Origin of the sequence: Sinomonas atrocyanea, from assembly GCF_030812675.1 — a bacterium.
In the GTDB taxonomy this organism is placed as follows: Bacteria; Actinomycetota; Actinomycetes; order Actinomycetales; family Micrococcaceae; genus Sinomonas; species Sinomonas atrocyanea_B.
The window spans coordinates 55,599-113,269 of sequence record NZ_JAUSTE010000010.1 but is presented as its reverse complement, the minus strand read 5'-3'; the positions used below and the strand labels follow the sequence as shown (position 1 = coordinate 113,269).

40 protein-coding genes, 3 tRNA genes and 1 riboswitch (2 of these 44 cut by a window edge) are annotated in these 57,671 nt (G+C 72.5%); of the genes, 27 read left to right on the top strand and 16 right to left on the bottom strand.

Features of this window, described 5'->3' with window-relative positions; all coding sequences use genetic code 11:
• Nucleotides 1–1,699, bottom strand: the 5' portion of a protein-coding gene (locus tag J2W20_RS14300; protein WP_307007358.1) for a carbon starvation CstA family protein. The gene continues 599 nt to the left of window position 1, outside the view; only the first 1,699 of its 2,298 coding nucleotides appear in the window; the start codon lies at nucleotides 1,697–1,699; the stop codon falls past the left edge of the window.
• 203 nt (nucleotides 1,700–1,902) lie between these two features.
• The gene (locus J2W20_RS14295; protein ID WP_307007357.1) at nucleotides 1,903–2,886 is read right to left on the bottom strand and encodes an NAD(P)H-quinone oxidoreductase; all 984 of its coding nucleotides are present in this window, start codon (nucleotides 2,884–2,886) and stop codon (nucleotides 1,903–1,905) included.
• 71 nt (nucleotides 2,887–2,957) lie between these two features.
• On the opposite strand from J2W20_RS14295, the gene J2W20_RS14290 reads away from it, so the two are divergent.
• The 3 genes from J2W20_RS14290 to J2W20_RS14280 all read left to right on the top strand — a co-directional run bounded on the left by J2W20_RS14290 (nucleotide 2,958) and on the right by J2W20_RS14280 (nucleotide 8,777).
• Nucleotides 2,958–3,045, top strand: a tRNA-Ser gene (locus J2W20_RS14290).
• 269 nt (nucleotides 3,046–3,314) lie between these two features.
• Nucleotides 3,315–4,115, top strand: a complete 801-nt coding sequence (locus tag J2W20_RS14285; RefSeq protein WP_307007356.1) for a VOC family protein — start codon at nucleotides 3,315–3,317, stop codon at nucleotides 4,113–4,115.
• A 192-nt stretch (nucleotides 4,116–4,307) separates the two neighbouring features.
• Nucleotides 4,308–8,777, top strand: a complete 4,470-nt coding sequence (locus J2W20_RS14280) for an ExeM/NucH family extracellular endonuclease (protein WP_307007355.1) — start codon at nucleotides 4,308–4,310, stop codon at nucleotides 8,775–8,777.
• A 271-nt stretch (nucleotides 8,778–9,048) separates the two neighbouring features.
• On the opposite strand, the gene J2W20_RS14275 is transcribed toward J2W20_RS14280, so the two are convergent.
• On the bottom strand, nucleotides 9,049–11,046 hold the full coding sequence (locus tag J2W20_RS14275; protein WP_307007353.1) for an FAD/NAD(P)-binding protein: 1,998 nt from the start codon (nucleotides 11,044–11,046) through the stop codon (nucleotides 9,049–9,051).
• A 38-nt stretch (nucleotides 11,047–11,084) separates the two neighbouring features.
• Between J2W20_RS14275 and J2W20_RS14270 the strand changes: the two genes are divergently transcribed.
• Nucleotides 11,085–13,331 carry a prolyl oligopeptidase family serine peptidase gene (locus J2W20_RS14270; RefSeq protein WP_307007352.1) on the top strand — a complete coding sequence of 749 codons (2,247 nt, stop codon included), beginning with the start codon at nucleotides 11,085–11,087 and terminating at the stop codon, nucleotides 13,329–13,331.
• A gap of 224 nt (nucleotides 13,332–13,555) precedes the next feature.
• Nucleotides 13,556–13,644: transfer RNA gene (locus tag J2W20_RS14265), tRNA-Ser, on the top strand.
• A 102-nt stretch (nucleotides 13,645–13,746) separates the two neighbouring features.
• On the opposite strand, the gene J2W20_RS14260 is transcribed toward J2W20_RS14265, so the two are convergent.
• Nucleotides 13,747–14,706, bottom strand: a complete 960-nt coding sequence (locus J2W20_RS14260; protein WP_307007351.1) for a hypothetical protein — start codon at nucleotides 14,704–14,706, stop codon at nucleotides 13,747–13,749.
• A 125-nt stretch (nucleotides 14,707–14,831) separates the two neighbouring features.
• Entirely contained in the window at nucleotides 14,832–17,048 is a 2,217-nt protein-coding gene (locus J2W20_RS14255) for a RecQ family ATP-dependent DNA helicase (RefSeq protein ID WP_307007349.1), read from the bottom strand.
• 101 nt (nucleotides 17,049–17,149) lie between these two features.
• On the opposite strand from J2W20_RS14255, the gene J2W20_RS14250 reads away from it, so the two are divergent.
• The 3 genes from J2W20_RS14250 to J2W20_RS14240 all read left to right on the top strand — a co-directional run bounded on the left by J2W20_RS14250 (nucleotide 17,150) and on the right by J2W20_RS14240 (nucleotide 20,876).
• On the top strand, nucleotides 17,150–18,856 hold the full coding sequence (locus J2W20_RS14250; RefSeq protein ID WP_307007348.1) for a thiamine pyrophosphate-dependent enzyme: 1,707 nt from the start codon (nucleotides 17,150–17,152) through the stop codon (nucleotides 18,854–18,856).
• A 137-nt stretch (nucleotides 18,857–18,993) separates the two neighbouring features.
• Nucleotides 18,994–20,442, top strand: a complete 1,449-nt coding sequence (locus tag J2W20_RS14245; protein WP_307007346.1) for a phosphomannomutase/phosphoglucomutase — start codon at nucleotides 18,994–18,996, stop codon at nucleotides 20,440–20,442.
• 2 nt (nucleotides 20,443–20,444) lie between these two features.
• Nucleotides 20,445–20,876 (top strand): hypothetical protein, encoded by a 432-nt coding sequence (locus J2W20_RS14240; RefSeq protein ID WP_307007426.1) that lies wholly within the window; start codon nucleotides 20,445–20,447, stop codon nucleotides 20,874–20,876.
• 31 nt (nucleotides 20,877–20,907) lie between these two features.
• On the opposite strand, the gene J2W20_RS14235 is transcribed toward J2W20_RS14240, so the two are convergent.
• Nucleotides 20,908–21,861, bottom strand: a complete 954-nt coding sequence (locus tag J2W20_RS14235; RefSeq protein ID WP_307007344.1) for an EamA family transporter — start codon at nucleotides 21,859–21,861, stop codon at nucleotides 20,908–20,910.
• 72 nt (nucleotides 21,862–21,933) lie between these two features.
• Here J2W20_RS14235 and J2W20_RS14230 point away from each other — a divergent pair, with 72 nt between their 5' ends.
• From J2W20_RS14230 to J2W20_RS14220, 3 genes are all read left to right on the top strand, one after another.
• The gene (locus J2W20_RS14230; RefSeq protein WP_307007343.1) at nucleotides 21,934–22,866 is read left to right on the top strand and encodes a LysR family transcriptional regulator; all 933 of its coding nucleotides are present in this window, start codon (nucleotides 21,934–21,936) and stop codon (nucleotides 22,864–22,866) included.
• Nucleotides 22,867–22,876: 10 nt separating this feature from the next.
• On the top strand, nucleotides 22,877–23,329 hold the full coding sequence (locus J2W20_RS14225; protein ID WP_307007341.1) for an RrF2 family transcriptional regulator: 453 nt from the start codon (nucleotides 22,877–22,879) through the stop codon (nucleotides 23,327–23,329).
• A 163-nt stretch (nucleotides 23,330–23,492) separates the two neighbouring features.
• Nucleotides 23,493–24,719: a globin domain-containing protein gene (locus J2W20_RS14220; protein ID WP_307007340.1), complete on the top strand. Its 1,227-nt coding sequence runs from the start codon at nucleotides 23,493–23,495 to the stop codon at nucleotides 24,717–24,719.
• Nucleotides 24,720–24,818: 99 nt separating this feature from the next.
• Here the strand turns inward: J2W20_RS14220 and J2W20_RS14215 are convergent, their stop codons facing one another.
• A complete protein-coding gene (locus J2W20_RS14215; RefSeq protein WP_307007338.1) occupies nucleotides 24,819–25,466 on the bottom strand; it encodes an NAD(P)-dependent oxidoreductase in 648 nt (215 codons plus the stop codon).
• Between the two features lie 45 nt (nucleotides 25,467–25,511).
• On the opposite strand from J2W20_RS14215, the gene J2W20_RS14210 reads away from it, so the two are divergent.
• Complete coding sequence (locus J2W20_RS14210) at nucleotides 25,512–25,877, top strand: winged helix-turn-helix transcriptional regulator (RefSeq protein WP_307007337.1); 366 nt, start codon at nucleotides 25,512–25,514, stop codon at nucleotides 25,875–25,877.
• A gap of 17 nt (nucleotides 25,878–25,894) precedes the next feature.
• Here the strand turns inward: J2W20_RS14210 and poxB are convergent, their stop codons facing one another.
• Nucleotides 25,895–27,619 (bottom strand): ubiquinone-dependent pyruvate dehydrogenase, encoded by a 1,725-nt coding sequence (poxB, locus tag J2W20_RS14205; protein ID WP_307007336.1) that lies wholly within the window; start codon nucleotides 27,617–27,619, stop codon nucleotides 25,895–25,897.
• Nucleotides 27,620–27,775: 156 nt separating this feature from the next.
• Here poxB and J2W20_RS14200 point away from each other — a divergent pair, with 156 nt between their 5' ends.
• Nucleotides 27,776–30,460, top strand: a complete 2,685-nt coding sequence (locus J2W20_RS14200; RefSeq protein ID WP_307007335.1) for an ATP-dependent Clp protease ATP-binding subunit — start codon at nucleotides 27,776–27,778, stop codon at nucleotides 30,458–30,460.
• A gap of 126 nt (nucleotides 30,461–30,586) precedes the next feature.
• On the opposite strand, the gene J2W20_RS14195 is transcribed toward J2W20_RS14200, so the two are convergent.
• A complete protein-coding gene (locus J2W20_RS14195) occupies nucleotides 30,587–33,037 on the bottom strand; it encodes a PEP/pyruvate-binding domain-containing protein (protein WP_307007334.1) in 2,451 nt (816 codons plus the stop codon).
• A 186-nt stretch (nucleotides 33,038–33,223) separates the two neighbouring features.
• Nucleotides 33,224–35,047 carry a phosphoenolpyruvate carboxykinase (GTP) gene (locus J2W20_RS14190; protein ID WP_307007333.1) on the bottom strand — a complete coding sequence of 608 codons (1,824 nt, stop codon included), beginning with the start codon at nucleotides 35,045–35,047 and terminating at the stop codon, nucleotides 33,224–33,226.
• 293 nt (nucleotides 35,048–35,340) lie between these two features.
• On the opposite strand from J2W20_RS14190, the gene J2W20_RS14185 reads away from it, so the two are divergent.
• Both J2W20_RS14185 and J2W20_RS14180 read left to right on the top strand, forming a co-directional pair.
• Nucleotides 35,341–35,417, top strand: a tRNA-Arg gene (locus tag J2W20_RS14185).
• 288 nt (nucleotides 35,418–35,705) lie between these two features.
• On the top strand, nucleotides 35,706–37,121 hold the full coding sequence (locus J2W20_RS14180; protein ID WP_307007331.1) for a dihydrolipoyl dehydrogenase family protein: 1,416 nt from the start codon (nucleotides 35,706–35,708) through the stop codon (nucleotides 37,119–37,121).
• A 105-nt stretch (nucleotides 37,122–37,226) separates the two neighbouring features.
• On the opposite strand, the gene J2W20_RS14175 is transcribed toward J2W20_RS14180, so the two are convergent.
• Both J2W20_RS14175 and J2W20_RS14170 read right to left on the bottom strand, forming a co-directional pair.
• Entirely contained in the window at nucleotides 37,227–38,072 is an 846-nt protein-coding gene (locus J2W20_RS14175; protein ID WP_307007329.1) for an aldo/keto reductase, read from the bottom strand.
• Between the two features lie 41 nt (nucleotides 38,073–38,113).
• Nucleotides 38,114–38,311 (bottom strand): hypothetical protein, encoded by a 198-nt coding sequence (locus J2W20_RS14170; protein ID WP_307007328.1) that lies wholly within the window; start codon nucleotides 38,309–38,311, stop codon nucleotides 38,114–38,116.
• Nucleotides 38,312–38,513: 202 nt separating this feature from the next.
• On the opposite strand from J2W20_RS14170, the gene J2W20_RS14165 reads away from it, so the two are divergent.
• The 5 genes from J2W20_RS14165 to J2W20_RS14145 all read left to right on the top strand — a co-directional run bounded on the left by J2W20_RS14165 (nucleotide 38,514) and on the right by J2W20_RS14145 (nucleotide 43,520).
• Entirely contained in the window at nucleotides 38,514–39,404 is an 891-nt protein-coding gene (locus J2W20_RS14165) for a helix-turn-helix transcriptional regulator (protein WP_307007326.1), read from the top strand.
• A 109-nt stretch (nucleotides 39,405–39,513) separates the two neighbouring features.
• Nucleotides 39,514–40,194, top strand: a complete 681-nt coding sequence (locus tag J2W20_RS14160; protein WP_307007325.1) for an ABC transporter ATP-binding protein — start codon at nucleotides 39,514–39,516, stop codon at nucleotides 40,192–40,194.
• Entirely contained in the window at nucleotides 40,191–42,224 is a 2,034-nt protein-coding gene (locus tag J2W20_RS14155) for a YhgE/Pip domain-containing protein (RefSeq protein WP_307007324.1), read from the top strand. Before J2W20_RS14160 ends, J2W20_RS14155 begins: the two co-directional genes overlap by 4 nt.
• The gene (locus tag J2W20_RS14150) at nucleotides 42,221–42,865 is read left to right on the top strand and encodes a TetR/AcrR family transcriptional regulator (RefSeq protein ID WP_307007321.1); all 645 of its coding nucleotides are present in this window, start codon (nucleotides 42,221–42,223) and stop codon (nucleotides 42,863–42,865) included. The genes J2W20_RS14155 and J2W20_RS14150 overlap by 4 nt, the downstream gene beginning before the upstream one ends.
• Nucleotides 42,866–42,902: 37 nt before the next feature.
• Entirely contained in the window at nucleotides 42,903–43,520 is a 618-nt protein-coding gene (locus J2W20_RS14145; RefSeq protein ID WP_307007320.1) for a hypothetical protein, read from the top strand.
• Here the strand turns inward: J2W20_RS14145 and J2W20_RS14140 are convergent.
• Together J2W20_RS14140 and J2W20_RS14135 are read right to left on the bottom strand one after the other, a co-directional pair.
• Nucleotides 43,483–44,019, bottom strand: coding sequence for a SixA phosphatase family protein (locus J2W20_RS14140; protein ID WP_307007319.1), 537 nt, complete (start codon nucleotides 44,017–44,019; stop codon nucleotides 43,483–43,485). The two genes, J2W20_RS14145 and J2W20_RS14140, sit on opposite strands and share 38 nt — an antisense overlap.
• 55 nt (nucleotides 44,020–44,074) lie before the next feature.
• Nucleotides 44,075–44,902 carry a winged helix-turn-helix domain-containing protein gene (locus J2W20_RS14135; protein WP_307007317.1) on the bottom strand — a complete coding sequence of 276 codons (828 nt, stop codon included), beginning with the start codon at nucleotides 44,900–44,902 and terminating at the stop codon, nucleotides 44,075–44,077.
• A 643-nt stretch (nucleotides 44,903–45,545) separates the two neighbouring features.
• Nucleotides 45,546–45,738, top strand: a riboswitch (cyclic di-AMP (ydaO/yuaA leader).
• Nucleotides 45,739–45,745: 7 nt separating this feature from the next.
• On the opposite strand from J2W20_RS14135, the gene J2W20_RS14130 reads away from it, so the two are divergent.
• Nucleotides 45,746–46,552, top strand: coding sequence for a hypothetical protein (locus J2W20_RS14130; protein ID WP_307007316.1), 807 nt, complete (start codon nucleotides 45,746–45,748; stop codon nucleotides 46,550–46,552).
• 107 nt (nucleotides 46,553–46,659) lie between these two features.
• Here J2W20_RS14130 and J2W20_RS14125 read toward each other — a convergent pair whose 3' ends face one another.
• Complete coding sequence (locus tag J2W20_RS14125) at nucleotides 46,660–47,622, bottom strand: hypothetical protein (protein WP_307007315.1); 963 nt, start codon at nucleotides 47,620–47,622, stop codon at nucleotides 46,660–46,662.
• Nucleotides 47,623–47,789: 167 nt separating this feature from the next.
• Between J2W20_RS14125 and J2W20_RS14120 the strand changes: the two genes are divergently transcribed.
• The gene (locus tag J2W20_RS14120; RefSeq protein ID WP_066495139.1) at nucleotides 47,790–48,530 is read left to right on the top strand and encodes a response regulator transcription factor; all 741 of its coding nucleotides are present in this window, start codon (nucleotides 47,790–47,792) and stop codon (nucleotides 48,528–48,530) included.
• Between the two features lie 2 nt (nucleotides 48,531–48,532).
• Nucleotides 48,533–50,032, top strand: a complete 1,500-nt coding sequence (locus J2W20_RS14115) for a HAMP domain-containing sensor histidine kinase (protein WP_307007314.1) — start codon at nucleotides 48,533–48,535, stop codon at nucleotides 50,030–50,032.
• A gap of 49 nt (nucleotides 50,033–50,081) precedes the next feature.
• Here the strand turns inward: J2W20_RS14115 and J2W20_RS14110 are convergent, their stop codons facing one another.
• Entirely contained in the window at nucleotides 50,082–50,990 is a 909-nt protein-coding gene (locus J2W20_RS14110) for a DMT family transporter (RefSeq protein WP_307007313.1), read from the bottom strand.
• Between the two features lie 229 nt (nucleotides 50,991–51,219).
• On the opposite strand from J2W20_RS14110, the gene J2W20_RS14105 reads away from it, so the two are divergent.
• The 4 genes from J2W20_RS14105 to J2W20_RS14090 all read left to right on the top strand — a co-directional run.
• Entirely contained in the window at nucleotides 51,220–52,581 is a 1,362-nt protein-coding gene (locus J2W20_RS14105; RefSeq protein ID WP_307007312.1) for a bifunctional glycosyltransferase family 2/GtrA family protein, read from the top strand.
• A gap of 93 nt (nucleotides 52,582–52,674) precedes the next feature.
• Nucleotides 52,675–54,876, top strand: a complete 2,202-nt coding sequence (locus tag J2W20_RS14100; RefSeq protein WP_307007311.1) for a glycosyltransferase family 39 protein — start codon at nucleotides 52,675–52,677, stop codon at nucleotides 54,874–54,876.
• Nucleotides 54,876–56,912: a glycosyltransferase family 39 protein gene (locus J2W20_RS14095; protein ID WP_307007425.1), complete on the top strand. Its 2,037-nt coding sequence runs from the start codon at nucleotides 54,876–54,878 to the stop codon at nucleotides 56,910–56,912. Before J2W20_RS14100 ends, J2W20_RS14095 begins: the two co-directional genes overlap by 1 nt.
• A gap of 44 nt (nucleotides 56,913–56,956) precedes the next feature.
• A protein-coding gene (locus tag J2W20_RS14090) for an ATP-dependent DNA ligase (protein WP_307007310.1) crosses the window boundary here: on the top strand, nucleotides 56,957–57,671 show its 5' portion. 1,463 nt of this gene lie beyond the right edge of the window; the window shows 715 of its 2,178 coding nt (coding positions 1–715); its start codon is at nucleotides 56,957–56,959; the stop codon falls past the right edge of the window.

Genomic DNA, 57,671 nt, shown 5'->3' with positions numbered 1-57,671 from the left:
GGACCATGGCCGCCGTGCAGAGCCAGGCGCCGAGGCGCCACGAGGTGTCCTTGAACTTCGGGACGAAGTTCCCGATCGAGTCCTGCAGCATGAACCGGGCCACGCGGGTGCCGGCGTCCACCGCGGTGAGGATGAACAGCGCCTCGAACATGATGGCGAAGTGGTACCAGAAGGCCGCGAGGCCCGCACCGCCGATGAGCTGCTGCATGATGTGGCTCAGGCCCACCGCGAGGGTCGGCGCGCCGCCCGTCCGGGAGACGATCGAGGCTTCCCCCACGCCCTGGGCCGTCCCCGAAAGCATCTCGGGAGTGACGTTGACGCCCGCGAGGCCCAGGCCGTTGACCCAGGCCGCGGCCTGCTGGACGGAGCCGCCCGTGAGGTTGGCCGGGGCGTTCATGACGAAGTAGAGCCCGCGGTCGATCGAGACCGCGGCGACGAGGGCCATGATCGCCACGAAGGACTCCATGAGCATGCCGCCGTAGCCGATGAAGCGGGTCTGGCGCTCCTTCTCGATCAGCTTCGGGGTGGTGCCGGAGGAGATGAGGGCGTGGAAGCCGGAGAGGGCACCGCAGGCGATCGTCACGAACAGGAAGGGGAAGAGGCCGCCGGCGAAGACGGGGCCGTTGTCCTTGAACGCGTACTCGCTGAACGCCGGGGCGCTGATCTCGGGGCGCACCACGATGATCGCCACCGCGAGGAGAGCGATCACGCCGATCTTCATGAAGGTCGAGAGGTAGTCGCGCGGGGCGAGCAGGAGCCAGACGGGCAGCACGGCCGCGACGAAGCCGTAGACGATGAGGCCCCAGGCGATCGGGAGCCGGTCGAGGTGGAAGAGCGCCTGGCCCCAGTCGGTGTGCGAGACCCAGCCGCCGCCGATGATCGCGGCCATGAGGAGCACGAACCCGATCACGGAGACCTCCATGACCTTGCCCGGGCGGATGAAGCGCAGATAGACGCCCATGAACAGCGCGATCGGAATGGTCATGGCAACCGAGAAGACGCCCCACGGGCTCTCGCCGAGGGCGTTGACCACCACGAGGGCGAGGATGGCCACGATGATGATCATGATGAGCAAGGTCGCGAGCAGCGCTGCCGTTCCGCCGATGACCCCGAGCTCCTCGCGGGCCATCTGGCCGAGCGAGCGGCCACCGCGGCGCATCGAGAAGAACATCACGAGGTAGTCCTGCACCGCGCCGGCGAGGACCACGCCCACGATGATCCAGATCGTGCCGGGCAGGTAGCCCATCTGCGCGGCCAGGATGGGGCCCACGAGCGGGCCGGCGCCGGCGATCGCGGCGAAGTGGTGGCCGAAGAGGACATTGCGGTCCGTGCGGACGAAGTCCTTGCCGTCGGCGTTGTACTCGGCCGGCGTCGCGCGGACGTCGTTGGGCCTGAGCAGGTGCTTCTCGATGTACTTGGAGTACAACCGGTAGCCGATGAGGTACGTGCAGACGGCGGCGAAGACGAACCAGATCGCGTTCACCGTCTCGCCGCGGACCAGCGCGAGCATGACCCACGCGAGCCCTCCCACGAGCGCGATGGCGGTCCAGAGGGCGATCTTGGCGGGGGTCCAGCGCCTCTCCGCCTCGAGCCTCGCGGGGTCGACGGCGACCGGCGGCAGGGCCGGGTCCTGGACGAGGTCGCCCTCGGCCGGGCCTGTCTCGGGCGCTCCCCCAGCGCGGCGTGAGACGGTACTCATGGTGCTCCTCCTCGAGCGAGAGTGATGGATGCTCTCGACCCTAGCCAGAGGGCACGGCGCCGACCGCCCCGGTGTCCGGCCCGTGCCGGGCGCTGCGGTGAGCGGTAGGGAGCACGCGGTGAGCGGCGCCGACGGGAAGCACGACGGCGGGCCGCACCCGCGCGCGGTGAGTGGCCGGCGTCGTGCGCGGCCCGCGACGCCGGCTACATCGTGAGGAGGATCTTGCCCACGTGCTCGCCCGAGTCGAAGTACTCGTGCGCCGCAGTCACCTGGGCCAGCGGGAAGGACTTGTCCACGAGCGGCTTGATGCGGCCATCCGTGACGAGCGGCCACACATGCTCCTTGACCGCAGCCATGATGGCCCCCTTCTCCTCCACCGGGCGCGGCCGGAGGGACGTGGCGATCACGGCGGCGCGCTTGCTCAGGAGCGTGCCCAGATTGAGCTCGGCCTTGGCCCCGCCCTGGAGCCCGATCACCACGAGCCTGCCGTAGGGGGCGAGGGCCTCGACATTCCGCTCGAGGTACTTCGCGCCGACCACGTCGAGGATCACGTCCGCCCCGCGGCCGTCCGTGGCCTCGCGGACCGCCTCGACGAAGTCCTGCTCGCGGTAGTTGATCGCCACGTCCACGCCGAGGAACGCGCGAGCTGTCGAGACCTTCTCCTCCGTGCCCGCCGTCGCGGCGACACGTGCGCCGAAGGCCTTGGCCATCTGGACCGCCATCGTGCCGATCCCGCCGGTGGCGCCATGGATGAGGAGCAGCTCGCCCGGGGCCAGCTGGGCCGTCATGAAGAGGTTCGAGTAGACCGTCGCGGCGGTCTCCGGCAGCGCGGCCGCCGTGACGAGGTCCACGCCCTCGGGAACGCGGACCACCTGCTCGGCGGGGACCGCGACCTTCTCTGCGTAGCCGCCTCCGGCCAGGAGGGCCACGACCCGGTCCCCGACTGCGAACGGCCGGGTGACCTCGGGCCCGAATCCGGCGATGCGGCCGGAGACCTCGAGGCCCGGGATCTCCGAGGCGCCCGGCGGAGGAGGGTAGAACCCGCGGCGCTGCTGGACGTCAGCGCGATTGATCCCCGCGGCCACGACGTCGATGAGCAGCTCTCCCGGGCCGGGCTCCGGCGCGTCGACCTCGCGCACCTGCAGTACCTCCGGCCCTCCGGGCTCGGTGATGAACACGGCCTTCATATCGGTGCTCCTCCCCCAGGGGGCGTGAAGTTTTCACGAGATCACTGGCCTATGAAACACTACTAGGACACGGAAGGTTGTCCGAGCGGCCTATGGAGCTGGTCTTGAAAACCAGTGTGCGGTCACCCCGTACCAAGGGTTCAAATCCCTTACCTTCCGCCTAGGCGCAGCGCCCCCGGTCCCACGGCCGGGGGCGCTGCCGCGTTCCGGAGGGCCTGAGGGGGGCTGGCGGGCGGGCGGGGCGGGCGCCGGCCGGCCGCGGGATCAGGGTGCCGCGCGGCGTTATCCACAGGCGAGGATGCAGACGACCACGGCGCGGTCCGCGCGCGGATCCGCCGATCCTTGAAAAATGTCGGATGCGCCACATAGCGTCTGTCTCGTTCGGCTAGTTCGGCAGACATCCAGACAGACCGACCCGAGGAGCTCGCATGCCCACCCCCCACTTCATGCCCGGCGCACCCTGCTGGACCGACCTCATGACCACCGACGTCGAGAAGGCGAAGGCGTTCTACGCCGACCTGTTCGGCTGGACCTACGAGACCGGCGACCAGGAGAAGTACGGCGGCTACGTCACCGCCTTCAAGGACGGGGCCATGGTGGCCGGCATGATGGGCAAGATGGCGGAGCAGGCCTCCATGCCTGACGTGTGGACCGTGTACTTCAAGACGGACGACATCGCCGCGACCGCGGACGCCGTCTCCTCCGCCGGCGGCCAGGTCTGGATGCCGCCGATGGAGGTCCCCGAGCAGGGCCACATGGCAGTCTTCGGCGACACCGGCGGCGCCGCCTTCGGCTCGTGGCAGACCACGGGCCATACAGGCTTCGGCGCGCTCGCCGACCCGGGAACGCCCGCATGGTTCGAGCTCCATGCGCGGGACTACGACGCCGCCGTGGAGTTCTACCCGAAGGCCCTGGGCTGGGACCTCACGGTCATGAGCGACACCCCCGACTTCCGCTACTCCACCTACGGCGACGGCCCGGAGTCCAAGGCCGGCATCTTCGACGCCGCCCGCGACCTGCCCGAAGGCGTGCCCGCCCATTGGGTCGTCTACTGGGCCGTCGAGAACGCGGACGAGGTCGTCGACCGGGCCACCGCCGGCGGCGCCACCGTGCTCATGCCCGCCGCCGACACCCCGTTCGGCCGCATGGCGGCGCTCGCCGACCCGTTCGGAGCGGTGTTCCGCATCACCCAGGACCTCGGGCAGGGAGGGCAGGAGGGCCAGGCATAGGCCGCAGGGGTGCGAACCGCGGCTAGGGGGCCGCGCCGCCACTCCCGTCCCGTCCCGCCCGCCCGCGCGCCTCCGGCGTCATGCCGCGGGCCGCGGTGCGAAACCTTCCGTTCATATCCCGCTGGTTGGATCCAGCCTGTTCCACCTCGCTCCAAGCACCTCACTCACCCACCCTGTGAAAGAGAACCGAATATGGGGAAATTCTCGTGGAGAGCGGCGACCGCCCTCTCCGCGGTGGCCGTCGTGTCACCGCTGGTCTCCGCCGTGCCCGCCACGGCCGCCGAGCAGCCGCCCGGCATCGTCATCAATGAGGCCTATCTCTCCGGCGGCAGCGCCGGAGCCGCCTTCAAGAACAAGTTCGTCGAACTCCGCAACACCTCCGCCCAGGACGTCGACCTGAGCACGTGGTCGCTCCAGTACCGGGCGGGGACCGGCACCGGGGCCACGAGCACCACCGTGAGCCTGGCCGGCAAGAGCATCAAGGCCGGGGGCTACCTGCTCGTCGCTGGCGGCTCGAACGGCACGGCAGGGGCCGGCCTGCCCGCCGCCGACGTCCAGTCGGGCTTCAACCCCTCCGGCACCACCGGCACCATCGTGCTCGCCAGGAAGGCGACCGCGCTGACCCTCCCGAGCGGCAGCCTGACCGGGAACCCCGACGTGGCCGACCTCCTCGGCTACGGCACCTCGAACACGTTCGAGACCAAGGCCGCCGCCGCGCCCTCAGGCAACAGCGACGTGCGGAGCCTCAACCGCACGGGCGGGAAGGACACCGACGACAACTCGGCCGACTTCACGCTCAGTGCCACCATCACGCCGCAGAACTCGGCGTCCACGGGCGGCGGCACCGATCCCGGCCCCGACCCGGGGACCGGAACCGACCCGGCGGGAGTGGCGGCCATCGCCGACATCCAGGGCACAGGCACCGCGAGCCCGCTCGCGGGCAAGACCGTCACGACGCGTGGCAAGGTCACCGCCGTCTACGCGACCGGCGGCTTCAACGGCTACTACATCCAGACCCCCGGGTCGGGCGGCACCGCCGCCGGCGACCGCACGTCGTCGGACGCGATCTTCGTCCACTCCCCCGCAACGGCCGGCTCGGTGCATCGCGGCGACTACGTCGAGGTCACGGGCGCTGTGAGCGAGTACTTCGGCCTCACCCAGATCACGGTGGCCGCGGGCGGCCTCACGACCCTCTCCGATGCGGCCCCCGAGGTCAAGCCGACCTCATTCACGCTCCCGCTGTCCGACGCCGCCAAGGAGGCGCTCGAGGGCATGCTCGTGGCCCCGGAGGGCGCGTTCACGGTCACGGACAACTACTCGTTGAACCAGTACGGCGAGATCGGCCTGGCCGCCGGCACCTCCGCGCTCGTGCAGCCGACGGCGGTCGCGGCCTACGGCTCTGACGCATACAACGCCGCGGTCGCCGACAGCGCCGCGCGCAAGGTCACCCTGGACGACGGCGCCTCGACCAACTTCATGTCGGCCGCCAACAAGTCCCAGCCGCTGCCCTACCTGACGACCACGGACCCGGTCCGCGTGGGCTCCCCCACGACGTTCACGGGCGACGTGGTGTTCGACTACCGCAACAGCACGTGGAAGCTCCAGCCGCTCGAGCAGCTCACGCCGTCGAACGCGGCGGTGGTCCAGCCAGCGCACTTCGAGAACACCCGCCAGGCTGCTCCCGCGGAGGTGGGCGGCAACCTGACGATGGCCACGTTCAACGTGCAGAACTACTTCCCGACCACGGGCGACACGCTCACCGGCTGCACGTACTACACCGACCGCGCGGGCAACCCGATCACGGTGAATTCGGGCTGCGACGCCCGCGGCGCCGCGAACCAGGAGAACCTCCTGCGCCAACAGGCCAAGATCGTCGCGGCGATCAACGCCTCCGGCGCGGGCGTCATCTCGCTCGAGGAGATCGAGAACTCGTCCAAGTTCGGCAAGAACCGCGACTCCGCGCTCTCGATCCTCGTCGACGCGCTCAACGCCGCTGCCCCGGACACGTGGGCGTTCGTCCCGAGCCCGGCCGTCGTCCCCGCACAGGAGGACGTGATCCGCACGGCGTTCATCTATCGCAAGGCCGTCGCAGCGCCAGTGGGCGCCTCCGTGATCCTCGATGACGCAGCGTTCACGGGCATCGCACGCCAGCCGCTCGCCCAAGCGTTCAAGCCCGTCACCGGTGGCGACGGCACGACGTTCCTCGCGATCGTGAACCACTTCAAGTCCAAGGGCTCGGCCGCGACGCCGGATGACACCGACAAGGGCCAGGGCGCCTCGAACCTCGCCCGCACTCGGCAGGCGCAGGCGCTCGTGACGTTCGCCGACACGATGAAGGCCGCGGCGAAGACGGACAAGGTCCTGCTCGTCGGCGACTTCAACGCCTACCAGTTCGAGGATCCGATCAAGGTCCTCACCGACGCTGGGTACATCGACCAGGAGGCCCGCACGGGCAAGCACACATACGCGTTCGGCGGCATGGTCGGGTCCCTCGACCACGTCCTCGCCTCCCCGGCGGCGGATGCCGCGGTCAGCGGTGCGGACGTCTGGAACATCAACGCCTACGAGTCGATCGCGCTCGAGTACAGCCGCTACAACTACAACGTCACGGACTACTACGTGGCGGACCAGTACCGCTCCTCCGACCACGACCCGTTCGTGCTCGGGATGAACCTCGCCACCGCACCGACCGAGGCGGCCCTCCGGCTCGTGAACATCAACGACTTCCACGGCCGCATCGACGCCAACACCGTGAAGTTCGCGGGCACGGTCGAGCAGCTCAAGGCCGAGGCGCCCGGCGGCAACGCCCTGTTCCTCTCCGCGGGCGACAACATCGGCGCATCCCTGTTCGCCTCGGCGAGCCAGGACGACCAGCCCACGCTCGACGTCCTCAACGCCCTCGAGGCCAAGGCCAGCGCGGTGGGCAACCACGAGTTCGACATGGGCTCCGCTGACCTCACGGGCCGCGTGTCCTCGAGCGCGAAGTTCCCGTACCTCGGCGCGAACGTGTACCAGAAGGGCACCACGACGCCGGCCCTCCCCGAGTACACCGTGGTCCAGTCTGGCGGGCTCAAGGTCGCCGTGATCGGCGTCGTGACCCAGGAGACCCCGACGCTCGTCTCACCGGGCGGCGTGAGCTCCCTCGACTTCGGCGATCCGACGGACGCCGTCAACCGGGTGGCCGCGAAGATCAAGGCCGAGAACCTCGCCGACGTCATCGTGGCCGAGTACCACGAGGGTGCCGGCGCCGGCACCCCGGACGGTGCGACCCTCGAGGCGGAGATCGCCGCAGGCGGCCCCTTCGCGAAGCTGGTGACCCAGACGTCCGCGGACGTCGCCGCCATCTTCACGGGCCACACGCACAAGGAGTACACCTGGGACGGCCCGGTCCCCGGCCAGCCTGGCAAGACCCGGCCCGTGCTGCAGACCGGCAACTACGGCGAGAACGTGGGCATGATCGACCTCACCGTCGATCTGGCAACGAAGCAGGTCACCAGGTACTCGCAGTCCAACGTCAAGCGCTCCACCGCGGCGGACGCGAGCCTTGTGGCCGCCTACCCGCGGGTCGCCGCGGTCAAGGGGATCGTCGACGCGGCACTCGCCGAGGCCGACCAGATCGGCAGCCAGCCGATCGGCAAGGTGACCGCGGACGTCACGACCGCGTTCTCCGGCGGCAAGCGGGACGACCGGGCGTCGTCGTCCACCCTCGGCGGTCTCGTCGCCGACTCACTGCTGGCCACGCTCAAGGATGCGTCCGCGGGCGGTGCCGAGATCGGCGTCGTGAACCCGGGCGGCCTGCGCGCCGAGCTGTACTACGCACCCGATGGAACGGTCACGTACGCCGAGGCCAACGCGGTCCTGCCGTTCGTGAACAACCTCTGGACCACGTCCCTGACCGGCGCACAGGTCAAGACGATGCTCGAGCAGCAGTGGCAGCGTGACGACGCGGGCAACGTCCCGAGCCGTCCGTACCTGCAGCTGGGCACCTCGAAGAACCTCACCTACACGTTCGACTCGACCCGCCCCGAGGGCGACCGGGTCACGTCGGTGCAGGTCAACGGGGGCCCGATCGATCCGCAGCGTACGTACCGTGTGGGCACGTTCAGCTTCCTGGCGCAGGGCGGGGACAACTTCCACGTCTTCAAGAGCGGCACGGACACGCGTGATTCGGGCCTGATCGACCGCGACGCGTGGATCTCGTACCTCGCGGCGAACTCCCCGGTCTCCCCGGACTTCGCCAAGCGCAGCGCCGAGGTGACCGGTGCGCCGTCGTCCGTGACGCCCGGCCAGAAGCTCTCCGTCACGGTGGGCCAGCTCGACCTGACGTCTCTGGGCAGCCCGGTGAACTCGCAGGTCTCGCTCACGTACTACCCTGCGGCCGGCGAGCCGGTCCTCGTGGGGACCTACGGCGTGACCGGCGGCAGGGCGGTCCTGGACTTCACGGTCCCGGAGTTCCCGCAGGGCGGCACCTACGTGGTGTCGGCGCTCGAGTCGAAGACCGCCGTGGCGCTCCCGATCTCCGTCCCCGTGGTCGACCAACCGGCCCCGGTGCCCGCGTCCGCGCAGTGCGCGGCGCTCGGGAAGAGCCTCGACGACCCGGGCAACCGCTCGGCGAAGGCCGTCGAGGCGCTGACCAGGAACTACGCGAGGCTCTGCCACTGACCCCGGTTTCGGGTACGCATCTCGTCGCCCCTGATCCCTCTCGGGTACGCATCTCGGCGCGGTTTCCGTGTTCCGGGTACGCGCCAAGGTGACGGGCGACGACGGCCGGCGGCTTCCCCACGGGAGGTCGCCGGCCGTCGTCGTATTCGGCCTCAGCATCGTCTGGGAGTCACCTCCTGAAGGTCACCACGTGTGGGTTCCCAGGAGGTGACCCCCAGGAGGCTACCCCCAGGAGGTGACCCCCAGGAGGTGACCCCCAAGGAGGTGACCCTCAGGAGGTGACTCCCAGAATGTCCCGCGCGATGGCGTCCGCGTCGCGGAGGGTGCGCTGCCCGCTGGGATAGGGGGCGCCCTCGTGCGCTTCGCCCGGCGCGGCGAACGGGTGGGCCTCGGCGGCGATCGCGGTGCCCCACTGCACCGCGGAGAGCTGGAGGCCCAGCACGTAGAGGCCCTCGACCGGCAGGCCGTTGACGTCGAGCGCGCGGTACGGCGGTGAGGTGACGTCCAGCCCGGTAGCGGGCTGCGGCACCCCGTCCGCGCCCGCGAGGAAGCGCGGCCGCACGAGGCCGTCCGCCAGCAGGCCGGACAGCAGCGGAGAGTCGGCCCGCGCCACGGCGTTCGCCGGCGCGAGGGCCTCGACCAGCCAGCGCGAGCGCACCTCCGGGCCGCCCACCCAGGGCGAGGCTGCGGTGAAGGTGCGCGCGAGGCGGTCCACGGAGAAGCGGGGCTCGGGCCCCACGGTGCTCACGATCCCAGCGCGCATGAGGGCGGCCAGCTGGCGGATCCGCTGGGCAGGCGGCCCGCTCGCGAGGCCCTCGGCGAGCCCCTCGAACCAGCCGCGCAGGCCCGAGACCCACGAGGCCTCGGTGATGCCGCCGTCCGCCACGGCCTCCTTGAGCACCGCCCGGCCCCGGTGGAGGGCGGCGATGGCCATCTTGACCGGGTCGTACTCTCCCCGCGCGGATCCTGCGGCGTCCTCATCGAGGTACGCGAGGACCCGGGCGTCGAGCTCGGCGCGGTCGGCGGCGTGCCAGCCGGCCAGCGGCGCCCCCAGCGCACGGAGGTCGAGCCGCCGGGCCGGGACCACGCCGTCGCGCACCACCGCCGAGGCGCGCGGCTCCCAGCCCGGGCCCTCCACGGCCAGCGCGGACGAGAGCTCTCCGAGGAAGCCCTCGGACACGGCCGCGGGCTCGACCCGGGCGAGGGTCGCATAGTACGCCCACAGTGTGTCGCGGTGCAGGAGGGGCCAGAGGTCCTGGTCGAAGGAGGGCTGGATCCCGGCCTGCCGCGGGGCGAGGGCTGCCGCTCGGGTGAGCCAGCGCAGCTCGACGGAGGGAGCGTAGTAGGCATCGAGCTCGGCCTTGCCCCGGTACGGCACCCCGCGCCGGGAGGCGGCGACGATGAGCGGCTCGCGCCCGCACGGCGTGTACACGAGCCGCCCGTCGTGCCCCTCGGCGAACCGGCCGCCGCGGCCCTCGGTGAGCGCGGCCATCACGTCGAAGAAGTTCAGCCCCATGCCGCGCACCAGCACGGTCTCGCCCGCCGGCAGCCGGTCCCAGTCCACATCGGCGGGAGCCGCCGGCGGCAGGTAGTGCAGCCCCAGATGCGCCGCCGCGTCGGCGAGCGCCGCCTGCTCGGGGCTGGGCTGGGCGGGCACGTGGCCGAGCGCGAGGACGACGGCGTCCGCTTCCTGGGCGCGGCCGTTGGAGCAGGTGACGGCGAACCCGTGGGGAGTGCGCCCCACCCGGGCAACCTCGGCCGGCACGTGCCGCACGGCCGCCCCGGGCGGCGCCGCTGCGAGGACCGCGTCCCACGTCTGGGCGAGGTAGCGCCCGTAGAGCGCGCGCGGCGGGAAGTCGCTCGATTCGAGGCCCTTGAGCTCGGCCTGCTCCTCGGCTGCGAGGGTGCACGTTCCGGCGTCGATCGCCTCGCGCTGGGCCGCGCGCCACGAGTCGAAGCTCCCTCCCGCGAGAGGGTGCGCGAGGCCGGGCTCGCTCGGGATGAGCGTGGGATAGAAGGCCTGGGTGTTCATGAGGAACAGGCGCGGCTGCGCCGGGCGCCAGACCTTGCCGGGCCCGGGGGCGAACGGGTCATAGACGGTGATCTCGAGGCGGGCTCCGCGGGCGGCGGGGCGGCCGCGCGGGGAGGCGTCGGCGTCGTGCGCGGGGGCCGACCGCTGGGCGTGCACGGCGAGGAGACGCTCGACGGCGGAGGCTCCGCGGGGGCCGCCGCCCACCACCGCCACACGCAGAATCCCGCCCCGAACCATAGGGTTGAGCTTAACGTGCGGCGTGGAAGGATGGCCCCATGACTGCCCAGCCGCCAGAGTCCGCCGCGGACACCGCCACCCTTGCCCCGGCCGCCCCCGTCCCCGCAGACCAGCCCGTCGACGAGAACCTGTGGCTCGAGGACATCCATGGCGAGGACCAGCTCGCGTGGGTGCGGGAGCAGAACGCCCGCACGGAGGAACTGCTCGAGACGGCCGACTACCCCGAGCTCGAGGCACGGATCCTCGAGGTCATGGACTCGACGGACCGGATCCCCATGGTCGCCAAGCGCGGAGACTGGTACTACAACTTCTGGCGGGATGGCGAGCACCCCAAGGGGCTGTGGCGGCGGACCCGGTGGGAGTCCTATGTGACCCGGACCCCCGAGTGGGAGACCGTGCTCGACGTCGATGCGCTGGCTGCCGCGGACGGGGTCGAGTGGGTCTGGGGCGGGGCCAACTTCCTGCGCCCGGCGGACGGGATCTCGTGGCGGCGCTGCATGGTCCGGCTCTCCCCCGACGGCGGCGATGCCGCGGCCGTGCGGGAGTACGACGTCGAGGACCGCGCCTTCGTCGACCCCGCCGAGGGCGGCTTCGCCCTCCCCGCCGCGAAGGGCGGGGTGGACTGGCTGGATTCCGACACCCTCCTGGTCTCCTCGACCCTCGGCGAGGACGCGGTCACCACGTCCTCCTACCCGCGGATCGTGCGCAGGCTGCCGCGCGGCACCGACCTCGCCGACGCCGAGGTGATCTTCGAGGTCCCCGCAGAGCACATGATGGCCGGCGCCGGATTCGACGACACTCCCGGGTTCGAGCGCCTCATCGCGAGCGACCGCATCAGCTTCTTCGACGTCGAGCACTCGATCTGGTGGGACGGCGCCTGGCAGCGCATCCCCGTGCCCACCGATGTGGACGTTGACCTGCACCGGGAGTGGATCCTGTTCCGGCCCCAGCGCGACTGGCACTTCGGCGCCGACGGCGCGGACCAGGACGGCGCCGGCCAAGACCGGGCCGGCCAGGACGGCGCGAACGGGCGCGTGTTCCCCGCGGGGTCGCTCCTGGCCGCCGACTTCGAGGCGTTCATGGCCGGCTCGCGGGAGGTCAGGGTGCTGTTCGCGCCGGATGCCCACACCTCGCTGCAGTCGTGGTCGTGGACCAGGAGCCACCTGCTGCTCAACCTCCTCCGCGACGTCTCCTCCGAGATCCGTGTCCTCACCCCGCCCGTGCGCGGGGCTGCGGCTGCGGAGCCGGAGTCTGCAGAGCAGGAGGAATCGGCGGACGACGCCGCGTGGTCGCCCCGGGTGCTCGATGCGTGCCCCCCGCTGCACCTCGTCGAGTCGTACGCGGTGGACGACGAAGACCCGGCCGCCGGGGACGACTACTGGCTCGTGGCCACCGGCTTCCTGACCCCGACCACGCTGCTGCGCGGCACCCTCGGCGGGGAGCATGCCGAGGTGAAGCGCGCGCCGTCGTTCTTCGACGAGTCACGGTTCGAGGTCGAGCAGCACTTCGCCGTCTCGGCGGACGGCACCCAGGTCCCGTACTTCCAGGTCGGCCCCAAGGGGCTCGTCCTCAACGGGACCGCGCCGACCCAGCTGTCGGGGTACGGCGGGTTCGAGATCTCCCGCACGCCCGCCTACTCGGGCACCGTGGGGCGCGCGTGGCTCGAGAAGGGCGGGGTGTACGTCGTGGCGAACATCCGCGGCGGCGGCGAGTACGGGCCGGCGTGGCACCAGGCCGCGCTCAAGGAGAAGCGGCACCGCGCCTACGAGGACTTCGCCGCGGTGGCCCGGGACCTCGTCCGGCGCGGGGTCACCTCACCCGAGCACCTGGGCTGTTCGGGCGGCTCCAACGGCGGCCTGCTCGTGGGGAACATGCTGGTGGGCTACCCCCAGCTGTTCGGAGCGATCTCCTGCGGGGTGCCGCTGCTGGACATGCGCCGGTACACGAAGCTCTCCGCCGGCTACTCGTGGATCGCGGAGTACGGGGACCCGGACAATCCGGCCGAGTGGGAGTCCATCCGCACCTTCTCCCCGTACCACCTGCTGCGGGACGGCGTGGACTACCCGGACACCTTCATCTGGACGGCGACCTCCGACGACCGCGTGGGGCCCGTGCAGGCGCGCAAGATGGCCGCGCGCATGGAGGCCATGGGCATCCCGAACGTCTGGTTCCACGAGGCCCTCGAGGGCGGGCACGCCGGGGCCTCGGACAACCGGCAGGCCGCGGCCCTGCAGGCCCGCAGCCAGACCTTCCTGTGGCGCGCCCTGACCGGCACCCTGCGCTGACCCCGCTCCTGGGAGTCACCTCCTGGGAGTCACCTCTTGGGGGTCACCTCCTGAGAGTCACCTCCTGCGCTGACCCCGCTCCTGGGAGTCACCTCCTGGGGGTCACCTCCTGGGGGGCACCTTCTGGGGGTCACCTCCTGAAGGTGACCTCCAAGACTCGAGCGGGGCGAGGTTTTTGCTCTCGCCCTCCGGGTTGGGTACGCTTGTCAGGCTGGCGACAGCAAGGAGACGTGCCAGAGCGGCCGAATGGACTTCACTGCTAATGAAGGGTCCGGGGAAACTTGGACCGGGGGTTCAAATCCCCCCGTCTCCGCCGAGTGGAAACGCCCCCGGTTCATGGAACCGGGGGCGTTTCTGCATTCTCGGACCGCAGGCTCCTCGGAGCGCGCACGGCCTTGGCCCGTGCCGCTGGGCCTCAGTGGCGGGTCTTGAGCCAGAAGGCGACGCCGCCGGCCACCGCGATGGCAATCATGATGCTCCATTCGAGGGGCCCCGGACCGCCCATCGAAGCCTGCATGGCGGGCTGGGCGGCCGAGCGCGAGGTGGAGGCGTCGAGCTCGGGTTCCTGAGTGGGCGCCGGTGTTTGCGGCGCGGGCGGGGCGGCCACGGAGGTGCCGGTGCCCGGAGCGGACGCCGCGGGCGGGACGGCAGGTGGCGGTGCGGGCGCAGGGGCCTCCTCCTGGGGCTCGGGCGCCGCCTGTGCCGAGCCCGCGCATGGCGCGGCGGAGAACGTGTGCGTCCACCGCGAGGGGCCCTTGAGGACGTAGCCGGGCCGGGCGCTCGCCTCGACGGTCACCATCCCCACGGCGGAATTGGCCCCGGGCGCGAGCACGGTGCCGCCCACGCGGTAGTCCACCCCGATGATCGTGGGCGCCACGACCGCGTCGGCCTGGGTGCCGCATGGATCGTCGAAGCCGGGGGCATCTGCGGTGACGGAGACCGGGCAGGCATCCCGCAGGCTGGCCGGCGAGGACGTGGCGATCGGGTCGGCTCCCGCAGGCCCGACGGCCGCCGTGTAGTCATGCCCGGTCGAAAGTGAGAGGACCCGATCCACCGATCCGGAGAAGGTGCCCGTCGCCACGACGTTTCCGGCTTCGTCGGCGACGCGGTACGTCATGGGCGACGTGGCATCCGTCCGCGCGGTGAGGCGCACTGAGTCACAGGCAGCGCGCGCGAGGGCCACTTGGGCAGCCGGCCCGGCGGGCGTCGGGGTGGGCGACGGGGTCGGGTCCGGGACGCTCGGCGACGCGGGCACGTGGCCCTCCGCCGCGGAGGCCCCCGGGGCCAGGACCCCGGGGAGCAGGATGGCAAGGGCACCCAGAAGCACGGCAAGGAAGGCCAGACGCCGGACGATCGGCGGGGCCGGGTGGCTCACGGGGGCCCTTTCGTCTAAGTCACAGATGTTCTCTTCGCTCCACCCTACCGAACCGTGACCAATCCGTGATCATCCTGTGACGTGGGGCGTGTCACATTCAGCCGGTGCCGCCCTGCCGTCCCCCGTTATCCCGCCTGAGCGAGGGCGAGGGGCAGGACCGCGCCGACGCCGTGCCGGCGCAGGAGACGGCCGGCGACCGTGACGGTCCACCGGCTGTCGACCAGATCGTCCACGAGGAGCACGGGCTGGCCGGCGACCGCAGCGAGCTGCTCGCGCAGGTCGGCCCCGACGTCGAACGCCTCCCAGACCCCGGCGAGGCGGAACGCGCTGTTGCCCCCGCCCTGGCCTGCCCGGGCCGCGTCGGTGCGCTCGAGCGCGCCGAGGTACGGCAGGCGCCCCACCTGGGCGATCCCCCGCGCAAGCGAGTCGACAAGCTGCGGCCGCGTGGCCGAGGGCACGCTCACCACGGCGGCGGGACGCCCCGCACCTCCCCACGCCCCGGCCGCAGAGTCGCCGCGCGCCCAGGCCGAGAGCAGCTCGACGCAGGCCCGGGCCAGCGCGGGAGGGACCTCGGCGTCCGGCGCCCCCGCGGCGAAGAGCTCCCTGAGCGGGCCGCCGTAGCCGAGATCGGTCAGGCGGGCGAGGGCCCGGCCCTCGGCGAGCTGCTCCCCCACCGGGATCCTGCCCTTGACCGCCACGCCGAGCTTGTCCATGCCCGAGGGCCACTGCGCCCGCGGCTCGATCGGGATGCCCGCATGGCGCAGCTGGGTTCCGGCGCGCTCGAGGACGGACGGGTCGACGTCGTCCGGGAACCACCGCCCGGCGCACGTGTCGCAGCGGCCGCAGGGGGCAGCGGTGTCGTCGTCGAGCACGCTCGTGAGGTACTCCATGCGGCAGCCTGCGGTCTGCTCGTAGACCACCATCGAGTCCTGCTCCGCGACCCGCGCCTCCGCGATGCGCGCGTACCGCTCGGCGTCGTACTCCCAGGGCAGCCCGGTGGCCTGCCACCCGCCGCCGACCCGCTCGACGGCCCCGTCCACGGCGAGGACCTTCAGGAGCAGCTCGAGCTGGGTGCGGCGCAGCTCGACCGCGGATTCGAGGGCCACGGTCGAGAGGGGGCGCCCCGCCTCGGCCAGCACCGCGATGACGGCCTGCGCCTTGTCCTGATCCGGCATCGACGCGGTCGCGAAGTAGCGCCAGATGTCGCGGTCCTCGGGGCCGGGCAGGAGGAGGACGTCCGCGTTCGCGGCGCCGCGGCCCGCGCGGCCCACCTGCTGGTAGTAGGCGACCGGGCTCGACGGCGCTCCCAGGTGGACAACGAACCCGAGGTCCGGCTTGTCGAAGCCCATCCCGAGGGCGCTCGTGGCCACGAGGGCCTTGACCTCGTTGTCCTTGAGCAGCTGCTCGGCCCGCTCCCGGTCCTCGGTGTCCGTCTTGCCGGTGTAGGCCAGGACCCGGTGCCCAGCCTCGGTGAGGATGCGCGCCGTGTCCTCCGCGGCGGAGACGGTGAGCGTGTAGATGATCCCGCTGCCGGGCAGCTCCTCGAGGTGGGCCAGGAGCCACGCGAGGCGGTGGCCGGCGTCGGGCAGAGCGAGCACGCCGAGGCGCAGGGACTCGCGGCCCAGCGGTCCTCGAAGCGTGAGGACGTCCGAGCCGAGCTGCTCCTCGATGTCGTGGACCACGCGGGCGTTGGCGGTGGCCGTCGTCGCGAGGACCGGCACCGAGCCGGGCAGCTCGTCGATGAGCGCCGCGATGCGGCGGTAGTCCGGGCGGAAGTCGTGCCCCCAGTCCGAGATGCAGTGCGCCTCGTCCACGACGAGCAGGCCGGTCCGCGCCATCAGCTCGGGCAGGTGCTGCTCGCGGAACGAGGGGTTGGTGAGCCGCTCGGGCGAGATGAGGACCACATCGGCCGCATCAGCCTCGAGCGCCGCGTGGACCTCGTCCCACTCGAGCCGGTTGGCCGAGTTGATGGCGACGGCGCGCACGCCCGCCCGCGCCGCCGCCGCCACCTGGTCGCGCATGAGGGCCAGGAGCGGGGAGACGATGAGCGTCGGCCCCGCGCCGCGGGCGCGGAGGAGGAGGGACGCGACGAAGTACACGGCGGACTTCCCCCAGCCCGTGCGCTGCACCACGAGCGTGCGCCGGTGGTGGGCCACGAGGGCCTCGATCGCCTCGAACTGCCCCGGGTGGAACTCGGCCGCCTCGGTGCCCACGAGGGTGCGCAGCACCGCGAGCGCCTCCGACCGCAGCTGCTCGGCGCCGCCGCCTGCACCCCCGGGCGGATCGTCACGGTCCGTCACACTTTCCGCTGAATGGACACTTTCACGCGCGCTGCCTGCCATGCCTTCCAGTATGGCCGTGACGTCCGACACTTCACGGTCCCGCAGCCCCGGCGGTCCCGATACCGTAAAGGCATCTCAGCGCCAACGAGAAGGAACGTGACATGACGGCAACGGTGCCGCCCCTTTCTGATGCCCTCCACCCGGCCGAGTCCGGCCAGCCCGCACCCTCCGCGCCCGCGCGCAAGTCCGCCGGGCACGTGATCGTCGATTCCTTGGCCGCCCACGGCGTCAAGCGCACGTACGTCGTCCCGGGCGAGTCGTTCCTGGACGTGCTCGACGGGCTGCACGGGGCCGACATCGAGACGATCGTGTGCCGCCACGAGGGCGGCGCGGCGTATATGGCCGAGGCGGACGGGAAGATGAACCAGCTCCCCGGCGTCGCCATGGTCACCCGCGGCCCGGGCGCCGCGAACGCGCACGTGGGCCTGCACACCGCCTGGCAGGACTCGACCCCGATGGTCCTGTTCGTGGGCCTCATCCCGTTCGCCCACCGCGACCGCGAGGCGTTCCAGGAGTTCGACATCAAGTCCTGGTTCGACACCGGCGCCAAGCGCGTCATGGTCCTGGACCACCCCGAGCGCGCCTCCGAGATCGTCGCCGAGGCCATGTTCGCCGCGATGAGCGGCCGCCCCGGGCCCGTCGTCGTGGGCCTGCCCGAGGACATCATCCAGCAGGAGGTCGACGCCACGATCCACCCGGTCATCCCGGTCGCCGAGGGCGGCATGACCGTCTCGGACTGGAAGGCGCTCAAGGCCGCCCTGTCCCAGGCGGAGAAGCCCCTCTTCGTGGTCGGCGGCAACGACTGGACCCAGGAGGGCGCCACCGCCCTGACCAACTGGCTCGAGGACCACAGCATCCCCGCCGCCGCGGAGTGGCGCTGCGAGGGCACCATCCCGTTCGACTCCCCCTCCTACGTCGGCCCCATCGGCTACGGCCGGCCCAAGCCGACCTACAACCTCCTCGAGGAGACCGACCTCCTCGTCTTCGTCGGCACCGTCCCCGGGGACGTCATCACCGACGGGTTCCTCGTGCGCCAGGACTGGGCCAAGAAGAACTTCCTCGTCACCATCGACCCGTCCCTGCGCGGGCGCTCCGGCCCGGTCTCCTACCAGATCGTGGCCAAGCCCGACTCGTTCGTGCGCGACCTCGTCCTCATGAACCTGCCCGCCCGCGAGCAGTGGAAGGCCTGGACCGAGCGCATGCGCGCCGAGCAGGAGAAGTTCGCCGCGCTCCCGGCCGCCACGCCGACGGACGGCCCCGCTCGGATGGACACGCTCATGGCCCACCTCGTCGCGTCCCTGCCCGAGGACGCCATGGTCACCCTCGGCGCCGGCGAGCACACCAACTGGGCCCACCGATACTTCCCCACCCAGCGGTACGCGTCCATGATCAGCGCCCGCAACGGCTCCATGGGCTACTCCGTGCCCTCCGCGATCGCCGCCTCGCTCGCGAACCCGGGCCGCCGCGTCGTCACGATCGCAGGCGACGGCGAGTTCCTCATGAACGGCCAGGAGCTCGCGACCGCCGCCCAGTACGGGGCGACCCCGCTCGTGATCGTCATGGACAACCAGGAGTACGGCACCATCCGCTCCCACCAGGAGCGCCACTACCCGCACCGTATCTCCGGCACTCAGCTTAAGAACCCCGACTTCGCCCTCATGGCGCAGGCCTTCGGCGGCTTCGGCGTCCGCGTCGAGAAGGACGCCGACGTCCCGGCGGCCCTCGAGAACGCCCTGCGCGCCATCGACGAGGAGGGCACCTTCGCCCTCATCCACCTCATCGTGGAGCAGCGCGTCAAGGCCTACTGAGCCCCGCAGGCGGGCTGCAGGCGAGTCCGCGCACGACGGCGCGTCCCCCACTCGAGTGGGGGACGCGCCGTCGTGCTTTCGGGCCGGCTCCGCGCCGCGACCCTGCGGTGTCGGAGGCCGCCAGTAGAATCGAGCCCGTGACCAGCAACGTGAACGCCGCATCCAGCCTGCCCGGCAGCGCCCGGCCCTCCATCGACCTCTCGGCCTCGTTCAAGGCCTATGACGTGCGCGGGATCGTGGGCGAGACCATCGACGCCGGCATCGTGGAGGCCGTCGGGGCGGCGTTCGTGGACGTGCTCGGGCTCGCCGGGAAGACCGTGCTCGTGGGAGGGGACATGCGCCCGTCCTCCCCCGAGTTCATCGCCGCGTTCGCGAAGGGGGCCGCGGCCCGCGGGGGCAGCGTCGTGACGCTGGGCCTCATCTCGACGGACGAGCTCTACTACGCCTGCGGTGCCCTCGACGCGGCCGGGGCGACGTTCACGGCCAGCCACAACCCTGCCCAGTACAACGGGATCAAGATGGCCAAGGCCGGGGCGCAGCCGGTCTCCTCCGAGACCGGACTCCAGGAGGTCCAGGCCGCCGCCGAGGCGTACCTCGCGGCCGGCACCGTCCTCGCCGTCGCCGATCCCGGGAGCGTCGACCAGCGGGACATCCTGGCCGACTACGCCGCGTACCTGCGCGGCCTCGTGGATCTGGGCGGCATCCGCCCGCTCAAGGTGGTCGTGGACGCCGGCAACGGCATGGCAGGCATGACCACGCCGGCCGTCCTCGGCGACCAGCTCCTGGCCGCGCTGCCGCTGGAGATCGTGCCGCTGTACTTCGAGCTGGACGGGACGTTCCCGAACCACCCGGCCAACCCCCTCGAGCCGGAGAACCTGCGGGACCTGCAGAAGGCCGTCGTGGAGCACGGGGCCGACCTCGGGCTCGCGTTCGACGGCGACGCGGACCGCTGCTTCGTCATCGACGAGCTGGGCGAGCCGGTGTCCCCCTCGGCCATCACAGCGCTCGTGGCGCGCCGGGAGATCGCCCGGGCCAAGGCCGCGGGCGAGGCCGAGCCGGTGATCATCCACAACCTCATCACCTCGCGCGCGGTCCCCGAGCTCGTCCAGCACGACGGCGGCCGGCCGGTCCGCACGCGCGTGGGGCACTCGTTCATCAAGGCCGTCATGGCCGAGGAAGCGGCCGTGTTCGGCGGTGAGCACTCGGCGCACTACTACTTCCGCGACTTCTGGAACGCCGACACCGGCATGCTCGCTGCGATGCACGTCCTCGCGGCCCTGGGCGAGCAGGAGGCCCCGCTGTCCGAGCTCGCGGCCGAGTACGAGCCCTACGTGGCCTCGGGCGAGATCAACTCCGAGATCGAGGACAAGGCGGCCGCTGTCGCCCGGGTGCGCGAGGAGTACGAGGGCGACGACGTCGCGATCGACGAGCTCGACGGCACCACGTTCTCCGCCGCGGACGGCTCGTGGTGGTTCAACCTCCGCCCGTCCAACACCGAGCCGTTCCTGCGCTTCAACGGCGAGGCCAAGGACCGCGAGACCCTCGAGTCGATCCAGGACACCGTCCTCGCGATCGTGCGGGCGTGACGATGGCGGAGGATATCCCCCTGGAGACCCAGCAGGCCCAGCTGCGTGAAGTGCTCGGCACCGCGCTGGGCCTGGCCCAGGAGCACCTAGAGCAGAACGGCGGCTTCCTGCCCTTCGGCGTGACCTTGGACTCCGAGGGCGAACTGCGGCTCGTCATGGTCACCCCGCCCGAGGCCGCCGGGGACGGGGACTACGACGCCGAGGCCATGATGGCCGATCTCCTCGAGCTCCTCCGGCAGGGCCGTGACGGCTGCCAGGCCGTGGCGTTCGCCTCGGACGTGCACCTCCCCGAGCACGGCTCTGACGGCATCCACGGCGCCGCCGAGCACCGCGGCGGCGGCGTGATGGCCGCTGTCGTCCCCTACGAGCTGACGGCGGAGGGCTACGCCTTCGGCGCCCTCGAGGCGGACGGCCACGAGGCCACCGTCTTCTGAGAGTCACTTCCTGGAGGCCGCCTTCTGAGAGTCACTTCCTGGAGGCCACCTTCTGGAAGTCACCTCCTGGAGGTCGCCTCCGGGGCGCCGCTGCGCGGGACGTCCTGGAGGCGGGCCCAGAAGGGGCGGCGGTGCGGCGACGGAGGACGGCTGTGGCCACACCGGACAGCAGGACGGCGCCGCCCACGAGCTCAAGCGGCTCGGGCACCTCGCCGAACGCCAGCCAGGCCCCGACCATCCCGACCGGCGGGACGAGCAGCGTGTACGGGACGACTGCGGCGGCCGGGTAGGTCCCGAGCAGCGTGTTCCACGCCGAGTATCCGACCAGCGAGGCGAGGACCACGGTGAAGACCGTGCTCAGCCAGGCGGGCAGCGTGAGGTGGCCGAGCGCTCCGAGCAGCTCCGCCGGGCCGTCCACGAGGGCGGAGAGCGCGAGCATCGGCACGGGCACCACGAGCGCGGACCACACGACGAGCCCGAGCCCGGACGTGCCTCTGGCCGCCCGCGAGATCGTATTGCCGATCCCCCACGACAGGCCCGCCAGGACCACCAGCAGCATCGGACCGAGTGGCGCGACGGCCCCGCGCCCCGCCGCGACGAGGCCGAGGCCCACGACGCCGGCCCCCACCCCGGCGAGCTGCGCCGCCGTCGGCCGCTCCCTGAGCACCGCCGCCGCGAGGAGGATCGTGAAGAGCATCTGGCTCTGGAGCACGAGGGGCGCGAGTCCGGCCGGCATCCCGAGGTGCATGGCGAGGTAGACGAGGCCGAACTGCCCGGCGCTCATGAAGGCCCCCACCCCCGCGATCACCCGCCAGGGAAGGTCTGGCTTCTTCACGAAGAACACCGCGGGGAAGGCCACGAGGGCGAACCGCAGCGCCACGAAGGCGAGCGGCGGGACGTCCCGGAGTCCCAGCTCGATGGCGATGAAGTTGAGCCCCCAGAGGACGGCGACGAGAACGGCGAGGGCGGCGTGGCGGGGTTTCACCCCTCCATCATCCGTGCCCCGACCATGCAGCACCAGCGTTGATTTCTGCACGCCACCATCTACGATTTCTTCATGATCGATCTCCAGGCGCTCCGTTCGCTCGCCGCCGTCGAGCGGCACGGCTCGGTCGTCGGCGCGGCAGACGCGCTCGGCTTCAGCCCGAGCGCGGTATCGCAGCAGATCAAGAAGCTCGAGCGCCAGTCGGGCGCGGCCCTCCTCGAACGCCAGGGCCGAGGCGTACTGCTCACCGAACGCGGACGGACGCTCGTGGAGCACGGATCCCGCCTGCTGGCCGACCTCGAACGCGTCGAGGCCATGCTCACGGCCGGGGACGCCCCGCAGGGCACGCTCTCGGTCGCCTCCTTCTCCACGGCGACCCGGGCATTGTTCGGGCAGGTGGCGCGCAGACTCGGCCAGGAGGCCCCGCAGGCGCGCCTCGAGGTCACGAGCGTCGACCCCGTCGACGCCGTCGCCCTCGTGGCCCACGGCGAGGCGGATCTCGCGGTCGTGCACAACTGGAACTCCGTCCCTCTGGAGGTCCCGGCGCAGGTGACTGTCGAGCAGCTGTGCGAGGACGAGGCCGACGTGGTGCTCCCCCGCGACCACCCGCTCGCCGACCGGCGCGCCCTTGACCGCCGCGAGCTGCTCGATGAGACCTGGTGCGCCACTCCGAAGGGGGCGATCTGCCACGAGGCCCTCATGCGCCTCTTCCAGGCCGAGGGCGCGCTGCCCCGCATCGCCTTCACCGACCCGGACTTCGCCACCCACGTGGCCCTCGCGGCCGACGGCGCGGCGCTGGCCCTGGTGCCGAGGCTCGGCCGGCCGCCCCTCCCGAGGACCGTCGTGGCACGTCCCCTGACGGGCGAGCGGCCCCGCCGCGTGATCTCCACGGCCTTCCGCCGCACGATGGCCGCGAGCCCCGGAGTGCAGCTGCTCGTGCGGCTGCTGCACGAGGCTGCCGCCGCCGACCCGCCCAGCTCCGCGGACGCGGAAACCGGCGAGTAGAATATCCGCCATGCGTATGACGGCCTTCGAGGATGTGAGCCTGCGCGCCCTCATGCTCCTGGCCGCCAACGACTCCGGCGTCCCGCTCGCCACGCGTACCATCGCCGAGGGTGTCGGGACCCCCTACAACCACGTGAGCAAGGCCGTCCTCCGGCTCCGCGAGCTCGGCTACCTCGAATCGACCCGCGGGCGCGCGGGCGGTGTCCAGCTCAGCCCCAAGGGCCGGTCTGCCACCGTGGGCGGCGTCCTGCGCGACCTGGACACCCGGGCGGACCTCGCGGACTGCGAGACGCCCAACGGCTCCTGCCCGCTGAACTTCCAGTGCGGCCTGCGCGGCGCCCTCCGGCGGGCCCGCGAGGCCTTCTACCGCGAGCTCGACGGCGTGGTGGTCGCCTCGCTGCCGCACGCGCGCCAGATGGACCCCGTGCTCGTGCAGATCGGGCTCCGCCCGCCCGCCGCCTGACACGACACCCGCACCCGGGCGCCACCGTCATGTGACGACCCCCACGCGGGCCCGAATTGCCATTTTCTACAACAGGTAGAAGACTTGGGATCAATTCAGCATCGCAGATGCGAATTAACCAAGTCCCCGCCGCGGGGACCAGCCCCATGCTTGAGGAGTCGCAATGCTCTCGGATACCGCGCGCCCCGTCATCGAGGCCACCCTGCCCCTGGTCGGCAGCCGCATCGGCGAGATCACGCCGCTGTTCTACCAGAAGATGTTCGCCGCGCACCCCGAGCTGCTCAACGGGACGTTCTCGCGCGCCAACCAGGCCAACGGCACGCAGCGCCAGGCCCTCGCCGGCGCCATCGCCGCGTTCGCGAGCCACCTCATCAGCAACCCGGACACCCTCCCCGAGGCGGTCCTGAGCCGCATCGCCCACAAGCACACCTCGCTCGGCATCACCGAGGACCAGTACCAGATCGTCTACAAGTACCTCTTCGAGGCCATCGCCGAGGACCTCGGCGACGCGGTCACCGACGAGGTTGCGGCCGCCTGGACCGAGGTCTACTGGCTCATGGCGGACGCGCTCGTCAAGATCGAGAAGGGCCTCTACGCCAAGCAGGCGAACACGAAGATGTGGATGCCGTGGCGGGTCGTCGAGAAGGTCCCCGCGAGCCCCACCACCATGACGTTCGTCTTCGAGCCCGCGGACGATACCCCGGCCACCCCCGGCCAGCCCGGGCAGTTCGTCTCGGTGCGCATCCCGGTCGCGGACGGACTCCTCCAGGCACGCCAGTACACGCTCTCCGCCGACGCCGAGTCGACCGAGCGCCGCGTCATCACCACCAAGTTCAACGACGGCGGCGAGGTCTCGCCGGTGATGCACGAGAAGATCCAGGTGGGCGACGTCGTCGAGCTCTCCAACCCGTACGGCGACGTGACGCTGGACGACGGCGACGGCCCCCTCGTGCTCGCGACCGCCGGGATCGGCTGCACCCCGGCCGCCTCGATCCTGCGCGCCCTGGCCACCAACGGCTCGGGCCGCGAGGTCCTCGCGCTCCACGCGGACCGCAGCCTCGACACGTGGGCGCTCTCGGACCAGATGCTCCGGGACGTGGAGAAGATCGACGGCGCGCACCTGAAGGTCTGGCTCGAGCAGGCCCAGCCCGAGCTGGCCCCGGTCGGCGCCGGCGCCGGCGCCGGCGGCGGCTCCGGCCGCCTGGACACGCACGAGGGCTTCATGAACCTCGCCGAGATCGATCTGCCCGAGGACGCCAGCGTGTACCTGTGCGGGCCACTGCCGTTCATGCAGAAGGTCCGCTCCCAGGCGATCGCCAAGGGCATCCCCGCCACGAACATCCACTACGAGGTCTTCGGCCCCGACCTCTGGCTGGCCTCGGCGAACTGAGCCCCAGGGCAGCCGCCCTCCCCACGACGGCGTCGAGCCGCCACCCTGCGCTCTGGAAGGCATCAGGGTGGCGGCTCGACGCGCAGGCGCGCCCGGACGTCAGTTGGCGGCGGTGAAGAACGTCCCGCGGAACTGGGGCTGCTCGAGCTCGTCCAGCGCGGCGACCGCGAAGTCCTGCGACGAGATCGACTCGCCCGCGGCCGGCACGCCGACAGCGGTGACGTACTTGCCGGTGCGCTCCCCCGGCGCGATGACGGCCGCGGGAGCCTGGACGGTGAGGTCCGCGCCCGCGTCCCGCAGGGCCTCGTAGGCGGCGAACGCCGCGTCCGACTCGCCCTTGTACTCCGCCGGGAAGCCCGGAGTGTCCTTGATGCGGGTGCCGTCCGGCGTCGAGAGCCCGCCGAAGCCGCCCACCAGGTAGAGCCTGGCTGCGGTCGGCACCGCGGCGATCGCGCGGTGCGCGTCGATGTAGGGCTCCCGCGGCCCGCCGGTGCGGTCGGGCGCCGTCGCCAGCACCACCGCGTCGTTCGCCTCCGCGATCTCGCGGAACGCATCCGTGTCAGCCAGTTCGGCGGCGCGCACGACGGCGGCCCCCTCCACCGGGGCACCCTTGCGGCTGATGGCGGTCACCTCGTGGCCGCGGCGCGCGGCCTCGGCGACGATCTGGCTCCCCACCATTCCGGTGGCTCCGTAGACGGCGATCTTCATGAGGGCTCCTCGGTGCTCGATGTCGTGGACGGAAACCACAGTATCCAATTGATACCAGCTACTTCAACGTTCTATAGTTTCCTCATGGAAACCATCCCCTTCGACGTCATGGATCCGGCCTGCCCCTCCCGCGTGGTCCTCCAACGGATCGGGGACAAGTGGACACCGCTCGTGTTCCAGTCGCTGAAGGACGGTCCGCGGCGGTTCTCCGAGGTGCGGGCCGATATCGGGGGCGTGACGCCGAAGGTGCTCACCCAGACGCTCCGCACCCTTGAGCGGGACGGCCTCGTCTCGCGCGCCGTCTTCGCCGAGGTCCCCGTGCGCGTCGAGTACACGCTCACACCCCTGGGGCGCAGCCTGCTGGCGCCGCTCGAGGCGGTGCGCGCGTGGGCCGAGAGCCACGCCGCGACCATCCTGGAAGCCCGCGAGGCCTTCGATGCGGCAGACTGACCCCGGGACGCCAGCTCTTAGAAGACCCGCCGCCAGTTGGCCCGCGCGAGGTCAAGCACCTCGTCCCCGCGGCCCGAGAGGACGGTCCTCAGGGCGTAGAGCGTGAACCCTCCGGCCTGCTGGGCGGTGATCGTCGGCGGCATGGCGAGTTCCTCGCGCATCGTCGCCACGTCCACGAGCGCCGGCCCGTCGTGCGCGAGGGCCTCCGCGAGTCCCGCCTCGAGCTCGGAGGAGTCGTTGACCCGCACCCCCTTGATGCCCATCGCCTCGGCAACCGCCGCGAAGTTCGGGTTGTCCAGGCCCGTGCCGAAGTTCACGAATCCCACGGACTTCATCTCGAGCTCGATGAAGTTCAGCGACGCGTTGTTGAAGACCACGAGCTTCACCGGCAGCCGGTTCTGGACGAGCGTCAGGAGCTCGCCCATGAGCATCGAGAGCCCGCCGTCGCCCGCGAGCGCCACGACCTGCCTGCCGCGGAACGCGGCCTGGGCGCCCATCGCGTGCGGCAGGGCGTTCGCCATGGAACCGTGCGTGAACGAGCCGACCAGCCGGCGTCGGCCGTTCATGGTCAGGTAGCGGGCCGCCCAGATGACGGGGGTGCCGACGTCCGCCGTGAAGACCGCGTCGTCGGCCGCGAGCCGATCGAGGGTGCGGGTGACGAACTGCGGGTGCAGCGGCTGGCCCTTCTTGGTCGGGGTCGCGAGGTCGTCGAGCTTGGACCGGGCCTTGGCGTAGTGCTTGAGCGAGGACTCGAGGTGGGTGCGCCGCTTCTTGCGCGGCACGAGCGGAAGGAGCGCCGCCGCAGTGTCCCGGACGTCGCCGACGAGGCCGAGGTCGAGCGGCACGCGCCGGCCGAGCTGCTCGCCGCGGAGGTCGACCTGGATGACCTTGGCCCTGGACGGGAAGAACTGCTGGTACGGGAAGTCGGTGCCGAGCATGAGCAGGGCGTCGCAGTCCTCCATGGCCCGGTAGCCCGAGGAGAAGCCGAGGAGGCCGGTCATGCCGACGTCGAACGGGTTGTCGTACTCGATGAACTCCTTGCCGCGCATGGCGTGCACGATCGGAGCGCCGAGCGCGTCTGCGAGCGCCACCACCTCGTCATGGGCGCCCTCGACGCCGGCGCCGGCGAGGATCGTGACCTTGCCTGCGGCGTTGAGGATCCCCGCGGCCTCGCGCAGCTCCGCCTCGTTGGGCACCACGCGCGGCCGGGTCCGGCGCACCACCGTGACCCGGTCCGAGTTCGTCGACGTCAGCCCCACGTCGCCGGACAGGACCACCACCGCGACGCCCCGCTTCTCGATCGCGGTGCGCATGGCGATCTCGAGGATGCGGGGCATCTGCGCCGGGTCGGTGACCTGCTCGGCGTAGACGCTGCACTCGCGGAAGACCTCCTGCGGGTGCGTCTCCTGGAAGTAGTTCGAGCCGATCTCGGCTGAGGGGATGTGGGCAGCGATCGCGAGGACGGGCACGCGGGAGCGGTTGGCGTCGTAGAGGCCGTTGATGAGGTGGAGGTTCCCCGGCCCCGCGGAGCCTGCGCAGACGGCGATCTCCCCGGTGAGCGCGGCCTCGGCCGCCGCGGCGAAGGCCCCCGCCTCCTCGTGCCGCACGTGGACCCAGTCGATGCTCGGCGTGGCCCGGAGCGCGTCCGTGAAGCCGTTGAGCGAGTCGCCCGGGAGGCCGTAGACGCGGCGGACCCCGTTGGCTGCGAGGGTCTCGACGATGTTCTGCGCGATGGTCGTCATGGTCCTCAACCTAGCCGTGTGGCGCAGAGCACCGATACCCCTCGGGAATATCTCGTCGGACACAGCGTTGAACTTGAGCGTAAGTAACTCAACTTCTACCGTTGTAGCCCCAGCCCGCTCCAACGCCACCGCACGATATCCCTCGGAGGACAACTGATGCCACTCTTCTTCGGCCCCGCCGCCGGCAATGGCTCCTTCGACGAGTTCCTCGCCCGCTACCTGCAGGGCCAGGGCGCTCGCCGGCCTGGACGCCCCATCGACATGACGAGGCTCGTGAGCCGCGGGGCCCAGACGGTCCTCAATGCCGCTGGCCGCTACGCCCGGGAGCACGGCCACCGCGAGGTGGACGCCCTGCACCTGCTGCGCGCCCTGACCGAGACGGAGCAGGTCGCCGCGATGATCACGCACGCGGGAGCGGACCCGGCCGGGATCGCCGCCTCCGCCGAGGACCGGCTGCCCGGCACGGTGGGCGGTGACCAGAACGACGCCGACGGGATGCCCTCGCTCACCACGAGCGCCCAGCACGCTTTCCTCGACGCCTACAAGGTGGCCCGTTCGGTCGGCTCGACCTATATCGACCCCGAGCACCTCTTCCTCGCCCTCGTGCTCAACTCCGACGCCGCCTCGGGCCAGATTCTCGCAGCGGCCGGGGTCACCCCGCAGTCGCTGCAGGACGGCGAGTCCTCGGCCGCCGCTGCAGACCCCGCGGACGACGCCGGCCACTCGCCGCGCGCGGCCAAGCGCCCCCTGCGCGCCACGGCGGCCCAGAAGGGCCGGCGCACGAAGGGCTCGATGCTCGAGCAGTTCGGCACGGACCTGACTGCCCTCGCCCGCGAGGGCCGGCTGGACCCCGTGATCGGCCGCGCCGACGAGATCGAGCAGGCCATCGAGATCCTGGCACGCCGGACCAAGAACAACCCCGTGCTCATCGGCGAGGCCGGCGTGGGCAAGACCGCGATCGTCGAGGGCCTGGCCCAGGCCGTCGCGGCCGGCGACGTCCCGGCGCAGATCGCCGGCGCCACCGTCGTCTCCCTCGACCTGCCCGCGATGCTCGCCGGCACCCGCTACCGCGGCGACTTCGAGGAGCGCCTGACCAAGACCATGGACGAGATCGCCGAGGACGGGAACATCATCGCGTTCGTCGACGAGATCCACACCGTGGTCGGCGCCGGGGGCGGCGGCGAGGGCGGCATGGACGCGGGGAACATCCTCAAGCCCCGGCTCGCACGCGGCGAACTGCACCTCGTGGGCGCCACGACCCTCGACGAGTACCGCAAGATCGAGAAGGACCCCGCCCTCGAGCGGCGGTTCCAGCCCGTCACGGTCGGCGAGCCGAGCGTCGAGGACGCCGTAGCGATCCTCGAGGGGCTCAAGGACCGCTACGAGGAGCACCACGGCGTGACCTATGCCGAGGATGCGGTCCGCGCCGCGGTCGAGCTCTCGCACCGCTACATCACGGACCGCTACCTGCCCGACAAGGCGATCGACCTCATCGACCAGGCCGGGGCACGCCTGAGCCTGGCCCGTGGCCCGCGCGTGGACCTCGAGGCCCTCGGGGCCCGGGTCGCGGACCTGACCGCGCAGAAGGAGGCGGCCATCGCCCGCGAGGCCTATGAGGAGGCCTCGCGGCTGCGGGACGAGATCGACGCGCTCACGGCGGCCATCGAGGCGGAGGCCGCGGGCACTGCCCGTCCTGCCGGGACCGCCGCCGCGGGCGACGCCGCGGGCGGGAGCCGGCCGGACGCCGTCGTGCGCGAGGCGGACATCGCCGCGGTGGTGGCCCGCGCCACCGGCATCCCCGCCGCGCGCCTGACCGAGGGCGAGCGGGAACGGCTCGCGCGCCTCGAGGACGAGCTCCACGAGCGCGTGGTCGGGCAGGAGGATGCGGTCTCCGTGATCGCCAAGTCCGTGCGCCGCAACCGCACCGGCCTCGGCGACGCCAACCGTCCCGTGGGCAGCTTCCTGTTCCTCGGCCCGACCGGCGTGGGCAAGACCGAGCTCGCCAAGACGCTCGCGGCCTCGCTGTTCGGCGACGAGTCCGCGATGGTGCGCTTCGACATGAGCGAGTTCGGCGAGCGCCACACGGTCTCGCGGCTCGTCGGCGCCCCTCCGGGGTACGTCGGCTACTCGGAGGCCGGGCAGCTGACCGAGCGCGTCCGCCGGCACCCGTACTCGGTGGTGCTCCTGGACGAGGTCGAGAAGGCCCACCCGGACGTGTTCAACCTGCTCCTGCAGGTGCTTGACGACGGGCGGCTCACCGACGGCCAGGGCCACACCGTGGACTTCCGCAACACGGTGGTCATCATGACCAGCAACCTCGGCTCCGAGTTCCTCGCGACGCGCGGGGCCTCGCTCGGGTTCGCGGCCGGCGGCGCCGAGGGCGGCCCCTCGGAGGCCGAGCTGCGCGCGCGGATCATGGGGCGCCTGCGCGAGACGATGCGGCCGGAGTTCCTCAACCGCATCGACGAGATCGTGCTGTTCCGCAAGCTCACCCGTGAGCAGCTCCACGACATCGTGCGGCTGCAGCTGCGCGGCACCGAGGCCCGCCTCGCGGCGCAGGGCATCGCCCTGGCCGTGGACGAGGACGCGGTGGACTGGATCGCCGACCGCGGCTACGAGCCCGAGTTCGGCGCCCGCCCGCTGCGGCGCGTGATCCAGCGCGAGCTCGAGGACCGCGTGGCGGACCTGCTCGTCACCGGAGCCGTCGCCGAGGGCGGCCGGGTCGCGGTGGGCGTCTCGGGCTCCGCGCCGGAGGGCACCGGGGCGGCTGCTGGCAGTGCGCACGACGGCGCGGTGCTCACGGTCCGCGCCGACGTCGCCGAGGCGGCCCCCGCCGCCTGATCCTGAGGGGTCATATCCCCACGATGAGGGGTCATATCCCCACGATGAGGGGTCAGGTGTCGAGAGGACCTGACCCCTCATCGCTGTCTTCTGACCCCTCAAGGCAGGGACATGACCCCTCAACCGTCACAGAAGGTCGACGCGCCCCCGGGTGCCGTCGACTCGGACGCGCTGTCCGTCCCGCAGCGCGGACGTTCCATGCCCGGTCGCCATGACGGCCGGCACCCCGTACTCCCGGGCGACGATCGCCGCGTGGGACCCCAGCCCGCCGGTGTCCACGACCACCGCCGCCGCCCGGGCGAACAGCGGGGTCCACGAGGGGTTCGTGTTGGGGCACACCAGCACCTCCCCTGCCCGCAGGGAGGCGAAGGCCTCGGGGCCGGAAACCACCCGCACGGGCCCCTCAGCGACCCCGCCGCTCGCCGGCGTCCCCGAGAGCAGGGCGCCGGCGGCGTCCGCTCCGGCGCGGGCCGGGGCAAAGAGCCCCGGGTCGAGCATCGGCACGCCCGCATACTCCCGCCTCAGCCGCGCCCTGCGGGCGGCGAGGCCGCGCACCCGGGCGGCCTCGGCGTCGTCCATCACCACCGGATCCGCAAGGGCGGCCAGCTCCTCGAAGCGGAGGTGGAACACGTCCTCGGGGGCCGCCAGGGCGTCCACCTCTGAGAGCCTGCGGCCGAGCTCGAGGAAGGTGTGGCGCAGCGGCGGCAGCAGCCGGGCGGCGTGGAAGTGGGTGTCCTCACGGAAGGCGAGCCCGCGGCGGCACGCGCCGACCACCGCGCGGGCGGCCGCCGCGGCGCGCCGTGGCCGCAGGAGCGGGTGGGCGAGGAGCTCCGAGAGGGCCTCCGCGGCCCTGTCGGGCATGGGGCCCTCCGGTGGCGCGGCCGCGAGGGACATCAGGATCGCGGCGACCGGGGTGGGATCGTCGCGCCACGTGGGCGCCGTGGCCAGGAGCACGCTGACCGACTCCCGGTGCCCGTACTCGGCGAGGAAGGCGTCCAGCTCTGCCGCAAAGCCTGCGAACTCGGGGCGGTGCCGGACGGCGCGGAGGAATTCGGCGGGGTCCGGCCCGGCCGCCGCGCGGGCCAGCTCCGGGTCGGCGCGGACGACGCCGGCGAGCGACTCGAGCGCGTCGTTGCCGTCCCGCGTCCGCGTCCGCTCGCCCGCCACGAGCGGCGACGCGAGCCGTCCGAGCCCGAGCGCGGCGAGCAGGAGACGGAGCGGGGCGAAGGGGACGAATGCCGAGGGCAGGTAGCGCACCCGGATCCTGGCCACCGGCTCCAGCGAGGCATTGCAGCGGTCCACGCGCCGCACGAGGTCGGGCCACGGGAGCGCGGCCGGGTCCTCGGCCTCGAGGGCGGCCACCGCGGCGTCGAACTCGGCCAGGAGCGGGTCCGCGGTCCACCGGCGGACGTCGTACCGGCGCGCGCGCCGTGCCAGAGAGAGCGGTGCCCCGACCATGGGCAGGCTCGGCCTGGGCCGAGGGGGGACGAGCTGGAGCGGGAAGCCCTCGCGCTCCCGGATCACCTGGCCGAGCGGCGGGAAGCGGACCCCGATGCTGCCGGCCATGAGGTCCAGCATCGGCAGCACGCCGCGGGCGAGCCATCCGGTGACGTCCAGGGGGTACGGCCGGACCGCGAACATCTCGAGGAAGAACGGGCCCACGGTCCGCTGGATCCGGCCCAGTTCCGGCGGCTCCGGCGGGAGCGCCGTCATGGGCCGGGCCTGGACAAGGCTGATCCGCCCGTCCGCGAGCGCCCATTCGATGTCCTGCGGCACCTCCTCGCCCGCGAGGCCGCTGAAGTGCCCCTCGGCCCTGACCGCGAGGGCGGCCAGCTGCGCGGCGGCGGCGTCGGAGAGGACGCGGGATGCGCCCTCGTACCGCGGCAGCACCGAGCGCACGGCACCGTCGCGGCCGACGACGAGGTGCTCGGGGGTGACCTCGCCCGAGACGACGGCGTCGCCGAGGCCCGGGGCGGCATCGACCACGAGCTCCGCGCGGCGGCCCGTGAGCGGATTGGCCGTGAAGAGCACGCCGGCGGCCTGGGCCGGGACCATGCGCTGGACCACGACGGCGATCGCGACCTCCTCCGGCCCGATCCCCTGGCGCTGCCGGTACGCCACCGCCCGGTCCGTCCAGAGCGAGGCCCAGCAGCGGCGGACGGCGTCGAGCACCTCGTCCGTGCCCGTCACGTCCAGGAAGGTGTCCTGCTGCCCGGCGAACGCCGCACCGGGAAGGTCCTCGGCTGTCGCGCTGGACCGGACGGCGACGCGGGTGCCCTCCGGTCCGAGGTCCGTCAGGGCGGCGGCGATTCCGTGCCGCGTTGCGGGGGCGAGGGGCGTGCGCGTCAGGAGGTCCCGGGCGCGGGCCGGATCCGCCGCGGCGGCCGCCGGGTCGAGTCCGGCGGCTGAGGCGTGCGCGCGGTACGCCGCGGTGGTCACGACGAACCCGGGCGGGACCGGGAGCCCGGCGGCCACCAGTTCCCCGAGGTTCGCGCCCTTGCCGCCCACCGCGGGCAGGTCGTCAGCGCCCACCGAGGCGAGCGGGAGGACACGAGGTGAGGAGACGCCGTCGTCCATCGCTCCAACGTACCGCCGCATCCCCGCCACGGGGAGGCCACCCGCAGGAGGTGACCCCCGGAAGGTGACTCTCAGGAGGCCACCCGCAGGAGGCGCCCGCGGAAAGAGTAGGAGGGCCGCCCCGTGTGCAGCGGGGCAGCCCTCCTGAAGACCGGCGCCGTCTAAACCGCCGGGGTCATGGCCGTCTCAGGCGAGACGGGTCTTGAGGGAGTCGAGCTCGGCGGTGATGCTCTTCGGCAGCGAGCCGCCGAACCGCTCGAACCACTCGGTGAGGCCGGGGAGCTCGTTGAGCCACTCGTCGCGGTCGAAGCGGACCGCCTCGTCGACCTCGGCCTCGGTCATGTCGAGGCCGGTGAGGTCCAGGCTCGACGGCGTGGGCACGAAGCCGATCGGCGTCTCGGCCGCGTCGGCGGTGCCCTCGATGCGCTCGATGGCCCACTTGAGGACACGGCTGTTGTCGCCGAATCCGGGCCACGCGAACCCGCCGTCCCGGGTGCGGCGGAACCAGTTCACGAGGAAGATCTTGGGCAGCTTCGCGGGGTTGGCCTTCGCGGAGACCCGCACCCAGTGGGCGAGGTAGTCGCCGGCGTCGTAGCCGATGAACGGCAGCATCGCCATCGGGTCGCGGCGGACCACGCCGACGGCCCCGGCCGCGGCGGCGGTGGTCTCCGAGGAGAGCGTGGCGCCGTAGAAGATGCCCTGGGCCCAGCTGTGCGACTGCGTCACGAGCGGCACAGTGGTCTTGCGGCGGCCGCCGAAGAGGATCGCGTTGACCTCGACGCCGTCCGGGGCGAAGTACTCGGGGGCCAGCATGTCGATCTGGTCGATCGGCGTGCAGAACCGGGAGTTGGGGTGGGCGGCGGGCTGGTCGGCGTCCGGCGTCCAGTCGTTGCCCTGCCAGTCGGTGAGGTGTGCGGGGACCTCTTCGGTCATCCCCTCCCACCACACGCCGCCGTCGTCGGTGAGGGCGACGTTGGTGAAGATGCTGTTGCCCTTGGCGATGGCGCGCATCGCGTTCGGGTTGGTGCCCCAGCCGGTGCCGGGGGCCACCCCGAACAGGCCGGCCTCGGGGTTGACGGCGCGCAGCTCGCCGTCCTTGCCGAAGCGCATCCACGTGATGTCGTCGCCGAGGGTCTCGACCTTCCAGCCCTCGATAGTCGGGTCGAGGAGCGCGAGGTTGGTCTTGCCGCAGGCCGACGGGAACGCGGCGGCGATGTTGTAGACCTTGTTCTCGGGGCTTGTGAGCTTGAGGATGAGCATGTGCTCGGCCAGCCAGCCCTCGTCCCGTGCCATGACGGAGGCGATACGCAGGGCGTAGCACTTCTTGCCCAGCAGGGCGTTGCCGCCGTAGCCCGAGCCGTAGGACCAGATGGAGCGCTCCTCGGGGAAGTGCACGATCCACTTCTCCGGGTTGCACGGCCACGGCACGTCCTCCTGGCCCTCCTCGAGCGGGGCGCCCACGGAGTGCAGCGCCGGCACGAAGAACGCCCGGGTCTCCTCCATCTTCTTCAGCACGTCGGTGCCGATGCGCGCCATGATGCGCATCGAGGCCACGACGTAGGCGGAGTCGGTGATCTCGACGCCGAACTTCGGGTCCTCGGCGTCGAGGTGACCCATGACGAACGGAATGACGTACATCGTGCGGCCGCGCATGGAGCCGTCGAAGAGGCCCTCGAGCTTCTCCTTCATGGCGTCCGGGTCCATCCAGTTGTTGGTGAAGCCGGCGTCGCGCTCGTTCCGCGAGCAGATGAAGGTCTGCTCCTCGACGCGGGCCACGTCCGCGGGGTCCGAGAAGGCCGCGAAGGAGTTGGGGAAGAGCTCGGGGTTCAGACGGGTGAGGGTGCCAGCGGCGACGAGCTCGTCGGTCAGCTGCCGGTACTCCGCCTCGGAGCCGTCGACCCAGTGGATGTGGTCGGGCCTCGTCAGTTCGGCGATGTCCTCGACCCAGGAGAGCAGGGGCTCGTACGTGGTGGGGGCTTCCGCGAGCAGCGGCAGACGAGTTTCGCCCATGTCGGTCTCCTTCGGTGGGGTCGGCGTGTCCTTCCATGCTAGGGAAGGTGGTCTGTACCACCGGGGGCGAAAGTCACTGATTGGAGAGCCTGGCTTCGGAAAATCGCGAGTTTCCGCGGGTGAACAGCGACTTGGATCCCAGTTAAGTGATCAAGGTCACGTAGACCGGTCTAGTTATTGTGGCGTCCCATGGCGTCGGCTGTGGCCATGCCCCGGCAATTTGGAGTTGGCGGGGTGTTCGCGTACAGTTATTCGAGGCCGAACGGGGCGGGAACGAACCGAACGGCACGCAAGCGCCCATAGCTCAGCTGGATAGAGCGTCTGTCTACGGAACAGAAGGCCGGGGGTTCGAATCCCTCTGGGCGCACCACACACGAAGGACCCGGTCACAGCGACCGGGTCCTTTTCCATTCCGGGTACGCATCTCGCCGCCCTTTCCGCGCTCCGGGTACGCACGACGGCGCGTGCCCGGCTGCGATCGGCCGGGTGACCCGCGGCGGCCCCGCCGCCCACCCGTACACGGACGTGATCTCCAGAAGGTGACTCTCAGAACGTGACTCTCAGAAGGTGACCCCCAGAAGGTGACCCCCAGGATCTGACCCCCAGAAGGTGACTCCCAGATGGAGGGAGGCGGGGGGCGGTCCCGTAGCATGCTGGGGTGGACACCGAGTACGACGTCATTGTGATCGGCGGCGGCGCGGCCGGCGAGAACGCCGCGGACCGCGCCGTCAAGGGAGGCCTCACGGCGGCCATCGTGGAGCGCAGCCTCCTCGGCGGCGCCTGCTCCTACTGGGCCTGCGAACCGTCCAAGGCACTCCTGCGCCCCGGCACTGCGCTCAGCGCGGCCCGCCGCGTCCCCGGCGCGCGCGAGGCGGTCACCGGCGCCCTCGACGTCCGCGCGGTCCTCGCCCACCGCGACGAGGCCTCGAGCAACTGGGACGACTCCTCGCAGGTCGAGTGGGCCGAGGGCGCGGGCATCGCCGTCCTCCGCGGGACCGCCCGCCTCACGGGCGCCAAGCGGCTGTGGGTGACCGGCGAGGACGGCAACCACTTCGCGCTCACGGCGCGCCATGCCGTCGTGCTCGCGACGGGTTCGGCGCCCTCCATCCCGAAGATCCCGGGCCTGGCCGGCATCCACCCCTGGACCACCCCCGACGCGACGAGCGCCCAGGAGATGCCCGAGAGCCTCGCGGTGATCGGCGCGGGCGTCGCGGGCGCCGAGCTCGCGCAGGCCTTCGCACGGCTCGGCTCGAAGGTCACCGTCCTGGCGCGCGGGTCGTTCCTGAGCGCGTTCCCCGAGGACGCACGCACCCTCGTCGCCGACGGGCTGCGCGCAGACGGCGTCGAGATCCTCGAAGGCGTCAGCCCCGAGCGCGCGGAGCTGACGGACGACGGCGCGGCCCGCCTCACGCTCCCGGGCGGCCGCGAGCTCGTGGCAGAGCGGGTGCTCGTCGCCGCAGGCCGCCGCGCGGCGCTCGACGGGCTGGGCCTGCCCGCCTTCGGGATCGAGCCCCCATCCCTCAAGGTCGACGAGTCCGGCCGCGTGCAGGGCCTCTCGTGGCTGTACGCGGTGGGCGACTGCTCCGGAGGCCCCAAGCTGACCCATCAGGGCAAGTACCAGGCCCGCATCACGGGCGACGCGATCGTGGCCCGCGCCCGGGGCGAGCTGAGCGGCGCCGCTCCCGCCCCGTGGAGCCGCTGGGCCCGCACGGCGGACGTCCTCGCCGTGCCCCATGTCGTCTTCACCGATCCCGAGATCGCCTCGGTGGGACTGACCGAGGAGGACGCCTGGGAGGCCGGCATCCGCGTGCGCCCGGTGGAGCTTCCGATCTCGGTGGCCGGCGCCTGGCAGCACGCGGAGGGCTACGAGGGCTGGGCCCAGTTCCTCGTCGACGAGGATACCCGCACGCTCGTGGGCGCGTGCTTCGCCGGCCCGGACGTGGCCGAGCTGCTGCACGCGGCCACGATCGCGATTGCCGGCGAGGTCCCGCTCGAGCGGCTCTGGCACGCCACGCCGGCCTTCCCGACGATCAGCGAGGTCTGGCTGCGGTTCCTCGAGGCGTACGGCCTCTGACCCGGGCCCCCGCGGGTGCGGGGAGCCCGGCGCCCGGCAGAGCCCGGCGCCCGGCCCCAGTCGGGGAGCACGGGCCAGACCGCGGCGCCCGGCGGCCGCCAGCCGTCAGAACTGGGTGTGGGCGGCGGTGGCGGGGTCGCCTCCGATGCGCTCGCCCCTCTCGAGCCCGGTGATCGCCTCGACCTCGGCGGAGGTGAGTGTCAGCGCGGCGGCTGCGAGGTTCTCGGCCATCCGCTCCCGCGTCGCCGTCTTGGGGATGACGATGGTGCCCTGGGCGAGGTGCCACGCGAGCACCGCCTGCGCGGGCGTGGCGCCGTGCGCGGCCGCGGCATCGCGCACGGCCTGGGCGTCGAGGTCTGCCCCCTGGCCGAGGGGGCTGTAGGCCTCGACGGCGATGCCCCGGGAGCGGCACAGGTCCGCGAGCGCGCGCTGCTGGAAGGTCGGGTGGAGCTCGATCTGGTTCAGGGCCGGGGTCACGGTCGCTTCGCCGAGGAGCCTGTCGAGGTGCTCCGGCAGGAAGTTCGAGACGCCCACGGCCCGCGCCAGCCCCTGTGCATAGACTTCCTCGAGCTGGCCCCACGCCGTGGTGTACAGGTCCTGGGAGGGAACCGGCCAGTGGATGAGGTAGAGGTCCAGGTAGTCCAGGCCGAGGGCGGAGCGGCTGTCCTCGAACGCCTCGCGGGCCCGGCCCTGGTCGCCGTTGCGCAGCTTCGTGGTGATGAACAGCTCCTCGCGCGGGATCCCCGCGGCGGCGATGGCGGCCCCGACGCCAGCCTCGTTGCGGTAGGCGGCGGCGGTGTCGATGTGCCGGTACCCGGCCTCGAGCGCCTCCTCGACCACACGCTGGGTCTCCTCGGGCGGCACCTGGAACACGCCGAAGCCGAGCTGCGGGATCTCGACGCCGTTGTTCAGCGCCAGGGTGGGGACGGAACTCTGCGGTGCGGGGGACATGGGGTCTCCTCCTTCTCTGGTGGGTGGTCCTGCTCTGGCTGCTACAGGGCCCGCTGCCCGGGCTCCACGGCCCAGGCGAGGCGGTGGAGCGCGGTCGCGAGCCGGGCCCGGACAGCGGCGGTCCGGCGGCTGAGGTCCCCGCGGTCGTCCACCACGGGGGCGTCCGGCAGGGCACTGCGCGCCTCGTGGTGGCGGAGGGGCATGACGAGGGCATAGGCGATCGACGCCGAGTGGTCCATGGTCCTTCTTCTGCGAGGAGTGGGGCGTCGGACCGCCCACCGGGGCGGCCTCCGCTCCGGTGCGGTACGCGTTCCACGCTACGGCGGCCGGCACACGCTTGTCATCGCGCCAGCGGTGCCCTGCGCTTCCTAGGAGTGGCAGGCCTACCCTCAGCGCCCGCTGGCCGTGGAACCTGCGCCGGCTCCCGGCCAGAATGGATCCATGGGTCAGAGCGCGGAATTCGGTCGGTTCCTCAGGGCAATGCGTGGGCGGCTCTCGCCCCAGGAGGCCGGGCTCCCGGCGGCGGGCAGCCGGCGGGTGCCGGGCCTGCGCCGGGAGGAGATCGCGCTCATGGCGGGGGTCAGCACCGACTACTACACCCGGCTTGAGCAGGGCCGCAACATCCACCCGTCCCGCTCGGTCCTGGACGCGGTGGCGCGCGCGCTGCGCCTCGACGAGGGCGAGCGTGCGCACATGGTGGACCTGCTCGAGCACTGCGCCCTCTCGCAGCGGACCCCCGTGCCCGCGGAGACCGTGCGCCCCGCGCTCCGGCAGCTGCTGGCCTCCGTGGGCAGCGTGCCGGCCCTCGTGCTGGGGCGCCGCACGGACGTCCTCGCCGGGAACCGGCTGGCCTTCCTGCTGCTGGCGGACTTTCCGGCCATGCCCGTGGGCGAGCGCAACCTCACGCGCTGGATGATCCTGGACCCGGCCGCGCGCGAGCTCTTCACGGACTGGCAGGCGGTCGCCGCCGAGGCGGCGGGCGCCCTACGGGTGGACATCGGCCGGCATCCCAACGACCCCCAGGCGAACCAGCTCGTGGGCGACCTCGCCGTGCACAGCGAGGAGTTCCGGCAGTGGTGGGCCGGCCACCGGGTGGTCACGACGCACGCCGGGACGCTCCGCCTCCGCCACCCCGTGGTGGGGGACCTCGAGCTGGCCTTCGAGGACCTCGCTCCACGGCACGACCCCGACCAGACCCTGAGGGTCTTCACCGCCGCGCCCGGCTCGGCCTCGGCGGACTCCCTCGCGCTGCTGGGCAGCTTCGGCGCGGCCGACCCCACGGAGGGGGCGGCCGACGACGCCGCCCGCCCCGCCGCTCCCCGCCTCCCCTGACGCCGGGGCCACCAACCCTCCGCGCCGCCCCCGCCGCGCCGACGGCCCGATGGGCGGCCCTTCGGTCTCGACTTTGTACTGACCGGTCAGTTTTACTACAATCGGTAGCATGCTTTCAGTTAGTGCCCTGAGAGTCGCCGGGCGGCACGGCGACCTCGTTCCCCCCACTTCCTTCGACGCGGCCCCCGGCGAGCTCACGCTCGTGCGCGGGGACGGCCAGGAGCACCGCACGGCCCTCGCGCTCGCGGCCACCGGCCGCTGCGCGCCGAGCAGTGGAACGGTCCGCTGGGGCGCCCCGCAGGCGAGCGCCCGCCGGGACCTCAGGGCGCTGCGCCGCGTAAGCGCGATCGTCGACGCCCCCGAGGTCAACGAGGCCGAACTCCACCTGCGGGTGCGCGACCTCGTCGCCGAGGACCTCGCCCTCCTCCCGCGCCGCTACCGCGGCCCCGTCCGGCCGGAGGCGTGGCTCACGGTCAACGCCTTCGCCGACATCGAGGGCGAGTGGGCCCAGGACCTCCCGGCCGCGCGCCGCACCGAGCTCCTTACCGCGCTCGCGCTCGCCAATCCCGAGACCGCCCTCCTCGTGCTCGACTCCCCCGACCGGCACACGGACGACCCGTCCGCGTGGCTGCCCTTCCTCGCTGCCACCGCCGCCCGCGCGGGGCGGCCGATCGCCGTCGTCGCCGTCGTCGGGGACGTCCCGGACGGCTGGGCCGGACCGACGGCAGAGATCGGCAACGCGGTCCAGCACGACGCCGAGGACGCGGTCCTGACGGAGGTGCCCGCATGACCGTCCTGCGCCTGGCCCGCTCCGAGCTCAAGCGGATGACCTACGGCCTGCTGCCGAAGCTGACCATCCTCGCGCTCACCGTGGTCCCCCTCCTCTACGGTGCCGTGTACCTGTACGCGAACTGGGATCCGTACAAGAACCTGGACCGGATCCCGGCCGCCCTCGTGGTCGAGGACCAGGGCGCGCAGCTGCCCGACGGCTCGCGCCTCGACGCCGGCGGCCAGGTCGCCGGAAGCCTCGTGGACGGGCACCTGTTCGACTGGCACCGCGTGGCCAGCACCGCCGAGGCCGACGAGGACGTCCGGAAGGGCACGTACTCGTTCTCGCTGACCCTGCCGGCGGACTTCTCCAGGAACCTCGCCTCCCCCGCGGGCTTCGACGCCGCGCACCAGGCCATGCTCAAGGTCACGACCAACGACGCGAACAACTACCTCCTCTCGACGATCGTGGACAAGGTCACCACCGCCGTCCACGATTCCGTGGCCAAGGAGGTCGGCACGGACACGGCCGCCCGGCTCCTCTCGGGCTACGGCACCATCCACGCCCAGCTGGCCACGGCCTCCGACGGCGCGGACAGGCTCGCCGCCGGGCTGGACTCGCTCAAGGGCGGTTCGGCGCAGCTCGCCGACGGGGCCAGCCAGCTGCACACCGGGGCGGGCCAGCTCGTGGCCGGACAGGAGCGGCTCAGCAGCGGTGCCGACCAGCTCCGCGACGGGTCCGCCCAGCTCACCTCCGGCCTCGACACGCTGCGCACCTCGACCGGCTCGCTCCCCGCGGAGACCCGGCGCCTCGCCGACGGTGCCGCGCAGGTCGCCGCCGGCAACGCCGCCCTCAGCAGCAAGGTCCAGGCGGCGGTGACTGCCGCAGACGCCGCGAACGCGGCCCTGCCGGACCGCGCCCGCCAGAGCACGCAGGCGCTCGTTGGCTCGGGTGTCCTCACCCAGGCCCAGGCGGACGCGGTCGTCTCGGACCTCGCCGCCCAGGCGTCGGCACCGGCCGCCGACGCCGCGAAGCAGCTGCACACCGCAGCTGGGCAGGTCCAGCAGCTCGCGGCCGGCTCCCAGCGGGTGGCCGACGGCGCCGCGCAGCTCGCCGCGGGCATGCCGGCCCTCACCGGGGCGATCGGGCAGGCGGACGACGGCGCCCGCTCGCTGTCCGCGGGGGCGGCGCAGCTCGCCTCGGGCGAACACGCGGCGCTGGACGGGACCCGCACCCTCGATGCCGGTGCGGCGAAGCTCGACACCGGCGCGGCACAGCTCCGAGACGGTGCCGCGCAGGCCGACGCGGGCTCCCACGACCTCGCCCGGGGCCTCGCGGCCGGGGCCGGGAAGGTGCCGAACCCCTCCCAGGAGCAGACCCAGCAGCTCGCCAACGTCATGGGCGACCCGGTCGCCGTCGAGCATGCGGCGCAGACCAAGGCCGCCTCCTACGGCGCTGGGCTCGCCCCGTTCTTCCTCTCCCTGGCGATGTGGGTGGGCATCTTCATGCTGACCCAGGCGATGCGCCCGTTCACCCTGCGCGCGCTCGCCTCGAACGCCCCGGCGTGGAAGGTGGCGCTCGGAGGCTGGCTGCCGTTCGCCGTGGTCTCGGCGGCGCAGGCGACCCTCCTGACGGCGGTCGTGGACTTCGCCCTCGGCCTGGACCCCGCGCACCCGCTGCTCATGTGGCTGTTCCTCCTGCTCGGGGGGATCGCCTTCAGTGCCCTGATCCAGGGCATCATTGCGCTGCTGGGCACGAGCGGGAAGTTCGTGGTGCTGATCCTGCTCATCCTGCAGCTCGTCTCCTCGGGCGGGACGTTCCCCTGGCAGGTGACGCCCACGGCGTTCCAGGTGGCGCACCAGATCCTCCCCATGGGCTATATGGTGACGGGCATGCGGCACCTCATCTACGGCGGGGACATGTCCGGGATCCTGCCGATCGTGCTGGGCCTGATCGGCTACACGCTGCTGGGCGGGCTGCTCAACCTCCTCGGCACCCGCAAGAACATGACGTGGCGGCTCAAGGCCCTCCAGCCGGAGATCACGGTATGAGCCGGGCGACGCCCCGCACCCTCGCGACCCGGCAGCGGCTCTTCGACGCCGCGATCGAGCTCATCGGCCAGCGCGGGGCCGAGGCTGTCACCGTGGACGAGATCGCCGCGGCGGCGGGAGTCGCCAAGGGCACGGTCTACTACAACTTCGGCAGCAAGAACGAGCTTGTGGCCCAGCTGCTCGACTACGGCATGGAGATCCTGATGGACGCCCTGCGCCGCCCCTCCGAGGCGGCCGGAGCGTGCTCGGACCCCCTGGCCGAGGTCCGCGGCATGGTGGGCCGGGCGCTGGACTTCATCGAGGCGTACCCGGCGTTCGTGCGGCTGTGGATGGGCGAGCAGTGGCGCCCCGGCGGCACGTGGCAGCCGGTGCTCGCCGGGATGCGGGCCGTGGTGCTCGCCGAGATCCGCGCGGCCCTCGAGCGGGTGGCCGCGCAGGTGCGGCCGGCTCCGGGCCAGGACCTCGAGGTGGTGGCCACCGCCCTCTTCGGGGCGGCGTTCATGGTCGGCGTGGACCGGGTCTCCGCGGTGCCGGCGAAGCCGGCGGAACCTGCCGTCGAGGCGGTCGTGGCCGTGGCGGCCGGAGCCTTCGGCCTCGGGCGGCCGGCAGGCGACACGTCACCGCACCATCAACAGCAGTAACAGCAGCAACAGCACTGGCTGCTGTCACACTGGAGGCATGGCCAGCCGTTTCCGCCCCCTGCGCACGAGCGCCCGGGCGACGCTCTGGGCCGCGGGCGCGGCCGTCCTCCTGTGCGTCGTCGCGGGCCTCACCCTGGACGGCGGCGCGGCCACCCTCGCGCTCGCGGGCCTCGGCGCGTTCGTGACCTGCGCCCTCTATGCCATGCTGGGCATGTCGCGCTACCTCATCGCAGGGCTCGCCGCGGCGGGCTCGTCGCTGGCGATCGGCTCCGGACTCGCGTTCCTGCGCCTGCTCGGCCTCGCCTGGGACCAGGATCCGAACAGCGTCACGACGGTCTCGAGCCGCGACGCCGATCCGTTCTTCTTCGGCGCCCTGGTGGCCGCCGCCGCCACGCTCGCGATGCTGCTGGGCGGCGCCGTCTGGCCCGAGTCCCGCAGGGCCGCCGTGCGGCCCCGCCCGGCCGCCGGTGCGGGCGCGCGCCGCCCGAACAGAGCGCCGTCGTCCGCTACGAAGCCTGCCCCCACGAGGGCGGCCCCGGCCCGGGCCCGCACCACCGCGGCGCGGACGCCCCAGCGCGCCGGAGTGCCGCGCACGCCGGCGCAGACCCGGACCCGCGTCAGCCCCTCTTCTTCGAACGCGGCACGGCGAAGCTGACCAGCCGGGCGTCCTGGCCGTCGAGCTCGGCCCAGGGCGTCTCGGTCTCGAAGACGGCAAGACCGGTGGTCGGGAAGTGGCTCGCGGCGTCCATGTAGGCGTCCTGGTCGGAGTCGCGCGAAGCGAGCCGCAGCGCGAGGTCCTGCACGCCGGGCATGTGGGAGACGATCAGCAGGGACCGGACCGTCTCCGGGACGTGGTTGACCACGGCGAGCATGCGCGCGGCGCTCGCCGCATAGAGGCCGGACTCGAGCTTCGGCGTGGGCGCCCGGTCCCCGAGCTCCTCGCAGACCCAGGTGGTGGTCTGGCGGGTGCGCAGTGCCGTGGAGCAGAGGATGAAGTCGGGGATGACGTGATGCTTGACAAGCCATTTGCCTGCCTCGGGCGCGTCCGCATGCCCGCGCTCGGCGAGCGGCCGCTCGGCGTCCGGGACCCCTTCGGGCCACGCAGCCTTCGCGTGGCGGAGGACGATGAGGCGCTTGAGGTGGTGCTTGCTCACGCCACCAGCCTACGGCCGGGCAGCAGGGCCCGGCCGCGGCCGGAGAGGCGCACCGTCAGATCGAGTACTCGGGCGCGGCCCAGACGATGACCTCGGGGTGCTCGTAGAAGCGGTAGCCCTGGCCCCGCACCGTGCGGACGGTGTTCGCGAGCCTGCCGAGCTTGGAGCGCAGGCGGCGGATGTGGACGTCGATGGTGCGCTCGTTGGGCACCTCCTCGGCGTTCTTCCACAGGCTCTCGAGGAGCTCGTCCCGGCTCACGGTGCGCGTGCCGTTCTCGACGAGGTAGTTCAGGAGCTCGAACTCCTTGAACGTGAGGTTGAGCGTCTCGCCGTCGAGGTGCACCTCGCGGCGGGCGAGGTCGATGAGCACACCGGCGGGGCGGGAATCTGACACCGCGGGGCGCGGCTCCGGGCGCGGCTGCCGGACGGACACGGTCGGGTCACCAAAGGTCGAACGCACGACGTCGAGCGGGGAGCCCGGCGCGCTCGCGGGCGCCACGGCCACCGCGGCGTAGCTCTCGACGCCCTCGACCAGCGACTGGGCGTAGGCCCGGATCTCCTGGGCGATGCGCGCGATCGAGGTCCCGGCGGCGGCGGCCTGCTGCTCGGAGAGGCCCACGTAGAGCACGAAGCCGTGGGCGACGTTGTCCGCCGCAACCGCGCGGACCGGCTCGGCGCCCGGCTGGATGACCGGGGTCGGGGCCGTCATGGGCGCGGCGTCCTGGACGGCGCCCAGGGACGGGGTACGGGCCGCGGCGGCGGCGCCGTGCTGGTACGCCTCGGCACCGCCGAAGTGGGCACTGAAGGGCTGGCGGTGGCCCGGCTTCTGGGCCTTCTGGGCGTTGCGGACAGAGATGTGGACGTAGCCGGATGCAACAGACATGGATGAACCTCGTGAGACTGCTAGCCGTGAAGGCTTCGAATGCGGAGCAGATGCGCCCGCCTGGCGGTGGATGCCCGACGCTGGGCGGCGAAAAGACTGGGGCTGAGTGCTGGGGTGGTGCAGTTAGCTCGGCATTCGACAGCAGCATGCGGTTCGGCCGGAGGGTGTCCCGGCGAGGCGGCGGTCTGCGGCTGCAGGTGCTGCTGAGTCTTTGTTCACAGTGAGAGTGTGTCCCGTAACAATGGCTACAGGCAAGTAACATTGTCGGGTTCGTCTCACCATGCGAGACAGACAGTGCTGGTTGTGACAGGAATCACGATTCGGCGATCCGAGAATGTGAACAGATATTTTCACAGTTTCGAGAAGCGGCCGGCTCTTTGTCGAACAATATTCGGCCTTTCGGGCCTTTCGGGACGGGTGGCGCCGCGCGCGGTCGATCTCACAGCGTGGACGTGACTCGACACGCGGGCCGCCCGGAGCGTCGCGCGGCTGGACATGGCCAGACCACATGGTCTACACCGCACGCGGGCGCGCCGGTTTTGCCCGGTCCGGCGGCCGACCAATCTGCTGTTACCCAAATGTGACAATCAGGGGTCCGTTCCCCTACAGTGGTTTGGTGCCCGCCCCACGGCTGGCATCCCTCAGGCCCTGTCCGCCGAGCTCTGCCGACGGCCTGGGGGGACGTAGGAGGCAGAGACGGAGGACCCACTCAGCGGCCGCGCCCAGTGCTACGCGCATTCATGGCGGCCTCGGGGTGAAGCCCGTGCCACTGGCCGGGCCGGATGACTCTCATCCGAACCCGACAGCTAACTTCGCAGGCGCAAACGAGAGGCCCTTACGCTTGTGAGCAAGACCCCTGACCGCGCTTCCGCGCGCCCTCATGGCCGACGTCGAGCCGTCGCCCCGAACCGTTCCGCCCTGGCCCGTGCCGCGAAGAAGGGAACTGACCGCTTCGGCAACCGGAGCGCCGTCGTCGCCCTGTCCCTCGGCCTCCTTGCCGTTGCCGGCGGAGGCGCGGCGGCCACCGCGAACTCGGCAGACCTCGCCCGCACCGCCTCGGTGACGGCCCCCTCGGCGTCCGCCGCCGCGCAGACCCCGAGCCCGAGCCAGCCGGGCGCGCTCGCCCAGGCGAGCAGCGATGCGCGCGCCACTGCGGACAAGGCCGCAGCCGACAAGGCGGCAGCCGACAAGGCCGCCGCTGCCAAGGCTGCCGCGGACAAGGCCGCAGCCGACAAGAGTGCCGCGGACAAGGCCGCAGCCGACAAGGCGGCGGCGGACAAGGCAGCAGCCGACCAGGCCGCCGCAGCCGCAGCCAAGGCCGCCGCGGCGGCACAGCCGGTCAACGACCCGGCGGCAGCCCAGGCCTACGCCGCGAGCCGGCTCTCGGCGTTCGGCTGGGGGCAGGACCAGATGAGCGCCCTGGTCACGCTGTGGAACAAGGAGTCCGGCTGGTCGACCACGGCCACCAACGCCAGCTCGGGTGCCTACGGGATCGTGCAGTCGCTCCCGGGCAGCAAGATGGCGTCCGTGGGCGCGGACTGGCAGACGAACTACAAGACCCAGATCGACTGGGGCCTTGACTACATCAAGAAGAGCTACGGCTCGCCCGCGAACGCGCTCGCGTTCCACCTCGCCCACAACTGGTACTGAGGGCAGCCGCCGGGCACGGCTCACGCCGTCCCCGCTGCGCACGACGGCGCCGCCCGCCTCACGTTCGAGGCCGGCGGCGCCGTTGTGGTGTCCCAGGGAGGGCCGCTTCAGCTCGAGGTGCCGGAACCCGTCCCGGTTCCGGTGCCGGTGCCGGTGCCGAGGATCATGACGGTCTGGGCCGCGAGGCCGTCCTTGAGGGCCATGACGCTCACCGTCTCGCCCTCGGCGAGGGTCTCGGTGCCCGAGGCCCCGCTGCCGGAGGCACCCCGTCCCCGCATCCCGCGCGCGGCGATCTGGGTCGAGGACGAGAGCGCGTAGGTCTGCTGGAAGCCGTCGCTGCTCTTGACCGTCACCGACTGCCCGGAGGCGGCCGTCACCGTGCCGGCCTGCTCGACCATCGTGACGTTCGTGCTGCCCTGGACCACGACGAACTCGCCGTGCAGCATCTGGCCGAGCATCCCGATGCCGACCCCGCCGGCGCCGCCGAATCCGCGCGTGCCGCCCTGGGCCGCGCTTCCGCCCTGCTGGCCGGTTCCGCCCTGCGCGCCGGTGCCGCCCTGGGGGCCGAACCCGCCCTGCCCGGCCGCGCCGCCGAAGCCGTTCGCGGCGCTGCTGTCCGTGGACGCGTTGGAGGAGTTCGCCGCCCACACGGCCGCGCCGGCTCCTCCGGCGATCACGACTGCTGCCGCCGCCGCGGCGACGCCCTTCTGGGTCGAGGTGAGGCCGCGCCACCGCGCGGCAGGGGCGTGCGGCCCCTTGCCCCCAGCCGCGCCCCATCCCGGAGCGGGCTGGGCGTAGAGCTGCTCGGGCGGGGCGACCCAGCCCGGGTACTGGTGGGTCTGCTCGGTCGGCTGGGCCGGGTCGGTCTGCGGGGCGCCCCATCCGGGATACTGCTGGGTCTGCTCCTGGGGCGCGCCCCAGCCGGCGGAGGGCCCGGCACCCGGACGGGACACGCCGTCGTGCTCGGGATGCCCGCCGTGCTCGCCGTACGGCGAGGCGACCGTCTCCTGCGGGACGGTCGGCTCGGCGGGGCGGTGCTCGTCCGGGCGGGGTGAATCGTTCTGGGCCATGGTGTCCTCCTCGAGGGTGCGGCGTTCTGGTATCAGGGTTGGCGCGGATGCTGTGTCCGGGCTGTGCCGGCCGCCTGCGGCTACTGTGACCGGGCTAGGCTTGCGTGCACAGGGCGTTCACAGCCCGCGCTCAGGCTCGGACAATCCGTCACAGGGAGGCTGGAACCATGGCAAGCCCCTTCTCCACCAACAACCTGCCGGCGCTGACGCACCCCGACGGCACACCCATCCGCGCCCTCGTGGTGGACGACGAGCCGAGCCTGTCCGAGCTCATGAGCATGGGCCTGCGCATGGCGGGCTGGAGCGTGCAGGTGGCCTCGGACGGGCCTTCCGCAGTCAAGGCAGCCAGGGAGTTCCGGCCGGACGTCCTCGTGCTCGACGTCATGATGCCCGGCTTCGACGGCGTCGAGGCGCTCACGCGCATCCGCCAGTTCATGCCCGAGGTGCCCGCGCTGTTCCTCACCGCCAAGGACGCGGTCGAGGACCGCATCACGGGCCTCGCGGCCGGCGGCGACGACTACGTCACGAAGCCGTTCAGCATGGAGGAGGTCATGCTGCGCCTGCACCGGCTCGTCCAACGCTCCGGCGTGGCCGCCCAGGACGACGCCGAGCTCGTGGTCGGCGACCTCGTGCTCAACACGGACACCCGCGAGGTGACCCGTGGGGGCGACGACATCCAGCTCACCGCCACGCAGTTCGAGCTCCTGCGCTACCTCATGGAGAACCCCAAGCGCGTGGTCAGCAAGGCCCAGATCCTCGACCGCGTGTGGCAGTACGACTTCGGCGGCCAGGCCAACATCGTGGAGCTCTACATCTCCTACCTGCGCAAGAAGATCGACGTGGACCGCGCCCCCATGATCCACACGGTCCGCGGCGCCGGGTACGTCATCAAGCCAGCAGAGGCATGACCATGAGCAAGCTCTCGGGCGCGGAACCGCGTTCGGGGCGCAGCTGGCTCCACCCCGACACGTGGCACCTGCGGACCAAGCTCGTCCTCGTGGTGATGCTCCTGCTCGTGGGCATCTGCACCGTGGTAGGCACCCTCCTGTACGCGACCATGGACCGGGTGCTCACCCAGCAGCTCGACGGGCAGCTGGCCCAGGCGAGCCACCGCGCCGTGGAATTCGGCACCCCCTCGGGCGGCCTCCGCCGCGACCCGCTGGACGCGCCCGGCCAGGGCGCCGGCACCCTCAGCGCGAGGATCAGCAACGGGGTCCTCGTCACGAGCGGGCTGCGCACGGCCGACGGCAAGATCGTCTCGATCACGCAGTCCGACGCCGATGCGCTCGCCTCGATCCCGGCCGGCAGCCAGGGGCCCGGCGGGCCGGGCGGCGCGACCGGCGCCGTGGACCGGCACCTCAGCGCCGGGTCGTTCCGGCTGGTCGCCGTCCAGGTCGCCAACGGCGACGTCGTCGTGACCGGCCTCCCGCTGACGTCGATGCAGGCGACCCTCGGATCGCTCGTGCTCACCACCGTCACCGTGTCCCTCGGGGGGCTCGTGCTCGTCGGGCTGCTCGGCACGGTGATCATCCGTCGCACCATGAAGCCCCTGGACGAGCTCTCCCGCGTGGCCGGACAGGTGGCGCAGCTGCCGCTCGAGGCCGGCGAGGTGGCGCTCGCGGTGCGGGTTCCCGAGTCGGCCGCCAACCCCGGGACCGAGGTCGGCCAGGTGGGGAACGCGCTCAATCGGATGCTGGACAACGTCTCCGGTGCCCTCCAGGCGCGCCAGGCCTCGGAGATGAAGGTGCGCCAGTTCGTCGCCGACGCCTCGCACGAGCTGCGCACCCCGCTCACGGCGATCCGCGGCTACACGGACATGCTGCGCCTGACCGAGCCGCTCACCGACCAGGGCGCGGAGTCGCTCGGGCGGGTCGAGTCGCAGTCGCTGCGGATGTCCCGGCTTGTGGAGGACCTGCTGACGCTGGCCCGGCTCGACGAGGGCCAGCCGCTCAAGCGGGGGCCCGTGGACCTCACCCAGCTGCTCGTGGAGACGGTCACGGACCAGAAGGTCATTGCACCGGACCATGTGTGGCGCCTCGACCTGCCCGAGGAGCCGGTCGAGATCACGGCCGACGGTGCGAAGCTGCACCAGGTGCTCGTGAACCTGCTGAGCAATGCCCGCAAGCACACGCCGGCGGGGACCACGGTCACCGCGGCGGCGGGCCGGTCGGCGACCGGCGAAGCCGTGCTGACCGTGACGGACGACGGCCCGGGCATCCCCGCCGACCTGCGGGACACCGTCTTCTCCCGCTTCACCCGCGCCGACAAGGCGCGCACCTCCACGGGCGAGGGCTCCACGGGACTCGGGCTCTCCATCGTCGACGCCATCGTCAAGGCGCACGGCGGCTCCATCGACGTCACCTCGAGGCCCGGCCGGACCGAGTTCGCCGTCTACCTGCCCGCCGCGTAGCCCCCGGGCCGAGGGAGCCGCGCGCGCCGAGCATCGCGCGGCGCCCCGGTCATCCCGAAGCCTGCGCGGAGGGCGCCTGCGCGGGGCCGGCCGGCGAGGGCTCGGCCTCGTGGGCGCTGCGGCGCGTGGCCATGAAGGTCCCCGCGAGGACGAGCACCGCGCCGGCGCCGATCAGCGGCGTGAGCGGGTCGCCGTGGAGGGCGACCCCGAGCGCGAGGGCCACGACCGGGTTGACGTAGGCGATCGCCGTCGCCCGGGCCGGCCCGGCGTCCGCGATGAGGCGGAAGAAGAGCAGGAACGCCAGGGCGGTGCACAGCAGCCCCAGGAGCACGAGCGAGCCGGTCGCGAGCGCCGACGGCGCCTGGGCGGGCCAGGACATGAGGGCGAACGGCGAGGAGATGGCCGCAGCGACGGTCAGGCACGCCGCCGTCATGGGCAGCGCCGGCACCTCGCGCAGCTTCGTGGCGGCGATCTGCGGCGCGATCGCGTAGCCCACCGCCACGAGCATCATCTCGACCACGGGCCACGGTCCGGCGGCCTCCATGCCGCCGCCGCCGAGGGCCGCCACTCCCCCGACCGCGACGGCGAGGCCGGCGATCCGCAGCCGTCCGATGCGCTTCTCGAGCCCGATCAGCCGCGCGACGACGAGGGCGAGCACCGGTGCGAAGGCGATGAGGAGCCCGGCCAGCGAGCTGGTGAGGAACCGCTCGGCGTCGCTGAGGAGGAACCACGGGCCGACCATCTCGAGCAGCGCGAACGCGAGGACGGGCCAGCGGTGCTCCCACACGATGCGCATCCCCCGGCGGGCGAACGGCAGGAGCACGACCGCGCCGATCGCCGTCCGCGAGAACACGACGACGGCGGGGCTCACCTCGTGCACCGCGTCGCGGATGAGCAGGTACGGCACGCCCCAGATGAGGCTCATGGCCGCGAAGAGGACCCAGGCGCGGCGGCTCATCGGACCCGGTCCTGGAGGGCGGTGGAGTGGATCACGATGCCACTCTAGGCGGGGGCCCGGACATCCGGAACGATTCGGGCTGGGCCGAATCATCGCCGCCCCGGGTCGGCCGAGGTCACCCCGCGGGAGCGCGAGATCACCCGCGGGAGCGCGAGGTCGCCCCGAGGCTCACAGCAGCGCCACAGCATCGCGCTAAGGCGGTCAAAAGGTAGCCCGCGACAGTCAGTACATGACGCTCACCGACCCCAGCATCACGGACGCAGCCGCCGGCTCCCTGGCCCCCGCCTCCGGCGAGCCGACCGCGCAGGCGGCCGGCGGCGTCGTCCATCCCGGCGGCCTCCCCGCCCTCGTGTCCGGGCTCCGCCCGGGCACCGCCATCGACGCGCACGCGCTCGACGCGGCGGGCATCCCCGTCCTCGACGTCACGGTCCCCGTCTACAACGAGGAGGAGGACCTCGAGGAGTGCGTCCGGCGTCTCCACTCGCATCTCTCCCGCACGTTCAAGCACGGGTTCCGGATCACCGTGGCTGACAACGCGTCGACCGACTCGACGCTCCGCGTGGCCGAGCGGCTCGCGCGCGAGCTGCCCGAGGTCCGCGCGGTCCACCTCGACCAGAAGGGCCGCGGCAACGCGCTCCGGCGGGTATGGCTCGCCTCGGATGCTCCGGTGCTCGCCTACATGGACGTGGACCTCTCCACCGACCTCGCGGCGCTCGGCCCGCTCGTGGCCCCGCTCCTGTCCGGCCACTCGGACCTCGCGATCGGCACCCGGCTGGCTCGGACCTCGCGGGTGATCCGCGGCCCCAAGCGCGAGTTCGTCTCGCGCTCCTACAACTTCCTGCTGCACTCCCTCATGGGGACCGGATTCTCCGACGCGCAGTGCGGCTTCAAGGCGATCCGCGCGGACGTGGCCCAGCAGCTCCTGCCCCACACGCTCGACACCGCGTGGTTCTTCGACACCGAGCTCCTGGTCCTCGCCGAGCGCTGCGGCCTGCGCTGCCACGAGGTCCCGGTGGACTGGACGGACGATCCGGACTCGAAGGTGGACGTGGTCCGCACGGCGCTCGACGACCTCCGGGGCATGTACCGGCTCACGAAGGACATGGCCCGCGGCCGCATCCCCCTCACCGAGCTGCGCGATGCCCTGGCCCGTGGGCCTCTCCCGGCCGGCGAGCGCGCCGCGGAGGCCGGGCGGCGGCAGAGCCTGTTCGGTCAGCTCGCGCGGTTCGCGGCCATCGGGCTCGCCTCGACGCTCGCGTACGCGGCCCTGTTCGTGCTGGGGCGGGAGTTCATGGACGCGCAGGCCTCGAACTTCGTGGCGCTGCTCATCACCGCGGTGGCGAACACGGTCGCGAACCGCCGCTTCACGTTCGGCGTGCTCGGCGCGGAGCGGCTGGGGCGGCACCACCTCGAGGGGCTCATCGTGTTCGGCCTCGGCTGGGCCCTCACTGCCGGGGCGCTCGCCTGGATGCACACGGTCGCCGACCCCGCGACGTGGCTCGAGCTCGGCATCCTCGTCGCCGCCAACCTCGCCGCGACAGCCCTCAAGTTCCTCCTCTTCCGCCACTGGGTGTTCCGCCGCCGCACGTGACCCGCGGGAGGTGACCTCCAGGAGGTGACTCCCAGAAGGTGACCTCCAGAAGGTGACTCCCAGACGTAGCCTGCCCCTCCGAAAGGCCCTCCCATGACCACCTCGCTCACTCCGGACACCGGTACCGGCGCCATCCCCACCGCCGGCTCGGGCACCCCGGACACCGCGTCCCCCACAGCCCCGGGTGGGCGCACGGCGGCGGCCTCCTCCCGCCGTCGTCCGCCCGCCCGGCCCTCCTGGCGCCGCGTCGCCTTCGGCGCGGACCAGCCCCGCTGGGCCCGCCCGTCCGCGTTCGGCCTGGTCGTCGCCTCGGGCTTCCTCTACCTGTGGAACCTGACGAACTCCGGCTGGGGCAACGAGTTCTACGCCGCGGCAGTCCAGGCCGGGAGCAAGGACTGGACCGCGTGGTTCTTCGGCTCCCTCGACGCCGGCAACGCCATTACCGTGGACAAGCCTCCGGCCGCGTTCTGGATCCCAGGACTCCTGGGCCGGATCTTCGGCTTCAACTCGTTCACCATGCTCCTGCCCGAGGCGCTCATGGGGGTGGCCTCGGTCGCGCTCATGTACGCCGCGGTGAAGCGCGTGAGCGGGCCGGCCGCCGGCCTCATCGCGGGCGGCGCGCTCGCGGCGACCCCGGTCGCCGCGCTCATGTTCCGGTTCAACAACCCGGACGCGATGCTCACGTTCTGCCTGGTCCTCGCCGCCTACATGACCGTCCGGGCCATCGAGAAGGCCGGCTGGAAGTGGCTCGTGGGCGTGGGCGCCGTCCTCGGCCTCGCGTTCCTGACCAAGATGCTCGCCGGCCTCATCATCGTCCCCGCGCTCGGCCTCGCGTACCTGTGGGCGGCCCCGACCACGCTGCGGCGGCGGATCCTGCACCTGCTCGGTGCGCTGGGCGGCCTCGTCGCCGTCGCGGGCGCCTACATCGCCGTGTTCACGCTGACCCCCACGAGCGTGCGTCCGTACATGGCCGGCTCGCAGACCAACAGCTTCCTCGAGCTCACCTTCGGGTACAACGGGCTCGCCCGCATCTTCGGCAACCGCGGCGGCGGCTTCGGGGGCGCGGTGCGGGACCGCGCGTCCGACGCCGGTGCTGCCGCCGGCTCGGGCGCGACCGGCGGCGGGGGCCTCGGCGGCTTCGCCGGCGGCGCGCCGGGCGGCGGGGGCCCGGGTGGCGGCGGATTCGGAGGGGCGGCCGGGATCACGCGGATGTTCGGCACGACCTTCGGGTCCGAGATCTCCTGGCTCCTGCCGGCGGCGCTGATCCTGCTCGTGGCCGGGTTCTGGTTCACCCGGCGGGCCGTCCGCACCGACCGGGTGCGTGCCTCCCTGATCATCTGGGGCGGCTGGACCATCCTCACGGCCCTGGTCTTCTCGTTCATGACCGGGACCGTGCACAACTACTACGCGATCGCCCTTGCGCCCGGGATCGCCGGAGTCGTGGGCATCGGCGCCGCCGAGCTGTTCAGGGGCAGGTCCTACTGGCCGTCCCGGACCGTCCTGGCCGTGGCGGTGCTCGGCACGAGCGTCTGGACCGCGGTGCTCCTGGGCCGCGACGCGTCGTGGCTGCCGTGGCTGCGGGTCGTGGTGGTGGTGCTCGGCGTCCTCGCCGCGCTGGGCTTCCTGGTGCGGGTGGACCGTTTCGGGGCGGGCAGGGTCCGCGCCGGTGCGATGGCGCTGGCCGTGACGGCGCTCCTCGCCGGTGGGCTCGGCTCCGCGGCGTTCACGGTCGCCACGGCCTCGGTGGGCCACAGCGGCGCGATCCCGACCTCAGGGCCGTCCAGTGCCAGCGGCTTCGGGACGCGAGCCGGGTTCGCGCAGTTCCGCGACCGTCTGGGAGCCTCGCGTGACGGCTCCGCCGGCGAGGCCCCCGGCGGCGGGGCCACGGGTCCGGCTGGCACTCCTGGCCAGACGGGCGGCTTCGGCGGGCAGGTGCAAGGCGGCCCGGGCGGCGGGGCGACGGCGTCGAGCGCATTGGTGGCGCTCCTGAAGCAGACCACCAGCACGTGGTCCGCGGCGACCACCGGTGCGAATTCGGCGGCCTCCCTCGAGCTCGCCTCGGGCACCAACGTCATCGCCATGGGCGGCTTCATGGGCAGCGACCCCTACCCGAGCCTCGACGAGTTCAAGGCCCTGGTCTCCAAGGGCGAGGTCACGTACTACATCGCAGGAGGCGGCGGCTTCGGCGGACGTGGCGGGGGGTCCACGGACGCCTCCGCGATCACCCAGTGGGTGGAGGCGAACTTCCAGGCCCAGACCGTCGGCTCCACGACCGTCTATAAGCTGGTGAAGTGATGGCCAGCACGCTCGGCTACGAGCCGCCCGGGGCACCTGGGGCGTCCCCGCGCCGCCCCGGCCGTCTGGGAGTCACCTCCTGGAGGTCACGTCCTGCGGGTCCGGCCGCCGGGCGTACCGGGGCGGCGGCGTCGCGCCGGCGCGCCGAGCTCGCGGTGGTCCTCGGGGCGATCGCGGCCCTCTACCTGTGGAACCTCACCGCCAACGGCTGGGCGAACGCGTTCTACTCGGCCGCGGCCCAGGCCGGCAGCCAGAACTGGGAGGCGTTCTTCTTCGGCTCCTCGGACGCCGGGAACTCGATCACGGTCGACAAGCCCCCGGCGTCGCTGTGGATCGTGGACCTCTCGGTGCGCGTGTTCGGGCTCAGCTCCGCCTCGATCCTCGTCCCCGAGGTCCTCATGGGCGTCGCCACCGCCTGGATCCTCTACCTCGCGGTGCGCAGGGCCGTCCTGGCGGCGACCGGCAGCGATGCCGCCGCGCACCGCGGCGGGCTCCTCGCCGCCGTCGTGCTCGCCCTGACCCCCGTCGCGGCGCTCATGTTCCGGTTCAACAACCCGGACGCGCTGCTCGTGCTGCTCATGGCGGCGGCCGGCTACGCCGTGGTGCGCTCGGTCCAGGACGGGACGGCGCGCTGGCTCATCGCGGCCGGCGCCCTGCTCGGCGTCGGGTTCCTCGCCAAGCAGCTCCAGGTCCTGCTGGTGGTCCCGGGCTTCGGGCTCGCCTACCTGTGGGCCGCCCCGCACCCGCTGGGGCGGCGGCTGCTCCACCTGGCCGGGGCGCTCGCCGCGATGGCGGCCGCCGCGGGCTGGTGGATCCTCGCCGTCCAGCTGACCCCCGCGAGCGCCAGGCCCTTCATCGGCGGGTCCCAGACCAACTCGATCCTGGAGCTCACCTTCGGCTACAACGGGTTCGGCCGGCTCGACGGCAACGAGGTCGGCTCGGTGGGCGGCGGCAACGGCTGGGGCCGGCCGGGGCTCCTCCGGCTCTTCTCGGAGTCGTTTGGCGGCCAGATCGCCTGGCTCCTGCCCTCCGCGCTCATCCTGGGGGCCGCCCTCCTCTGGGTGGGGCGCCGCGCCCCCCGGACCGACCCGGTGCGCGCCTCCGTGATGGTGTGGGGCGGCTGGGTGCTCGTCACGGGCCTCACGTTCAGCCTCATGGCGGGCATCATCCACGAGTACTACACGGTGGCGCTTGCCCCCGCCATCGCGGCGCTGGCCGGTCTCGGCGCGGGCGTCCTGTGGCACCGGCGCGGCCGGCGCACGGAGGCGGCCGTCCTGGCCGCGGCAGTCCTCTCGGCGGGGGCCATGGGCGCCGTCCTGCTGGGCCGCGCCACGGGCTTCGTCCCCTGGCTGGCCCCGGCGGTGGCGGTCGCGGGGATCGCCGCGGCGCTCGGCGTGCTCGCAGGACCGTTCGGCGTGCCCGTCGCCCCTCGGTGGAGCGGCCGGGCCGCGCGGACGACGGCGGCCCTCGCCCTCCTCGCCGGCCTCGCCGGCCCGCTGGCCTTCACGGTGCAGACCGTGTCCACCGCGCACACCGGGGCGATCGTGAGCGCCGGCCCGTCCTCGGGATTCGGGTTCGGCGGCCCGGGCGGGTTCGGGGGCCGGCGCCAGTTCATCCAAGGCCAGTTCGGCCAGGGCACGGGCGGCCCGGCGGCGACGGGCTTCGTCGGACGCGGGGGCGGGGCTGGCCTCCTCGGTGCCAGCAGGCCGTCGGCCGCACTCGTCGCGGCCCTGACCGCGGACGCCTCGAAGTACACGTGGGCCGCGGCCGTGGTCGGGTCGAACAACGCCGCCGGCTACCAGCTCGCGAGCGGGCAGCCGGTCATGGCACTGGGCGGCTTCAACGGCACCGACCCCTCCCCCACGCTCGAGCAGTTCCAGCGGCTCGTCGCGGAAGGCAGGGTGCACTGGTTCATCGCGGCCTCGCTCATGGGAGGCGATTCGGGCTCCGACGCTGCCCGCCAGATTGCCCAGTGGGTCGAGGCCAACTACGCCGCCCAGACGATCGGCGGGACGACGGTCTACCGACTCGGGTGAGAGTGGGGTGCCGGAACGGCGGGTGCTGCGGCTACGGTGGGCCCATGGCGGATTCCGAGATCCTGCGCGTGGACGGCCCCGACGGCGTACGGGAAGTGAAGCTGAGCAGCCCGGACAAGGTGCTCTGGCCCGGCACCGACGGCGGCGGACCCCTCACGAAGCGGGACCTGGCGGGATATCTGCTGGCGGTGGCTACGCCGTTCCTCCACCTCAACGGGGACCGGCCCATGACGCTGCAGCGCTTCCCCGAGGGGATCGACGGCGAGGAGTTCTTCTCCAAGCGGCCGCCGCGGGGCGCACCGGCCTACCTGCGGACGGTGACGTGCACGTACCCGTCCCGCCGGCGCCACGACCAGCTCGTGTTCGACGAGCCGGCTGCGCTGGCCTGGGCCGCCCAGATGGGAACGGTGACCTTCCATCCGTGGCCGGTGCGCACCGCCAATCTGGACAACCCGGACGAGCTGCGCATCGATCTGGACCCCCAGCCGGGACGGACGTTCGCCGACGCCGTCACCGCGGCCCAGGCCCTCCGCGAGGTCATGGCCGACGCCGGACTCACGGCCTACGCGAAGACCTCCGGAAATCGGGGCGTCCACGTCTACGCGCGGATCCGGCCCACGCACGAGTTCCAGCACGTGCGCCACGGCGTCATCGGGATCGCCCGCGAGCTCGAGCGGCGGCTGCCGGAGCTGGTCACCACGTTCTGGTGGAAGGAGGAGCGCGGCGAGCGGGTCTTCGTCGACTTCAACCAGGCCAACC

Bases quoted from the DNA above. Each gene is read 5' to 3' on its own strand.
- J2W20_RS14295 (WP_307007357.1), bottom strand. From the start codon at position 2,886: ATGAAGGCCGTGTTCATCACCGAGCCCGGAGGGCCGGAGGTACTGCAG.
- J2W20_RS14285 (WP_307007356.1), top strand. From the start codon at position 3,315: ATGCCCACCCCCCACTTCATGCCCGGCGCACCCTGCTGGACCGACCTC.
- J2W20_RS14280 (WP_307007355.1), top strand. From the start codon at position 4,308: ATGGGGAAATTCTCGTGGAGAGCGGCGACCGCCCTCTCCGCGGTGGCC.
- J2W20_RS14275 (WP_307007353.1), bottom strand. From the start codon at position 11,046: ATGGTTCGGGGCGGGATTCTGCGTGTGGCGGTGGTGGGCGGCGGCCCC.
- J2W20_RS14270 (WP_307007352.1), top strand. From the start codon at position 11,085: ATGACTGCCCAGCCGCCAGAGTCCGCCGCGGACACCGCCACCCTTGCC.
- J2W20_RS14255 (WP_307007349.1), bottom strand. From the start codon at position 17,048: ATGGCAGGCAGCGCGCGTGAAAGTGTCCATTCAGCGGAAAGTGTGACG.
- J2W20_RS14250 (WP_307007348.1), top strand. From the start codon at position 17,150: ATGACGGCAACGGTGCCGCCCCTTTCTGATGCCCTCCACCCGGCCGAG.
- J2W20_RS14240 (WP_307007426.1), top strand. From the start codon at position 20,445: ATGGCGGAGGATATCCCCCTGGAGACCCAGCAGGCCCAGCTGCGTGAA.
- J2W20_RS14230 (WP_307007343.1), top strand. From the start codon at position 21,934: ATGATCGATCTCCAGGCGCTCCGTTCGCTCGCCGCCGTCGAGCGGCAC.
- J2W20_RS14225 (WP_307007341.1), top strand. From the start codon at position 22,877: ATGCGTATGACGGCCTTCGAGGATGTGAGCCTGCGCGCCCTCATGCTC.
- J2W20_RS14220 (WP_307007340.1), top strand. From the start codon at position 23,493: ATGCTCTCGGATACCGCGCGCCCCGTCATCGAGGCCACCCTGCCCCTG.
- J2W20_RS14210 (WP_307007337.1), top strand. From the start codon at position 25,512: ATGGAAACCATCCCCTTCGACGTCATGGATCCGGCCTGCCCCTCCCGC.
- poxB (WP_307007336.1), bottom strand. From the start codon at position 27,619: ATGACGACCATCGCGCAGAACATCGTCGAGACCCTCGCAGCCAACGGG.
- J2W20_RS14200 (WP_307007335.1), top strand. From the start codon at position 27,776: ATGCCACTCTTCTTCGGCCCCGCCGCCGGCAATGGCTCCTTCGACGAG.
- J2W20_RS14195 (WP_307007334.1), bottom strand. From the start codon at position 33,037: ATGGACGACGGCGTCTCCTCACCTCGTGTCCTCCCGCTCGCCTCGGTG.
- J2W20_RS14190 (WP_307007333.1), bottom strand. From the start codon at position 35,047: ATGGGCGAAACTCGTCTGCCGCTGCTCGCGGAAGCCCCCACCACGTAC.
- J2W20_RS14175 (WP_307007329.1), bottom strand. From the start codon at position 38,072: ATGTCCCCCGCACCGCAGAGTTCCGTCCCCACCCTGGCGCTGAACAAC.
- J2W20_RS14170 (WP_307007328.1), bottom strand. From the start codon at position 38,311: ATGGACCACTCGGCGTCGATCGCCTATGCCCTCGTCATGCCCCTCCGC.
- J2W20_RS14165 (WP_307007326.1), top strand. From the start codon at position 38,514: ATGGGTCAGAGCGCGGAATTCGGTCGGTTCCTCAGGGCAATGCGTGGG.
- J2W20_RS14160 (WP_307007325.1), top strand. From the start codon at position 39,514: ATGCTTTCAGTTAGTGCCCTGAGAGTCGCCGGGCGGCACGGCGACCTC.
- J2W20_RS14155 (WP_307007324.1), top strand. From the start codon at position 40,191: ATGACCGTCCTGCGCCTGGCCCGCTCCGAGCTCAAGCGGATGACCTAC.
- J2W20_RS14150 (WP_307007321.1), top strand. From the start codon at position 42,221: ATGAGCCGGGCGACGCCCCGCACCCTCGCGACCCGGCAGCGGCTCTTC.
- J2W20_RS14145 (WP_307007320.1), top strand. From the start codon at position 42,903: ATGGCCAGCCGTTTCCGCCCCCTGCGCACGAGCGCCCGGGCGACGCTC.
- J2W20_RS14135 (WP_307007317.1), bottom strand. From the start codon at position 44,902: ATGTCTGTTGCATCCGGCTACGTCCACATCTCTGTCCGCAACGCCCAG.
- J2W20_RS14125 (WP_307007315.1), bottom strand. From the start codon at position 47,622: ATGGCCCAGAACGATTCACCCCGCCCGGACGAGCACCGCCCCGCCGAG.
- J2W20_RS14120 (WP_066495139.1), top strand. From the start codon at position 47,790: ATGGCAAGCCCCTTCTCCACCAACAACCTGCCGGCGCTGACGCACCCC.
- J2W20_RS14115 (WP_307007314.1), top strand. From the start codon at position 48,533: ATGAGCAAGCTCTCGGGCGCGGAACCGCGTTCGGGGCGCAGCTGGCTC.
- J2W20_RS14110 (WP_307007313.1), bottom strand. From the start codon at position 50,990: ATGAGCCGCCGCGCCTGGGTCCTCTTCGCGGCCATGAGCCTCATCTGG.
- J2W20_RS14105 (WP_307007312.1), top strand. From the start codon at position 51,220: ATGACGCTCACCGACCCCAGCATCACGGACGCAGCCGCCGGCTCCCTG.
- J2W20_RS14100 (WP_307007311.1), top strand. From the start codon at position 52,675: ATGACCACCTCGCTCACTCCGGACACCGGTACCGGCGCCATCCCCACC.
- J2W20_RS14095 (WP_307007425.1), top strand. From the start codon at position 54,876: ATGGCCAGCACGCTCGGCTACGAGCCGCCCGGGGCACCTGGGGCGTCC.